Raw genomic sequence first — 57,671 nt, forward strand, 5'->3', positions numbered from 1 at the left:
TTATTTGGGATTCCATTTGGATCTTCTCCGATACGCCCACTTTCGTGTGCACCAAATGGATTGAAATAGCGAAGTAATGCGATACTCCATTCTGCATCTGCAAATGCCACATCACGCATAATTTGCTCAATCATTAATTTCGTTTGACCATATGGATTTGTTGCACTTAATGGAAACTCCTCCGTAATCGGTGACGTTTCCGGGATACCATATACAGTTGCAGATGAACTAAAGATCATCTTCTTTACATTATGTTTCTGCATTACTTCACATAGCACTAACGTGCTTGTAATGTTGTTATGATAATAGGTTAATGGAATCGCTACTGACTCCCCTACAGCTTTAAATCCTGCAAAGTGAATAACTGCTTCAATTACATTTCCTTCAAAAATTGCGTCAAGCGCTTCGCGATTTAAAACATCTTCTTTATAAAACTTAAATTGTTTTCCTGTTATTTCTTTCACTCGATTTATGGATTCTACCGAGCTATTCGAAAGATTATCCACTACTATAACTTCGTAACCGCTATTTAGTAATTCTACACATGTATGACTACCAATATATCCTGCTCCACCTGTTACAAGTATTGCCATAATTATAGTCCTCCATATTTCATTCATTATAAACTTCTCAAAGTATATCACATATTTCTTATCCTATGTTTAACATGCGAACATAGAAACTTACATTTTATCCCATAATAATTTTATAACATATACGATTCTAATCAGGTAATAAAAAAACGCCACATAATAAAAATTATGTGGCGTTTTTTTATTGAATTACGTAACAATATACACTTAGAAAATGCGCAAGACTACCTAATAATACAAAAACATGAAAAATTTCATGATGTCCCATATATTTAAACTCTAGCCATTTTGGCTTTGTGCCATAAATAAATCCACCAATTGTATAAAAAATGCCCCCAAGTACTAAGAAAACAATACCTCCTGTACTTAAATTCTCAGCTAACGGTGCAAAGAACAAAACAATTAACCAACCCATCGTAATATAAATTGCTGTCGATAACCATCTTGGACAATTAAACCAAAACATTTTAAACACAATACCACAAATCGCAGTTGCATAGACTAAACAAAATAATAGCAAACCACTTGCTGAATTTAATGTAATTAAGCAAAAGGGTGCATATGTACCTGCAATTAATATAAAAATCATAGAATGATCTAGCTTCCTAAAGAAGTAAATAACACGTTCATTGGCCACAACACTATGATACACAGCTGACGACGTATAAAGGACCATCATTCCAATACCAAACAAAATAACAGCTGTAATTGCAGCAAATGATGGCATCTTAATAGAAACTTTCACAAGCATGGCTAATAAGGCAATAAATGATAATATCGCTCCACCTAAGTGAGTAAATGCGTTAACTGGTTCCCTTACATAAGCATTCATAATAACACCCCTCATATAATTACATGTAGTTTTAATAACTACATGTAATTATATACACATTTCTTTTTGAGGTCAACATTTACAATTCATTTGTTTCGTAATACCATATTTAAAGATATATTAAACATTAAGTTCCACTAAGTTATAAAAGTGAGGGATTCTACGTGGAAAATATAAATGAATTACTTGAGACATTACATTTAGAAAAAAATATTAAACTTGAGGATATTCCAAATGTTGACTTATATGTAGACCAAGTTGTCCAACTATTTGAGAATACTTATGCAGATACAACGAGAACTGATGATGAAAAAGTATTAACAAAAACGATGATTAATAATTACGCAAAAGGAAAACTATTCATCCCTATCAAAAATAAAAAGTATTCAAAAGAGCATATGATTTTAATTAGCCTAATTTACCAATTAAAAGGAGCTCTCTCCATTAACGACATAAAAAGTTCATTAGAAAATATAAATGACTCCTTATTAAACGATGATTCATTTGAATTAAATGCGGTATATAAAAATTATCTTGCTCTTACTGAAAGCAATGTCGAAAGCTTTAAACAAGACGTAAATAAACGTGTTACAGAAGTAAATGAGATTTCTTCCTTAGAAGATACAAAGCTAGAAAAATTTCTACTACTAACATCCTTCGTGACTATGAGTAATATGTATAGACGTTTAGCAGAGCAACTAGTTGATGATTTGAAAAAATCATAAATAAAAAACTATCCACCTATTAAAGTGGATAGTTTTTTATTTATTTAATTGCCTCATGAACTTTTAATTGTTTCCCTTTAATCGTTGTAGTCTTCATGACTTTCAAGACAAGTGGTCCTTTTCCATTTAATATTTCAACGTAAGAAACGTTATCTTGTATCGTAATAATACCTATATCTTCTGCTGTAACACCTTTAATTTTAGCAATTGTACCGACGAAATCTACCGCTCTAATTTTCTTTTTCTTCCCGCCATTAAAGTACAGCTTCATAATGCCTTTGTTTATGTCCGCATTTTTATCTTTCTTTATAATTGGTTTAGCATGTATCTTTTCTTCAAATGCAGCTTTCTCTTTCATAACTTCTTCTTTTGAAGGTCCAATTGCCTTTGGAATTTCAAAACCAATATACTCCTCAATCTCTTCTAAAAATCTATTTTCATATGGTGTTATAAATGTAATAGCTTTTCCACTATTTCCAGCTCGTCCCGTTCTTCCAGTACGATGTACATAGCTTTCTTTTTCAAGTGGAATATCATAATTAATAACATGTGTAATATTATCAATATCAATTCCTCTCGCAGCCACGTCTGTTGCTACTAAATAACGGAACTTTCCTTTTCTAAAATCATCCATAACTTCAAAACGATCTTCCTGTACCATACCACCGTGTATTTTGTCACAAGGATAATTAACTCGTTTTAGCTGTCTATATACATGATCTACGTTTTCTTGTGTACGACAAAAAATAATACAACTGTCTGGATTTTCAATTATAGTTACATCCTTAAGAAGTGAAAGCTTCTCTTCTTCCCTTACTTCAAAAAGAGTATGTTCAATTTTATCCGTTGTAATCCCGGCCGCTTTAATTTCAATATGAATTGGTGAATTCATATATGTACGAGATAATTTTTCAACATCTTCTGGAAGTGTTGCTGAAAATAACATTGTCATTCTTTTTGTAGGTAATTCATCAATAATTGCCTCTACTTGATCGATAAAGCCCATATTTAGCATCTCATCTGCTTCATCAATAACTAAATACTTCAAACACTCTAAAGAAAGGGTACCCTTTTCAATATGATCCAACACACGACCAGGAGTCCCAACTACAATATGTGTCTTTTGCTTTAATTCTAATTTTTGACGTGCAAATGGAGATTTTCCATAAACTGCCGCAGCCTTAATCCTTTTGAATCGACCTATATTTGTAATATCTTCTTTTACCTGCACCGCAAGCTCTCTCGTTGGTGTTAAAACTAATGCTTGTGGTTTATTCTCTTCCCACTCCACCATTTCACAAAGTGGAATACCAAATGAAGCTGTTTTTCCACTTCCAGTCTGAGACTTCACAACAAGGTCCTTCTTTTGTAATGCGACTGGAATAACCTCACCTTGTACTTCTGTTGGATGATCATATCCTAACCCAGTAAGTGCCCTTACAATTTCCTTACTTAATTTATAATCAGAAAAACTTTTTTTACTCATATATTAACCTCATTTTATTATGTATTATTTTCTTTTTTATCTTTTGTATACGTTACTATCACCCTACTTATTATACTTGAAACCTTACATAAAAAGGTGGTTCATGCCAGATTCATCTTTTTATATAGAAATAAACCTTATCATTTCATATATTGTTCAACTAATTGATAACATCTTTTGCTCGTATTGTTAGCATTAACCCTTTTATAGTATCCTCCATCCCACTCCAAAAAATAAAAAGAATACATACAACCTTTTATAATTATCTCAATTTTTCAACCCTTACCATAAACGAACAATATAAATAAAAATACATTTTAAATTCGTTTTTAACGTTATTTTTTAGATATAAAATCTACTTTTTCAAAAAATGTTAAGAAATCCTTTGACTTCTTAATAAAAATAATGTAAATTATCCTATGGACGAACATTTTTGATTAATAAAAATAAAATATTCGTATTTTAGGGGTGTAAATGATGGAAAACGTATTCGACTATGAAGATATTCAACTAATTCCTGCAAAATGTATTGTAAATAGCCGCTCTGAATGTGATACAACTGTCACTTTAGGAAAATATAAATTTAAATTACCTGTCGTGCCTGCAAATATGCAAACGATTATTGATGAAAGAATCGCAACTTATTTAGCTGAAAACAATTACTTCTATATCATGCATCGTTTCCAACCAGAGAAACGAATCTCATTCATTAGAGATATGCAATCACGTGGATTAATCGCTTCTATCAGCGTTGGTGTAAAAGAGGACGAATATGAATTCGTACAACAATTAGCTGCTGAGCAACTTACACCTGAATATATCACGATTGATATCGCACACGGTCATTCTAATGCTGTGATCAACATGATTCAACATATTAAAAAACATTTACCAGAGAGCTTCGTTATCGCTGGAAACGTTGGAACTCCAGAAGCGGTAAGAGAATTAGAAAATGCTGGTGCTGATGCAACAAAAGTTGGTATTGGACCTGGTAAAGTCTGTATTACTAAAATTAAAACAGGCTTCGGAACTGGTGGTTGGCAGCTAGCTGCACTTCGCTGGTGTGCGAAAGCTGCAAGTAAGCCAATTATCGCTGATGGTGGTATTCGTACACACGGCGACGTAGCTAAATCTATTCGATTTGGGGCAACTATGGTCATGATCGGTTCTCTATTCGCTGGTCACGAAGAGTCTCCAGGGGAAACAATTGAAAGAGATGGCAAACTTTATAAAGAATACTTCGGTTCTGCTTCTGAATTCCAAAAGGGTGAGAAGAAAAACGTTGAAGGTAAGAAAATGTTCGTTGAGCATAAAGGTTCTTTAGAAGATACGTTAATCGAAATGGAACAAGATCTTCAATCTTCTATCTCTTACGCTGGTGGAACAAAATTAGATGCCATTCGTACTGTAGATTATGTTGTCGTGAAAAACTCGATTTTCAACGGCGATAAAGTATATTAATCCTTAAATTTAAAAAGAAGGACAAGCATAGAAGTGCTTGTCCTTCTTTTTCATATATAAAAATATAAAATATTTTTATTTTACTGAATTTTCTAGTATCATGTTTTTAGATAGTCTTAATAAGGAGGAGATACGACTTGAAAAATGTAATGGAAAATCGCCTTAATCGCGCAGAGGTGCCTGCTGAACTAACATGGGATTTATCCGATTTGTATAATTCTGATGCCGAATGGCATACCGCATTAAACGTATTAGAAAATGATATACAGAAACTTGATACATTTAAAGGACGTTTACATACCAACTCCACAACTTTATTAAATTGCCTACTTTTAGAAGAAGAGCTTTTAATGAAGTTAACAAAACTGTATTCATATGCAAATTTAAAAGAATCTATTGATCATACAAATCCAGTTATTCAAGCGAACTCTTCCAAAATTTCTGCTTTATGGACGAAAGTACATACTGCACTATCCTTTATCCATAATGAAATTCTCTCACTTGAAGAAGGAACAATTGAAAAATATTTAACTGACGAAACAAAACTTGAACCTTTCCGTAAGTCGTTACTAGAGATACTCAAAAAAAGGCAGCACACTCTCTCTCCTGAAACAGAAGAAGCACTTGCTGCACTTGGCGAAGTTCATAGTTCTCCATACAAAATTTACGGCATGACTAAATTGGCCGATATGGATTTCACTTCTATACAAGACGAACAAGGAAACGAACTCCCTGTTTCATTCTCATTATTTGAAAGCAAATATGAATTTTCTCCAAGCACATATATACGTCGAAAAGCATATTCATCATTTGTTTCCACACTAAAACAATATAAAAATACAATTGCCACAACATATGCTACTGAAGTTAAAAAACAAGTAACACTTTCTCGTTTACGTAAATATGAATCCGTTACCCATATGCTATTAGAACCACAAAGAGTTCCACTTGAAATGTATAACAACCAACTTGATATTATTTATAAAGAATTAGCACCTCATATGCGCCGTTTTGCAGATTTAAAAAAGAAAGTATTAGGACTCGATCAAATGCTTTTCTGCGACTTACATGCACCTTTAGATCCCGAATTTAATCCAGCTATTACTTATGAAGAAGCAGGCACGCTCATTCAAGATTCTTTAAAAGTATTAGGCGATGAATATAGTTCAATAATCCAAAAAGGATTCAAAGAAAGATGGGTAGATCTTGCAGATAACGTAGGCAAATCAACCGGGGCATTTTGCTCAAGTCCATACGGCTCTCATCCCTATATTTTAATTACATGGCAAAATACGATGCGTGGATGCTTCACATTAGCACATGAATTTGGACATGCTGGTCATTTCTATTTAGCAAATAAAAACCAACGTATCATGAACGTACGCCCATCTATGTACTTTGTTGAAGCACCATCAACTATGAATGAATTACTATTAGCTCAGCATTTACTAGCGACTACTGACGATAAGAGAATGCGCAGATGGGTCATTCTACAACTACTCGGCACATATTATCACAACTTTGTTACTCATTTACTTGAGGGTGAATATCAACGTAGGGTATATGCTCTAGCAGAAGAAGGACAGGCCCTTACAGCTACAACTTTAACTGAAATTAAAACAAATGTCCTTTCGACATTCTGGGGAGATTCTGTAGAAATCGATGAAGGTGCGGGCTTAACTTGGATGCGTCAGCCTCATTATTATATGGGTCTATATTCTTACACATATTCCGCAGGCCTCACTGCATCTACTGCAGTAGCTCAAATGATTAAAGAGGAAGGACAACCTGCTATTGATCGCTGGTTAGATGTGCTTCGCGCTGGTGGTACAATGAAACCACTTGAACTAATGAAACATGCCGGAGTAGATATGTCAAAACCAGATGCAATCCGTAAAGCCGTTTCTTACGTTGGCTCATTAATTGATGAATTAGAGCATTCTTATCAAGGATAAAAAATAAGCCCTCGCTTTATGAGGGCTTATTTCATATTTATTTTCCAAACCTTTTGCGATATCCACATTTCCTGCAAAGCTCTTCAACTGCAACTCTTTTCGAAAATCCATCGACAATATTTGTTGCTCTTTCACCTTCTATAATGTTAGAAAATGAATCATTATTAATATTCCCAAGGTTAATAATCCCTTCACCATCTAAACAGCAAGGAATAACTGTTCCATTCGCTAAAATACCCGCTTGATTACGAAGTCCATGACAGAATCCTTTCCCATCATCCTCTTCTTCATGTAATGCTGGCCACTGGAATTCATAGTCTTGATTAATAAAGACACGTTCTGCAATTTTTATACCTTTTCCTGGTGTAAGCTTCTCTTCAATTTGATAAGATAGATCAAATTCATTTTCAATTATGGATAATAACTCTCTATTTTTCTGGATTTCAGCATTTGTTTTATTATCCTGAGTTAAATTCCATAACCTTAACGATACAATTAAATCTGATTGACTCGTTGCTTCCCTAATGAAGGAAAGTATACTCCTTACATAGCCCTCTTTATCTTGCGAACCTGGGTGTCCATCAAAACTATGCAGTGAAAAATTCATTTGTCTTAACGCAGGCTTATTTAACAGTCTATGCCTTCTCTTATTAATTAACGTTCCGTTCGTTGTAATATTAACTTTAAACCCTTTTTCATGGCTTAAGTCTAATAGTTGATCTATTTTTGGATGGAGCAACGGCTCACCCTTCACGTGCAAATAAATGTAGTCTGTGTGAGGTTTAATTTGGTCTAATCTTTTAGAAAAATCCTCTACAGAAATGAATTGCTTCTGCCTTTCCGTCGGCGGACAAAAGCTACACGCAAGATTACACACACTCGTAATCTCCAAGTAAAACTTCTTAAACTTCTTCACCTTTAATTCCTCACTTCTCTAACTACTTATACTTTTTCCTCTTCATATTACAGCATATTTTTATGGAAATAGAAACATACTTATTTTAGGAAATCTACATACCATCTAATAATGTTTAAAAGACCATCGGTAATTTTTGTCCAATGGTCTTTCCCACTATTAATTATCTTTAACCTCTTTTACATACTCCCATGTTTCACCTTGATTTTTTGATTGATAAAGTATACTACTATTACCATTGTAGTCTCCATCTGCTCCTTGCCCTACTAGCATGTTAAAAACTCCATCCTTCTCATAAGGCAGATTAGGAAAATTAAACGGATTTATTACCTGTCCACTTTCTAGTTTCACTTCATAATTTGTATAGCTCAACTTTTTAAAAGTTATACCACCATCATCTGTACGGTATAACCCCCCTTCATTTCCAGAGGGTCTGGCTGCCCTTAAAAATCCGAGCTTTTCATTAAAAAAGATGATTCCTGATGCACTACCGACCGCTTCATTGAAAGGGTCTTCATTTATAACTCCCCATGTTTCCCCTCCATCAATTGTCTTGCTTAGTGAATAAAAGGTGCTCCCTAATGCTTTATCTGTGACATCTAGTTTATAACCAACTTCTTTTGAAAAGTAGAATTGCTCATTATTATTAGTTAAATCCTTCTTTTTCTTTTTAGAACTACTTTCCTTACTCCAATTTGGGTCACCTAGTAAATTATATCTAGCAGGTACTACCTCTTTCTCTTTTCCAGGGATAAATATAGATACCGTATATCCAATTATTTCGGACTTTGCTTCTTCAAGCTTCTCTAATTTCCCATCTTTATTAATATTAATAATTCCTTCTCTGTTGTAACCCCAGTTCCTTTTCCCATAATAGACCAGCCCATACTTATCTTCATTCCACTTACTTACAGTTTGTTTAACTGGAATGGCTTGAACTGTTTTAATTAAAGGTTTTACTAATTTATCTTCATTATAATCAGCGTTAACATACCCATTTAATCCTACAAAAATATCTTTTGATTTATTTTTATTATAAGATATTAAGTAGCTTTCCTCTTTTCCAGCAGCATTTTTCCCATAAAGAAAAGTATCAAATGATGTAATTGTTCCATCTGATTTAAATTCCAAAGTAAAATCATCCGACATATATAACTTCTTTGGCAAAGTATATTTCTTATTTATATCTTCAAAAATGCCCTCTACACCATACTTATATATATTATCACGCTCAAGTTTAACTGATCTTTCGTTTTTTACGCTTTCTATAAACCATGCTAGTTTACCGCCATAATTCGTTGCACTTTTATAAATTTTTATCCCATAAAAAGACGTTATAAGGATAAGAATTATAACAGAAATGTATTTCCATCCCTTTACATTTAATAATTTGGATGATTCGCGTTCCCTATTTTTCACAATTTTAATTGTAGTAAATATAATAATAAGTATTAGAAATACTATAGATAATAACCAAATATAAATATTATTATTCATTCTCCCATACATACATAATAAAGCTAATTCATAACAAAAAATCCAGTATACGATTATTACTAATGGATTTTTTATTAATGATACCAATATTTTTTTCATATCTTCCTTAAATATGTTAATCCCCCCCTAAGTACATCTAATACTTCTTTTTTCCTATATTGAGTATACTTGATTTCACCAGGCACTTGCATACCCCATATTTACTGTACATCTTCATTACATATCAGTTAAATCTAAAATAATAAAATGCGTATAAAAAAGCACTCTATCTTGTAAAGATAAGTGCTTTTTTCTTGATTATATTTTTTATTCAATATACAGCCAATAATACTTCATGTTAATACACGAGGCATGATTAATTTCGGATCAATATTTATGATACAGTTCACCGTAACTAATATAAATAAGGTTATTTTTTATTATTTTTATAATTAAATTTAACGAAAAAGGTAGTGCCCTCCGACCCTGTTTGAATTTCTATTTTTGCATTATGGCGGGCAGCAATAGCATAACATACACCTAACCCCAACCCAGTTCCATTATCTTTGGTCGTGTAAAATGGCGTACCCAGTTTCTCCAATACTTCAGGCCTGATACCTTTTCCTTGATCCCGCACTGCAAGCACCACACAATTTTGACCTTCCTTGTAGGTGCTAATGGTTAGAACCTTCCCTGTATTCATCGCTTCTAAGCCATTACGATATAGATTCATTAATAATTGCCGTATCTCATTACGATTTAAAAGTAATTCCGGAATGTCATTTGTATCGACTTGAATATATTTATTTTGATTATACGTATCAATCTTTATTAAAGGAATAATATCGCGGATAATTGAATTTAAATCTAACATCTGCAAATCCAATTTCCTTGTATTACCCATTGAGAGAAATTCAGTAATAATAGAATTGGCACGGTTAAGTTCTTCAATCATTAAATGAAAGTACTTATTATGTTTCTCATAGGTATTCTCTTCTTTTAATAACTGCAAAAATCCTAGTACCGTTGTCATTGGATTTCTAATTTCATGGCTGATACCTGCTGCCATTTGCCCTATTAAATCAATGTTAGATAATCTTTTCAATTCCTGTTCATATTTCTTTTTTTCCGTTATGTTTTTAAAAATACAACAAATACCATCATCATACGGGTATGCAATAACTTCGTGCCAATATTCATCTGCAGTAGAAAAAAATTCGAAATGAACTGTAGTTCGATCTGACATCGCACGATGAAATTCCTTATACATAACTGTGTCGATGTCACTCGGGAAAACATCCCATATATTCTTTCCTAATACATCTTTTGCTGTTTTTCTTTGCGGAAAATATTGATACTTATTTACGTACGTAAATTTCCATTTATTATTTAAAGTAAAGAATCCATCCGTAATACATTCAATCACACTTGTAACTTTTTCATTAGCAGCAGCTAGCTCTCCCGTTCGCTCTTCCACTATGCTTTCTAGTTGATCCATATATAACACATTTGAAAACGTAGGGGCTGTGGCATCAACGATAGATTTTGCTAGTTGAATTTGAGAATTATCGTAATTGTGAGCTTTTCCTTCTTTGCCAACGACGATTACCCCTAATACTTCTCCCATTGAAACCAATGGAATCATCAATAGATCCTTACTATCTATATTTTTTGTTCGAAGAACCTCTTGGATCTTGGCTTCATAGCTTTTCTCTGTCCAATCCGCTTCTGTCCAATCACAGCCCTTATTTAATTTCGTTGTTTTAATCGTTGTTTTGTCTAGCGGATTTAGAAGATGGACAGCCATATTTTTACTCTCTAAAATCTGTTTTAAGTAAAAAAAGCATTTATCAAAACTCTCCTGTATCGAGGAACACATTGATAAATCACGTGTAACATTTAGTAACAACTGCTTCTCAGCAATAAGGTTTTCCTTTTGTGTTAAATTATTGGCGTTTTGAATTGCCACCGCAGCCATATTTACATAAGCTTCAACACTTTGAATTTCTGAATCTGTTAAGTTCATCGGAATTCCATAATCAAATAAAAAAACCAGACCAAATAACTCTTGCCTAAATGAGATAGGCAGAGCTAATAAGGACTTAATTTTAAACGCATCAACTGGTATCGGATCTGGTCGATGATCCTTTGAGGTATCAGGAATATAGATGGTTTTTTTCGTTTCAATAACTTCTTTTGCCAGTAAGTCTATTTCAGGATCAATTACCTGAGTATCAAGCGTTACGCCATTTATAGTCTCTGGTTTTCCTGCAAACCCTCTAAATGTCCCATCTTCCTGGGGTAAATAAATTCCAACAGCATCACAACTAACAATCTCCTCTGATATCGCCATTGTTACACGCTGCAATACTTCACGTAGTTCTAATTTCGTATTTATTATTTTTGTTATATTCGCGAGCCTAGAATATCTCGTCTGATCACTTACCATTCACATAGCCTCCAGTTATAGGCATAATAAAATAAATATGATAATATCGGTGTCTTACCTTTATTTTACATAGAATATCTTACTTATGATACGGTTCACCGTACCAAGTAAACTGGAAGTTTTCACTTTATAATTCTTACCAATTTAAAAGCTTTTTCTTCTATTTATCACTCGTAATACTTCACCTTAATGTTTTCCTCAATTTCTTCTAATTGTCTCTTTTTCCCTTGCTTCCACTCAGTCCTTATATATTCAGCATGAATAGGATACGTGTTTCTTTTGTGATTATTTTCCAATCCAGCAACATACGATTCATCCTCATACCTCTCTATCTCATCCATATGGTTATCTTCCATCCGTTGAATTTCAGATTCATATTGTTCGTAAAGAGGCGTTGCTTTTAACTTAGTATATCCAACACCCTCATATAACTTACCATTGTTTATACTACCACTAAAATGATACACATAATCATTAAGATCTTGATTATACTTTTTATAATTTATGACGCTACCTTTCCAAGGTTCTCCATTGTGAAATTGACCAGTAAATTTAGATTCCTGCCAAAACATTTCACCTTCAACTATCTTATCATTTTCAAATTTCCCAATATAAACATTGCCATTTGATTTACGATAATAACAATGCCCGTTTTTCATTCCATCTACCTTATTACCATGAAAAACCAATTTACCTTTTAATCCATATTTAGTTTGTATGCCATTTTTTCGATTATCCTCTGTCCACTCACAATCAAAGAAGTAATCAAGGAATAAGTTTCCTGAGGGTGTATGATTATATACTTTAGCCTTCTTTATATTCTGTTCTCCATTTTTATAATTGTCCTTATCGAAGATAAACTCATATAGCTTTTCACCTTTTTTTGAATATCCATTGTACTTTTCGTACCTTATAATATTATTTACTACCATAGCTTCTAATTTAATATAGCCATAACTATCATATAATTTTATGTTTCCCTCTAATCTTTTAGGACTACTACTTTCAAAAAGGGGAATTCCTAAAACGCTAACCCTATAACTTTTTCCTACTTCTTTTTCCTCAATTAATGAATTTTTTACTGTTAAATAATACAGTTTACGTAACAATATATAGCTCTCAACATTCAGAAGCTCTAGTATTGTTTCAGTATTAATTCTTGAATAGAGAGGCGTAGGAATATTTTTATTAAAGTACTTTCTTATTATTAAAGTTAATTCTTTTGCAAAATCCTCTCGTTTAAATTCATTCTCTGGATCTTTAATGAACCTATTTAATTTTACAAAATCCTCAAAAATATCATATGTTTGATTCAATTCATATTCACTAAATAATTCTTTTTGACCTTTCATCAAGTTAGCTATATTTTCAGCCCAACTTTCACTTAATGCCAAATCCTTTACACTGTATGCCTTAGGTTTAGTAAGTGATTCACTATACATCTCTTTTATAACATTAAGGTTCCTTGTTATCATTGTTAAAATTATAGTAGCATCTTGGTTAAGAGCAGCATTTTCTCTATCTATTTCTAACTCACTCATTTTCTTAGAAATGTCATAACTTTGTACACTTATTCGATATACTAAAAAACTAAACAATGAAGATACAATAATAGAAAGCAAACTATACAATAAAGTAAATGCATCATGTGTTTTAGCTATATTACCTTTATTATCAAGCATTTTATTCCATGCATCTATTAAATTTCCATACATTAAATAAAAGAGGGCGAGGGAAATTATCAACACAAATACTAACATGAAACCAATCATTTTTTTATTATTATACATGCATTTTTCCTTCCTTAACTTAATAAATATTTTCGAAACATATCGCTAAATTATAGAAAATCAATATTCAACTCTTTTCTTAACCTCCTCCATCTTCCCATAAAAATCACTCTCCATATCACGCTTAAAGAAATTACTTAATTTACATAAATAAGCAAGACAATCAGATATTTCTTTTCCTAAATCAACAGAAATATGCTCCTTAGCAAGCTCAAATGCCTCTTGCTCTTCATAGCCTTCTTGAATTTTCTTTTCAGTTATTGTAAAAAGCTCTCTTAATAATTCGGCAATCTCAGCAACCTCTGTTGTTAGTAACATATGATTCATTAATAATGAAGATTTACTTCTCCCATATGAGTCATCTTTAATATGATAGTTAAGTTCCTTCTGATATTTCTTACTAAATTCTTGTAATACCTTCATTTTTCACACCTCTACCTATGCTAGTTTTTCTTTATACTAATCATATCATCCCACGATTAAATAACAGCATTTTTCTTTAATATCTCTATTTGTTAACATATCAAATCTAACAACTCAACTGCCTTCTTTTTTAAATGACTAACTTCAATCTATTTCTCATATTTTTTTGTATAGAAAAAACCCCATCCATTTTATCTTTGGATAGGGTGTCTTTCATAAACTCTCGTTGTAGCTCTTCGTCAATATTCAACTTTATCTTTTCAATTTCTTTTTTATCATTTATAACAACAGTATCAATAATCATACGATACAACATTTTCTTTTCATCACTGGGTACGGCATTTAATAGTACATGAATCCCCGCTAATACTTGCTTTACATATTCATATGAAAGAGGAACGGAATTTCCATCCCCTAATTCAAACTCTACTGCTGATTTCCTTGCATTTAAATGATCTATTTCAATTTTCAATTCCTGTATACGATCAGCAAATATTATAGTATCTAACACCGCTTCCTCATATAGGCTAAAATATTTTTGCCTACGACCTTCTGCGTTTAGAATTGATTTCTCAATTAATTGTAATTCATCCTTCAATGGTTTAATTTGTGCCTGCTTCTTTTTATTTACTTCTGTTACAAGTTGTTGTAAGGTTTTTGGATGTTTTACAACTGATTTAATCCGATTAAGTACATATTGCTCTGCGTAATCTGCTCTTATGCTATTTGCACTACATACTGCACTTCCTTTACTCCGAAACGCACCACATGAATAATAACGTATTACTTTTTTTACACCACTTTTTAATGTGTTAGTCGTCCTACTAGCTACCATAGAGGCGCCACACTTAGGACATTTTATGAGACCTGTAAGTACGAAGTTTCCTTCATAATTACGAATAGAACTTTTAGATTTCCGCTGTTGGATCGATTGGACTTTATCCCATAACTCTTTCGCAATAATTGACTCGTGATTTCCATCAACTAAAATTATGTCTTCACTCTTTCCTTTTCTCCTTTTTTCACTCCAATTTTCAAAACGATTAAATCGTATTTTCCCAATGTATATGGGATTTAAAATAATCTCCTTGATAGCACTTGTACTAAAAGTATTGCCTCTTTTCGTCCTATAACCTTCATGATTAATTTTGTTAGCTATGGCTTTCAAACCTTTGCCACTTGCAAACAAAGCAAAGATCTTTCTAACAATCATCGCTTCCTCTTCGATAATCTGAAGAGTTGTTTCCTTGCTACCTTTATTAAAGTGGGCTACACTCTTGTATCCAAGTACACGTCCACCATTCCATCTTCCGGTACGTGCCCGTTGTTTCATCCCCATCTTTACATTATCGACAATCGTATTACGTTCCAGTTCACCAACAGCACCCATCATTTGAAGTGCAAATTTCCCCATAGGAGTCTCCGTTTCAAAGTTCTCTGAAAATGAACGGAAGGCTACTTTATGTTTACTTAATTCATCAACGATTTGAAGCAAATCAATAGTTTTACGTGCTAATCGTGAAATCTTCCATACAACTACTTCATCAAATTCACCATTTTTAGCATCCCGAAGTAACTTCTGTAATTCATATCTTCCTTTGATTGATTTACCACTTACTCCTCGATCTACATATTCTTGTGCAACAATTTTTCCATACATTTTACAATAATTACGCAATGTATCTAACTGAGCATCTATTGAATACCCATGTTCTGCTTGCTCCTCAGTACTTACTCGTGCATATATTGCTACTCTTGTATAACTTCCCATGATACTTTCCCCCCAATATCCTCTTTACTAAAATCTATAGTTATCGTTTCATTTTCTAAACCTTCATCGAAACTAAATTTTGTTTTTATTTGTGATAATTGAAGTGTTTTATCTACCTTAATCTCTCTTACAAATGATGATAGTAAATTTCTTTTTTCATCATGATTTAATTCTTTTAATAATTTATATAAATTATTAAAAGTTTCTTCTATATATTTTTCTGAAGATATCTTATAATCCTTAGAATAATTTAATTTCATTATTGTATCTTTTTCTTCATTCAATATTTCTAACTCTTGATTAAGCTTTAGAATCCTTTGCTTGAAAACACCCGCTAAAATTTTTTCTCCTTCAAAATCTAAAAATAGTTGATGCTTCTTAACCTGTAAATCACTTTGTCGTTTTGTTATTGCATTTAACTTTACTCTTTGTTCCTCCGAGCTCCCCTCTGATTTACGAATCTTTTTATAAACACCCTCAATAATAGGAGGAGAACTTAAAAGTACTTCTATAGCTTTATATACCTGATACTCAATATTATTAGCTGTAATATATTTAGCATTACAAACTGTACTATCCTTGTTAACACGCTGACTACAAGTATAGTAACGATAGCTTTTAGACTCCCCTTGCTGACCTTCCAATATTTTTCCTGTACCAACCATGTGACCATTACATATTGGGCATTTTAGAAGAGCAGTCAGCGGATAATTATTTCTCTTTTTGTTTCTATTCTTGAATTGTTCACTTTTGGTTAGAAGCTTACTCTGGACTATATTCCAAAGCTCTTCTGAAATAATAGCAGGATGTTTACCATCTATTATATATTCCTGTCCATCTTGTTGAAAACGTACTTTCCCAATATAGACCACATTGCGAAGAATCTTATAGATACTTCCTAAACTAAATGCTTTTCCATATTTAGTCTTGATTTTTCTTTTATTCAATTGCTTAACAATTTCTTTATAACCTAAGTCATTAACATACCAATGAAAAATCTTCTGAACTACCTTAGCCTCTTCATTATTAATCTCTAGGTTAGATTCTCTTCCTTCTTTCAAACAAGTAGATTTTGGGATAACGTCGTATCCCAAAATCCTTGCACCGCAGTACTCCCCCTGTTTGGCTCTCTGTCTTCTTCCCATCCTAGAATTTTCAAGTATAGTTTCCCTCTCTAGTTGACTAACTGCGCCGAGCATTTGCAAGGTAAACAAGCCTTGAGGTGTTCCACTATTGAAGTTTTCACTCAAACTTGTAAAAGTTACTCCATATTTCTGAAATGCCTCTACAATGTAAAGAATATCTACTAATTTTCTTGCCAAGCGATTTACTTTCCATACAACTACTTCTTCAATGTTTCCTTTCTTTACCTGAAGAAGTAGTTGTTGTAATGCCACTCTATTTTTTACGCTCTTACCCGATATGCCCGCATCTACATATACCTTTTGAAGTCCTAGTCCTTTTCGGAAACAATATTCAACAATTTTCTCTTTTTGGGCTTGAATACTAAAGCCATTAATCTGATCTTTGGTGCTTACCCGTACATAACCTACAACTTGACGCATTAATTTATTTCTCCCTCACTTAAGTCTCTTCTTCATTACATTTGTTAAGTTTTTCTACTAGCCCTACCTGTTCAAAAACATTTAACTTTGTATGATATTTCACAATCATTTCAGCCAATAAATCTATAAAATGATTATAATTTCCCTCTTGATAATTCATTTTTCTTCCTCCTTCTAAACTGAAATTTTTTTCATATCCCTATACTAGATAGCAGTAGCGCAATACATTTCCCCTAATTCCCCTCTTTCCCCACTAATTTTTTTATTTTATAAATCCAACATATTTCGTTGGAAAACACCTTTACTTTTTATAAAGTCATCCTACCAACTAGTTATACTAAAAGAGGTTTTCCTTACCTATTGACACTTTATTACAAGAAATTCAAACCATTTTACATTTAGAAAATCTACTGAGGATTTTGGGGAACCAGGGGCGTTCGCACAAAATCCTTCTAGTTAATGCCACCCCTAGCTACTTCTCACCCCCCAGCCGTCCCACAAATACCCCTGTTTTCCCCTCACCCCAACAGCGATATTGCTTCTTCTTTTCTTTCTACGGTTGTATGAGAGTAGATACTCGTCGTTTTCAAATTAGCATGACCTAGCAAATCTTTGATTACAACCAAATTCACATTTTTATCCACTAATGCTGATGCAAAGCTATGCCTTAGCGTATGGCATGTGATCTTTTTGTTCCAACCTAATCGTAAGGTTGTTTCTTTTAAAATACGGTTTACATATACATCTGATAACCCTCCTGTTCTTTCCGTCATAAAAAGCTTTCCAGATTGTACACTGGGTCTCCACTTTTCTATATAACCTTGTAAATGTACTTTCAAGATTACATTCAGGGGTACTAGCCTGTCCTTATTTCCTTTTCCATTAAAAATGCATATTGTATTTTTTTCAAAATCAATATGTTTCACTTCTAATGAAAGGCATTCACTTATACGCAATCCTGTATAAAAGAGAGTTCTTACCACCAATTGAACTAAATCATGCTTAATGGATTCAGCGAACTCATGGAACTCTTGTTCAGTAAGAAACGAACGTTCTTTTTTACTGACTTTTTTAGGGCTTATAGATTTGACCACATTTGTACCTACAAAATCATTATTGTAAGCAAATTTATAAAAAGATCGCAAAGTATTCAGGTGTCGATTACAAGATGTAGGCTGATACTGCTTGATTTTCTCCAACATAGACAGATACTCTTTCACATCACCTGAGGTTACGGACTCAATATGCAAGGAAGAGGTGTATTTTTCTTTCAAAAAAACTTCTATACACTTTAAATCTTTAGCATACTCTGTAACAGTTCCTTGGCTACGTTCTTTCTCAATTAAATCTTGTATAAATAATTTTTTAACTTCCGAAAATAACATGTAACTTCACGCTCCCTTGCATTTTTTCTTCTGATACATAGTCTTGTAAGAATTAAGATATAAAGCAGCTTTCATTCTAATTCATTCAGATCAGATATTTCTTCATTATCTTCATCATTTTTTGAAAGAGCGTGAACGTCTTCATTGATTCCCTCAAAAATATTTTCATTAAATACCAAGCAATAAGTCCTATACCGCTTGTTATCAATATTTGTACGATATGCGTTTTTATTTGTTTCTGTTTTTAAGTACCCTTTTTGTTTTAAAGCATCCAAAACTACTTTAGGATTAGAGAAACCACCCTCATGTAATAATTTTTTAAAGGCTTCGGTCAAAATCATAACTTCTGTTCTAGAAACTGTTTCATTTATTTTCCCGTAGCATTCATTCTGTGGGGTACTACCACGATTCACTTTAAACTTTGTTTTATGAGCAATTACCATCTCTTTTATATAATTTAATGCTTTATCAGCAATATCACGCTCTTCTAAAGCCAGTTTCTCGGCTTCATTTAGCAGACTAAAAATAGCATCTAAGTCTAGATTTAAAGACAGTGACGACTCATTTACTAACTCTGCAGTAGTTAGTACAATACTGAATTTTCTGGAAATTCTTTCTAAATATTGACTGTTTGGTAAGTTTTCAGTACAGTAGTCCGTCCACGTTTTCCATTTATTCAAAACGTATTCTTGCCCCTTTTCCAGCACATACTTTACAAATTCTATCCCAGCATACCCATAGTTATGGTACAATTCATCTTTTATTCGATCAGCACTTGTAGCATTTTTAGTCCATGAAATGTTTCCAAATTCAAAAGCTCTCACTCGTAATCCCACATTTTCATTTGTTTTTTCAAACAATGAATGCTCCCCAGTTGAAATCAATGTTGTACACCAAGTACTTATCTTACGAAGCCTACATTCTTTATTCATTCTTGCCTTTTCTTTTCCTTCGGCAACTTGGTAAATAAAATTTGTAAAATTCTTCATTTGACTCATAGAAGCTTCATCGAAAACAATGGGAACACCATAGTTTCCATCCAAAATTTTAATCATTGCATTCCCTGTCGCTGACCAACTTCGTATTAATCCATCCCCCTGAATAGATGGTTTTCCAAAAGGTGAAACTGCTAAGCAAGCAGCTGTACTTTTTCCTGTCGTGGAATTCCCATACAAGTGAAACAATAAAGTATCCATCTGTGATTGTTTAGTAATTAACCCTACTATCGGAGCTGTAAATCCCATTGTTAGAGCCAATTCTAAGGTTGGATTACCAATGACTTCATTTTGAATCGTATCCAACCAATTCTCTAATGTACCATTAGGTTGGATGTTTAAATTCCCATGATAAATTGAACATTCGCACTCATCCTCGCTAATTATCTCATGGTGCTTATATAACATTCCTTCCTCAGCCACTCCCCACCCTAATTCATTATGAAAATAATGAATAGGGGCAGAACCCTCTTGTTTATCCAGAAACGCAGCTATGACCTTTGCTTTCCCATTTCCTACATCCATGCCATACTTCATCAAATTTACTAATTCTTTTGATTGTAATTGTTCACGGGATACCTTGATTTCTTTCATTTTCCTATCATAAAAGTTAAATTCTAATACTACTTCGACCTCTTTAGATTCTACATAACACTGTTTCTCCTTCACCTTTACAATTCTTGCCACCTTTTCACAAAGTGGAGCATTTGTTTCCTTATCCTTCGAATGTAGGTATAAATATCCATTACGAACTTCAAAGTTTCCATATCTTTCTGGTGCACTTTGTGAGTTTTTAGCTCGCTTCTTTAATGACATTCTTTGCTTCGACATTTTCTTCAATCCCTTTCTGTGCTTATGTATACCTCTTACAGCTTACAAGCTAAGCTGCAAGAGGTACCACCTTCCAATTAAGATCAGATTTACTTATAAGTACTACTTTCTCTAGTGACGATGCATTATATGAAGCATCATCTAAATTTAAAACATAGGTTTCTAATATAACTTTTCGAGAACTTATTAATGAAAATTGCTCTACAAGTTCATTAATAACTACTACTGTGTTCTTTAATTCCATGTGGTTTATAGGGAATTGTTCCTTAAATTCTACATGAACCATTACTTCATAATCCTCTTTTTTCTTCTTGGAATGCTGTATATGATCCGTGCACGTTATAACATCTACACTATCTGCCAATACATTTTTTACATTTTTTATCGCCTGTTTAGAAGATGTTTTAAAGCAAATATACGCACCTCCTAACCAAACATTCCGAGTTTTAAGGTTAGCATTATATTCTTTCTTTTCTTCCTTTAATAATTTTCGATAATATACCCAGTCATAAGAAATTTCTTTTAATAAGTGCATCTTAATTCCTCCCTAATTTGTTATTTTGAGGCAAATAAAAAACGCCACAAAAACAAAAATTCTTCAATAAAAGTGCATATAAATGCACAAAGAAAAATTCTTATTTTTATGGCGTCTAGTACAAAGCTTCACACTTGGTTAATGCTTGTCTGTTTGACGTAGTTCGCATGCACACTTTGGAATTTAATTCCAAAAGCAGAGGCGTCCATTTATATTATTTCCTTGTCTTGCTTCAACTTGTTTATAGCATAGCACAACCCTTTCAATAGCATCAACCTCAAATTTACTTAGAAAAGTACGTATGAATTACTTTTTATCAACTAAAAAGGCAATACGCGAGTCGTCACTCCCTAGTTCAGATAAAAATAAAATGTGTCAAATTTGTGTCCGTTTTTAAAAATTATATTTTCAACATTATACTGAAAAAAAGAAAGTTCCATACGAAACTTTCTACTTATCAAACCCAATAATTTTTAAGTATGTCATATATATTTGCTGATAGTCTGTTCCCCACGCTTGACGTATATCCTCTGGATCAAGAATTCTATAATGCGAAGTCAAAATATGTTGTTGCAATTTCCATCCCCTTTGCTGATGTTTATTTATCCACCATACTTTTCCTCCCAGTGTTTTTAAAGGCATATTAAGAAATGTCATCCTACTTACTCCCTCTTTACAATAATAATTTTTTAACTCTAATAATAAAAAGACATGATATTCTAATTGATATCATGTCTTTTTCACTTAATTATTTGATTCATTTTTTTCATTAGGCTGTTTCATCGCTACCTCTAACAGCTTCATCCATTTCAAAGCATTTTTTTCATCCCCATAATATAGTTCCCGTGGCAGTAAATAGCTTGCTATTACAATTTCAATATATGGAAGTTCCATGTCATTTACGGTAACAATCAGTTTTGCCGAAAAAACCTTTTTTTCTTCTATAGATTTTCTTTCACCACTTACTCCGCCAATTATTGCTCCTATGCCACCACCTATTATTCCGCCTACAATTGCACCACCTACACTTGTGCCTCTTGACGTAGAGACAGTGGTTCGACCATCTATTTGCATTTCACATCCAAGAATCTCATGATAATCATAAAACCTCTTCTCTTGCCCTGTTACATACCAAAAACCCTTTTTCTTTTTATCAAAAATAAATTGATAGTAACCTTTTTGCCAATCTATACGATCTGTTACCTCTCCTCCCCTACTAGTAATATCTTCACTGACCATATTCTTAGCACTTTTTTTATCTCGAATTGAAATAAAAAGATATCCTATTATGACTGCAATTATAATGACTATTATCATTCTATCGTTACCTCATCCTATTCAAAGTATGAATCTGCTTTTACCGCCCCTTCTGGTTTTGGCGGATCGACCTCCTCAGCATTTCTATCTTCCTCAAAGTACGAGTCCGCCTTTACTGATCCCTCTGGTTTCGGAGGAGCTACTTCTTCAGCATTCCTATCTTCCTCAAAGTATGAATCTGCTTTTACTGATCTTTCTGGTTTTTCAGTTTCTTGTTGATTATTGTTATTATTTTGAGATTCTTCCTGCTGTTCTAAGTTATCATTAGTCATACCATATATAGAATGTAACATTCCCGCTAGTTCAAGTTCGTTCTGTTGTATGTCATTTAACGCCAGCGCTTTTAATTTGAATGTATTATCATCTTTACTTATTACAAATTGAACTTTAGCCTTCACTTCCTGCTCATGATATAAACAATTACCTGTAAACTCAACTATCTCTTCATTATCCTTTGACATAAAATACTTCCATTTAGGGTTTTTAAAAAATTTATGAAATGCTTCTTCTATAGCCATTGAATCATAATTAGGAAGCTTAGAGGATTTAATTTTTTGTACATACTCATGGTCTTTTGTAGTTGCTATCGCAACCTCTTCTTTTACCTGCTTATCAGCTTTATTTACTGCTTCATCTACATCATCACCACTACACCCTGTCACTAATAAAACAGAGCTTACCAAAATGCTACCCACAATTTTTTTCATTTTTTCTCCTCCATTGAATTCCAATCATCTGTATCTATACCCTTAATCCCTTGAACTAAATACCATTTTACAAAAATTTACATTATATCATTTCTGAATACCGATTTATACATATTATCCATTTATTAAAATTAACTATATATTTTAAAGCTTTTTTTCAAAATAATTATTAATTCTTCCCTCAAAATTTTAGGCTCTAGAATTTCTACCATAGGTAATGATTTTAGCACCCACTGTTTGATTCCATTTGAAAATCCTTTTACTTCTATAATTGTATCTATTTTACTTTTACTCATCACTTGAGCACTTGGGAACTCTTTCATTACCTCATGAAAGTTAACATTTAAAAAACGCAGACGTACATTTATATATTCTCCCAATGGTTCTGTTGGGAAACCTTTCATTAATTCCCCAACTTCAATTCGATTATGACCAAAGGAAACATTTAGATTGTCCTTTATCTTTAAAGAAATTATCTTATCTAAACGATGAATCGTTGTGTACTCCATTACATTTCCTTTAGATATTGAAAATAAATAGAAATACTGACTAAAAAACACTATTCCTATCGGATATAAATGTATTACACTCTTTTTCCCCCCTAAGTGTGATTTATATTTTATAGCTATCCCTTGTCTCTTATATATTGCCCAACTGATTTTCGAGATCAACTCTAATTGAACATCTTTAAGTTCCAACGAATGATAGTGAAAAAGCTCATTTTTCAACTGTTCCCGTATCAAATTTCCCTTTTCTTCATCTACCATCTTCATCAATTTATCTAATATAGCTATCATTTGTTTTTTTGAAAATGCTCGACTACTAACTAATACCTTACAAATCCCTAACAATTCACCATAAGAAAACCAATATGGACTTTGTTTATACAATATATAGCCATTCTCTCTTCGACTATATTGAAGGGACATAGAAAGGTTCGGTTGCTCTAAATAATGCTTTATTTCAGCAATATCCCTTTGAATAGTCCTACGATCTACATTAAACCTTATTGCTTCATTATTTTTATTGATTACCTCTCCTTTATGTATTCGTTCATATAATGAAAGTACCCGAAATGTCTTTTCATTGAATATCTCTACCATATCCCCCATTCCTTCTCTTGTTCACTTGTTTAGAAATTATATTGAAAACAAGTAGACAATATATGTCCACTTACCTGTTTCCTGTAAAATTTCTTTTGTAAATAAAATTATCTCCTGATTTTCTAATCAGGAGATAATTTTATTGAATTCTCAGTCTTTTTATATCCTCTTTCACCTACTACAATATGCGTATTTATTTTTCCCAATCAACGACTTCTAAATTTTTCAGCCAAATTATATATAGTCGTTCTTTTGTAGATGGATGAATAGGAACAATTGACATCCATTCATTCAAGTTTTTATCTGTAAAGATTATCACTTGAAACAAACATGGATCTGGTAAATCTTCATAAACAGCTTTTGGAAATAAAGCTACATCTAATTCATTTCGATAATGTTCTGTGTTCTCCCAACCGACCTCCTCTTCTCTAACTATTACATTAAATTTAGACCTTAACTTATTACAAAACTCTTCTAATTCCAAATCCATTTTCATCTCCTCCTTATAAATAGAAAAAACCCGAATCTCAGTTAGAGATTCGGGCTAATGAAAATCATTCATAATTATAATATATACTTTAAAAATTCTTTATTACGTCTAAAACAGTGAAGTTTGAACAAATTCTTTTTCTCTCTTTTCTTGTTTCTGTAGTTGTTCATAAGCATAGTTTGCAATAGGTTGTGCTATCGCTTTAGCAAGTAGTACAGGAACTGCATTTCCAATCTGTTTATAAATTTTATCTAAACGGTTATTCTCTGATACCTTTAAATTTCCTCCATCACTAAAATTAAACCAATCAGGAAACGTCTGTATTCTTGCTATTTCTTTAACAGATAGCCTTCGATTTTGTTCTTCCCCACCAACTAATTCCCACGCATCCTTACCTAGTTTTCGCATAGGTTCTCCGCCTGGATGCAAAGGAGCCTGTCTTCCTGATGCTTGTATTGTAAAGCTTTGATCTAGCCATGTTTTCTTTCTATTACGTGATAAATAAATAGTTGAGTAAGAACCTGTAAAATACGGTCCTGGATTAGTTTCCAAATCACCAATTGCATCCTTAAGTGTTACATAGGGAATTAGATTTTCTCCATGGCTTGCTTGCGGAGTAGGATACCTAAACTTTGTTTTATTAATTACTTTTTCCTTATGAACACCCACTAGAAATACACGTTCCCGTAATTGCGGCACACCAAAATCTCTTGAATTTACTAAGTAAGGTGTAACATCATATCCAGCAGAAGAAAAATCCTCAACTATCTGCTTTAATACTTCACCTTTCCCTAATGTCATCATGCCCTTTACATTCTCGGCTACAAAGAATTCTGGTTGTGTCTGTAATAAAGCCCTAATATAGTGGATATATAAGAAATTTCTTTCATCATCCACTAATCTAGGACCTGCTTCTGAAAATCCTGGACAAGGGAATCCACCTAACATAACATTACAAAGTGGAAAATGTGCCACTTTTCGTATATCCTTTTCATGTTGTATTATATGCTCTGGAAAATTCTTTTTATAAGTTTGATTCGCTTCCTTAAACATATCGTTGGTATAAATCGTATGGAAGACACTTTTAGAACGCTCTATTTCGTATTTCTCTTTATCTTTAAAAGCCTCCATAGCAGCATCTTCACCTATAACTGCTGCTAAACCAGCTAATTCAAAGCCTAAGTCTAATCCACCACATCCAGAAAACAATCCTACTACATTATATTTATCTTGCTTATAATCAGCAGAGCTAATTAATTTCTCATCCTCTTCATTTTCAATAATTAATGAAGTTTCTTCTGCTATCTTATCTAAGAGAATTCGTTTTACTTCTTCTTTATTTAAATCGGGAGCAGGTTTGAATTTTCCCCTTCCCCTTTTGATATTTTCCTCTAACCTTATACCTGTATCCATAACTTCTTTATCTTCTAATGGAAGGTCCAAATTCTTAACCTTTTTATTTTGTTCCTCTTTCATAATGTACCCTCCTAATCCATTCAGTTTTTATTATTTTATCATTGTTTTAAGAAAAACAAGCAATTTTACATCTTTATTTTCCTTAAATTCAACTGTCAAATCATATTTTCCTGTATATTACATTACAAATATATACATAATTTTTCATCTCATTTATAATATATTTATAAATGAAACAAAGGGGGAATTTTCCATGTCCCAAAGGACAGATTTATTTGAACAACAAATTGCGGATTGTGCTAGTACCGTCACTCAATTGCCATCAGCTATTCCTAACTGGATGTGTGAATTAGGTATACAGCCTAATTTAGAAATTCTTTCATCAGAAAGAATAGGTTCTCGAGACCGTAATAATAAAACGGACATACTTATTAGGCTAAACGGGGCTACCGATTTAAAAATATCAGCCAAACTATCTTCAGCAGACTATTTTGGAAATTGGTATGGTCATCAAAGATTTTTAGAAGAGTTTGGGAGAAACACATTTGATAGATTAAGCTATGAAATTACTGATTGGGCAAATACGTGGATTACTAATTCAGCCGCTTCTCCTTTTGTTGGAGTAAGTATTTGTTTCGGTAGAAGAAGTGGTAATACAGCTATTCCATTCTTAAATATCTTCTCTCCACAAGATATAATCTCCGTAGTCCGAGGATATGGACCAGAAACAGATGCTACCGCAAACTGTATGTATATTAACAATACTCCTCCCACTTCTATTGAGGAGTTAATAAATAATTTACGTCCAATTAATTATGAAACAATTCAAGAAGCTGCTGGCGAGTTCATGATTGCTTGTCGACCTATCAACCCTATGACTGAGCGATCCAATAGAGGTAAAAATGTCTATACTGCTTTTAAGCCATTCCATCCTCTTAGCGCAATTACTGAAGTTACAACTACTCAACAATTAGCAGCACTAGGTGAATTTGTGGTTGTAGAACCAGATAGATTAAACCATAATCACATACTTGATAGGTTGCAAAATGAGTTTAATATTGTAATTCCTAGAAGATAAAAAAGCTAGTTTGGACTAGCTTTTTTATCTTTTTATACTATTTAATTATTTATTAATCGATTCTTTCCATTCCATCATATCAATAATAAGTTCACTAAAATCTTTATGGAATGGATATTTCTCTGATAACTGATCCGAATGTTCCCTTTCTATCTTTTCCCACTCTTCACTCAAATGTGTAAAAGCAGTTATACATTCATCTAATGATTTTTTAAATTTATCCATGCATTTTCTCCCCTTCCACAATATATTTTCATACTAAATTAATTATAATAAACCGCCCTTATTTATGATACGGTTCCCCACGATTAATCCGAAACGCTCTATACACTTGTTCAAGCAATACTAATCGCATTAATTGGTGTGGTAATGTCATCTTTGAAAAAGAAAGTGATTCGTTTGAACGCTTCATCACTTCTGAACTTAGTCCGAGTGATCCACCAATTACAAATGCGACTTTACTCTTTCCGTATGTAGCAAGGCGATCTAGACTTACCGCAAATTCTTCTGATGACTTTTGCTTTCCTTCTATAGCTAATGCAATCACATGCGTGTCATCAGAAATTTTATCCAGTATACGTATACCTTCTTTTTCCTTTACAATTAACATTTCTGCTTCACTTAAATTTTCTGGCGCCTTTTCATCGGGCAATTCAATTACTTCTACTTTTGCGTATGCTGATAATCGTTTTAAGTATTCTGCTATACCTTGTTTCAAATATTTTTCTTTTAATTTCCCAATTGAAATAATCGAGATATTCACACGTATCATCCACCTTACAAACATGTTATCCACAAAACTTATCCACATATCCACAAACACTACCCACATATTGTGTGAGAATCTGTGTTCGATACAACATATGTCGCCTCATTTTGACAAAATTCACATGTTTTTTTCTCTTTTTCTGAGTTATCCACATTGTTGATAACCGGCGCAACTTCACACTCATCCACAATAATATCTAACGCTAATTCAACATGTTCTAAACAACAAGGTAAATTCATTTTCTTCACCTCACTTTTCTACAATAGAAAACAGGAGGTAGGCCCTCCTGTTTTTAATACTTTTGAATGCCTAATTTCACTGTTGTTGTTACTCTTTTTGTACCACGATAAAACGTAAGAGTCATTTTATCATTAATTTCCTTATCATATAAGGCCGTGCGGAATCCAATAATATCGCGAATCGGTTTTCCATCTACTGCCACAATAACATCATGTTCTCTTAAACCAGCATCTGCGCCTGGCGAAGGACTTTTCACATCCAAAATACAAACTCCTTCTGTTACAGTACCTGGTAAATGTAATGTTTTTGACCAATAATAGTTTGGAATTTCATTTAATGACCTAAGTTCAATCCCAACATACGGCCTTCTTACTTTTCCATACTTCTCAAGTTCATTCATAATCGGAACAGCCCTAGTCACCGGAATAGCAAGTCCGATTCCTTCTACTTCTTTTGCAGCAATTTTCATTGAATTAATACCAATTAATTGTCCTGCTGCATTTACAAGCGCACCGCCACTATTCCCCGGATTAATCGCCGCATCCGTTTGTAACACTTCTACTTGCCAATCATAGTGTCCATCTTGATCTAAATCTACAGGGACAATACGTTCATTAGCTGAAATAATACCTTGTGTAACAGTTCCAGAGAATTGCAGTCCGAGTGGATTTCCAATCGCAATGACTGGCTCTCCTCTGCGAACAGTATTAGAATCGCCGATTTCAATTATTTTTTTCACATGCTTTGCATCTATTTCTAATACAGCTAAATCTGTGACTACATCGGTTCCTAATACTTTTCCAGGAACCTTCTTACCGTCACTTAAACTTACTTCAATACGATTCGCTCCAGCTACAACATGATTATTCGTTACAATATAAGCTTGACCATTTGTCTTTTTATAAATTACTCCTGATCCTGTACCAGCCTCTGAATCTGCCTCTGAAAAGTTATCTCGTTGAATGTTAATAACGCCCACAACAGCTTCAGATGCACGGTCAACAGCATCTACAAAGCTAATCTGTTTAATTCCTTGAGCTTCGGCCATATTACTTCCGCTTGCTTCAGCTTGCGGAAGCGTATCAGCAGAATTTGAAAATAAAGGAGCTCCAAACGCAAATAAAGAAGCTCCTACAATTGTTCCCGCTATACTAGAAAGAACTATACCTTTATGCTTCTTTTTCCCTGCACGTTTCATACGATAATTTTCTTCATCAATAAAGGACATATTTGTTCACCCATCTTCCTGAAAACAACTATATTCACCTTTATTGTTTACTAAAATGAAGAATTATACGTATTTAATTTTTGTAGGCATTTTTGGATCTGTATCGTGAATTTCAAAGGATTCACCCACTCCAAATCCTTTTTCCTCTAGTACTTGTGATACTGACATACGAGCTAGTTCTTTCATGTTATTATCTAAGCTTAAATGGGCTAAATAAATATGCTTTGTCTCATCTGTAATTACATCTGCCATTGCTAATGCAGCATCCTCATTACAAACATGCCCAACGTCGCTTAAAATACGTCGTTTAATGCTCCATGGGTAACGTCCCATACGAAGCATTTCCACATCATGATTACTTTCAAATACGAAAGCATTAGCTCCCTTAATAACGCCCTTCATACGGTCGCTTACGTATCCCGTATCTGTAATAAGCGCTAATTTCCTATTATTGTTATGGAAAGCATAAAACATCGGTTCTGCCGCATCATGAGAAACTCCAAATGATTCGACTTCAATATCACCAAATGCTTTCACATCCCCAACTGAGAAAATGAATTTTTGCTCAGTTGGGATATTTCCTATTAAATGTTCCATTGCATTCCATGTTTTCTCATTCGCATAAACGGGTAAATCATATTTTCGTGCCAATACACCTAACCCTTTAATATGATCACTATGCTCATGTGTTACAAGAATACCTGATACATCATTTATATTCAGTTCTGCTTGTTTAAATAAAGCCTCTGTCGCTTTACCACTTAAACCTGCATCGACTAGTAATTTTTTTTCATCGGTTCCTACGTATAGCATATTTCCTGTACTTCCACTTGCAAGTACGCTAAAATGCAACCCCATTATTTCTCACTCCAGTATGTTCATCAACCACTTGATTTTCCTTTTCCCCTAATTCCATAACTTGTCCTTCAATTGCATTCACAAAGAAGTCCTGCTTCTGCTCCGTTTTTAAATTCCACGTTGGAGCAAGTACTTGGTTATTAGAAGTAGATGCGGTAAGAGTGGCATAACCAATTTGTGCTTCTTTAACATGCGTATTTCCATGAATTTTATTTTTTAAATACAAATTTTCTAAAGCTGTTTGAGCCGTAATAATTTCTTGCTCTTTCGTTTTTTCACCTTCGCCCATTTCTTTTAAATCAGTTAGCATTGTCTGCGTATATGAAACAAGTTCATTTTTTTCATTTAATTCCACAACAATCATCGCCTGATTATTATAGAAAATAGGCTTATCTTTATATTTTTGGAAGAAATAAATTTTAGAGTCTTTCACCGCTCCAAATTCATACTTTTGTCCATCCAATACATTGTTCTTCAAAAATTCATTATACTTATCTTTTGATAATGATTTCGTATTTAAAAAAGGCTCTTTTATCTTACTTTCTATCTTGTACATATTTTGTATATGCGCCGTTTGATTTTTCAAAGACTGTATATCATCTTCTTTAAAGGCTTTATTTTCTGCTCTAATAAATGACTCTTTTTTCGGTTCCTTAGGGATATTCCCTATAGTAATTTTGTTTGCTTTTAATTCTTGATCTATCTTTGTTTCTGCAATAAGCTCCAATTGATTACTATCTTGCTTTTGAATGAATTGAAAAATGAGAAAGAGATCCAAAACAAAAAAGGTCACAATAAATATGGTTTTAATTCGATCCCAATCCATTTAGTCCTCCCTCACTCCACTCATAGATTTTCTGTTTACCCGTTTCACCTTCAACAAGCTTTACATACCAAATTGGTTGTAGTCGAACTACTTGCCCATCTAGTGATAACTTGTATCCAATACCAATATCCTTAATTACTTGTTTCTTTATCTCTGGATTATTTTCTAGGGATGCTATTACAACATGCCCTGACGGAAGAGTAACTTTTTGTTCTATGCCTTTAGTATTTAAAGACAGCAACGGTCTTTCATATTCCATTACTTCTTCTGATCCCCATTTTTGTCTCAATTCAGCTAATCCATCTGTATTGAATACGGAATATCCATCTTCATGTAAGCGAAATACTGTCTCTCCTTTATTCATATAGTCCAAACGATATGAATCCAAGCTTCCACTGTGACCACTTACGAATTCAAAGCTTTTTTGTAACAGCATTAAATTATCTATCGTTTTCTCAGTTAAGACAGAAGAATTTTTATACTTTAGCATGTGACGATCGTTTTCAATTTCCATGGATCTAATACCATCTGTAAATGTTTCTTTCGATATCTCAGTAATCGGACTTAAATAACGAGGATCACTAAACAGAGCATTCTTAAACGTATCAACTGCTAAATTAGATGAAATATATGTTATATTGTTTAACTCTGTCGTTCCATCTGGTAAAAATAACTTTTTCATATCATTGATTTGATAATCAAAATAGGGCTTTGCTGATACTATAAATTGATTTTGGGCATTTACAATATCTTTTAAATACACACCACTTAATTTTGCCTCATATATTTTTAAGTTATCACCATCAGAAACAAAGTTAATTTTAATTTCTTGATCCTTACTCCTAGAAGGATCAAGGAGAATACGATTAAAATGTTTAGGCTTATCTGTACTTTTCTCTTTCATGTTAAACATGGATTTAACTGCATCAAATGGGATATCAGTAGGGAAAACAAGTTCAATTTTCCCTTCACCATGCACATAGGACAGGAAATCACCCTTAGTGATTGATATCTCTCTAAATTCATGTAGTTCCCCTACTTCCAGAGGCTTATAGATTGATTCTATATCTGCCTCTCTTCTGCTCCCATAATGATTTTTATCTTTATGCACGATGATAGAAGTAGGACGGACAACATCGGAAATTTTAGTTTGATTCGTTCCTTCATTGCCCTGTACAAATTTCGCGTTTTGCATGGATGTAGAATCTGGCACATACGTCCATAGGTTAAAAGTAAGAAATAGGCTAATTACAACTAGGTTAATTAAAACTATTGTTTTAAAGTTTTCCATACTCATTCCCAATCGTCCTCTTCATCTGCTGCCATCGGTAACGTGAAATAAATAGTTGTCCCTTTTCCTTCTTCACTCTTCGCCCAAATAGAGCCACCATGTGCCTCGATCATTTCTTTTGCAATTGCTAATCCAAGTCCCGTACCACCCATTTGTCTTGAACGAGCTTTATCTACGCGATAAAAACGTTCAAAGATTTTATCAACGTTTTCTTTTGGAATACCCATTCCTTGGTCACTTACGCTAATTTCTAATAAATCACCGCGATCACGTAAGCGATATGTTACTGTTCCACCTTCTGGTGAATACTTTAATGCGTTAGAAATGATGTTATACAGCACTTGAGTAATTTTGTCAGTATCCATATCAATAAACCTAGACTTCTTAGAGAAAGATCGTTTGAAACTTACATTTTGCTCTTTAGACATTTCAAAGCGATCAATAACATTATTAAAGAAATCAGTAAAGTCGACCCATTCTTTCATTAAACGGTGCTCTGTACTATCAAGTTTAGATAGCTGTAACAACGCATTTACAAGTCTAATCATTCTTTCTGTTTCTTCTTGTGTAACCGTTAAAAATTGTGGTGCAATATTCGGATCCTGCCACGCTCCATCTGTAAGTGCCTCTAAATAACTGCGCATCGTCGTTAATGGCGTCCTTAATTCATGAGAGACATTCGCCACAAACTCACGGCGTTCCCGTTCTATACGCTCCTGCTCTGTTACATCATATAGTACAGCAATTAAACCATTTGCCTTCCCTGTTTCTTTTTGAATAACAGAGAAACTAGCCCGTAAAATATATGGTTCGTTTCTCGTACTAAAATCTAATAACACAGAATCTGGCTCTTCATATAAATGATCAAGTGTAAATTCTTCCTGTATCCCTAATACCTCTAAAACAGATTGATCGAGCGCTGTTTCACGAGAAACATTTAACATCTTTTCCGCAGGGTCATTTAGTAAAATAATATCCCCTTTTCGGTCAGTAGCAATTACTCCATCTGTCATATGTGATAAAACGGATGATAATTTACGCCTTTCACTTTCTGTAGAAGAACGAGCTTGTTGTAATTTTTTTGATAAATTATTGAAGGATAATGCCAGTTGTCCAATTTCATCATGGCTATGCACTTTTACTTTTCTCGAATAATTTCCTTTTGCCATTTCGATTGCTTGTCTCCGCATATCTGAAATTGGTCTTGTAATTGTTTGAGCCAATAAAATCCCAAGTACGGCCGTTACTAATAAGGCAATTACTGTTCCCGTAGCAAAAATTTGATTTATATCCTTCATTTGTTTATATACATCTTCCATAGATGCAACGATGTATATAACACCAAGCGCATCCTTGCCATTATCATCTAGAATCGGAGTAAGTATAACTTGAACACGATGGCCTGTACTACCATCCTTCTCAATTTTCACTTCTGGCTTTTTTTGCACTAACACTCGCTGAACAGCTATATCAGTTGATGTTCTATTTACCTTATTCTGCTTTGATTCATCTGAAATAGCCAATAACTTTCTATGCGAATCAAATACACTTACCTCTTGTATAACTTTCTTTTGATCAGAGGCAAATTTTCGAATAGAAGTTTTAATGGTTTCATCTGTTGACTCTGTTTCTGCTTTTGTATAACTTTTTTTAAACTCTTGTTTCAAGTTATATGATAATAAGTTTGTTTGCTGCGTTAAAGAATCCCTAAAACCTTGTACTAGGCTCTTCTCTAATTCCCTTACGAAATATACCCCAATAACTTGCATCGCTATTAATATTAATAGCATATATATAAGCACAAATTTTAAATGAATAGATTGAAAAAAACCAACTTTCTTCATATACTATTCCTGCTCTGGGTCACGCAAGTAATACCCTACTCCACGTCTAGTTACAATTAAAGTAGGATGGCTTGGATTATCTTCAATTTTTTCACGCAAACGACGTACTGTTACGTCTACTGTGCGCACATCTCCAAAATAGTCATAACCCCAAACTGTTTGTAATAAATGTTCGCGTGTCATAACTTGTCCTAAGTGTTTCGCTAAATAATGTAGCAACTCAAATTCACGATGTGTAAGCTCGATATTTTCCTCGCGCTTCGTTACACTATATGCATTTGGATTAATAACAATTGGTCCAATAACCATTTCTGTATTTTCATCTTTTTCTGCAGAACCACCTTGTTGATGACGGCGTAAATTCGCCTTCACACGAGCAAGTAATTCCCTCGTACTAAATGGCTTCGTTACATAATCATCTGCCCCAAGCTCAAGCCCTAATACTTTATCAATCTCAGAGTCCTTTGCTGTAAGCATAATAATCGGCATTTCTGAACTTTTACGTATTTCACGGCAAACCTCTAATCCATCTTTACCTGGTAGCATAATATCTAATAAAACCATATCTGGTTGTTCTTCATTAGCTTTTTCAATTGCTTCATCACCATCATGCGCCATTACTATTTCAAAACCTTCTTTTTCTAGGTTAAACTTCAAAATATCTGCAATCGGCTTTTCATCATCAACTACTAAAATTTTCTTTCCCATCATCGTCTATTTCCTCCTTATAAAAATATGGTCAATAATCCCTAAACATATTGATGTTTACATAGTATGTCCTATATGACCGCATCCTTTGTTTAAGTATTTTCTCCTCTATTCTCATAGACTCATGTATGATCCACTTTTACACGGAATCCTATACGATCTATAGAAAAACCTCTAGCTTCAACTGCTAGAGGCTCCTCGTTCTATTTTAAAATAACTACTCAGTTTTGTAAAATTACATAAATAAAAAGGATATTAAGTGGGCCCACTTAATATCCTGAGAGTGGCTCGGGACGGAATCGAACCGCCGACACGAGGATTTTCAGTCCTCTGCTCTACCGACTGAGCTACCGAGCCAAAACTATATATAAAACCACTAATGGTGGTATAAACAAAAGTGGCGGTCCCGACCGGGGTCGAACCGGCGATCTCCTGCGTGACAGGCAGGCATGTTAACCACTACACCACGGGACCAAAAATAAGCATAAAAAAACATGACCCGTACGGGATTCGAACCCGTGTTACCGCCGTGAAAGGGCGGTGTCTTAACCACTTGACCAACGGGCCACGAAAAATAAAATGGTGAGCCATGAAGGATTCGAACCTTCGACCCTCTGATTAAAAGTCAGATGCTCTACCAACTGAGCTAATGGCTCATACTCACCAACGTCATATTTTCGTGACGACAAGATGTATCATAACATGTATTCTGTATTCTTCGCAATACTTTTTTTCATTTTTTTATAAAAGATAAGAAAAAACTCATGCGGACATGAGTTTTTTCTAAAAATATCAATTAAGCTTCGTATACATTACGAACAATATTCGTTTGGTTACGATCTGGTCCAACTGAGAACATAGATAATTGAATTCCTGTTAACTCAGAAACACGTTCTACGTATTTTCTTGCATTTTCAGGAAGCTCGTCTAATGATTTTACACCAGTAATATCTTCTGTCCAACCTGGAAGCTCTTCATATACAGGCTCACATTTCGCTAAAATGTTTAAGTTTGCTGGAACTTCATCAATAACTTCGCCATTGTATTTGTAAGCAACACAAATTTTAAGAGTTGGAATATCTGTTAGAACGTCGATAGAATTTAATGATAGATCCGTTAAACCACTAACACGACGCGCATGTCTTACAACAACGCTATCGAACCAACCTACGCGGCGCGGACGACCAGTTGTTGTTCCGTACTCACGACCAACTTCACGAATTTGATGACCAATTTCATCATTAAGTTCAGTAGGGAATGGACCGTCACCAACACGGCTTGTATATGCTTTACATACACCTACAACGCGAGTAACTTTCGCAGGGCCAACTCCAGTTCCAACTGTTACACCACCCGCAATCGGGTTAGAAGATGTAACGAACGGGTACGTACCGTGGTCAATATCAAGCATAACACCTTGTGCACCTTCAAATAATACACGGTGATTGTTATCTAGTGCATCATTTAATACAACAGATGTGTCGCATACATATTGTGCGATTTGTTGTCCATATTCGAAGTACTCTTCAAAGATTTCCTCTACGCTGAAACCTTCTGTATCGTACATTTTTTCAAACAAACGATTTTTCTCTACTAAATTGCGCTCAAGCTTCTCTTTAAATGCTTCACGGTCTAAAAGATCAGCCATACGGATACCAATACGAGCAGCTTTATCCATATATGCAGGACCGATACCTTTTTTCGTTGTACCGATTTTGTTATCACCTTTACTAGCCTCTTCTAACTCATCTTGTTTTAAGTGATAAGGTAAAATAACGTGTGCACGGTTACTTACACGTAAATTATCAGTACTTACACCACGGTCGTGTAAGTATTTTAACTCTTCAAGTAATGCTTTCGGATCTACTACTAAGCCATTTCCGATTACACAAATTTTCTCTTTATAGAAAATACCAGATGGAATTAAGTGTAACTTATATTTAACTCCGCCGAAAACAATTGTATGTCCCGCGTTATTTCCACCTTGATATCTTGCAACTACTTCCGCATGCTCAGAAAGAAAATCAGTGATTTTACCTTTTCCTTCGTCGCCCCATTGTGTTCCTACAACTACTACTGAAGACATTATTAAAGCACCTCCGCAATTTTCAAACGATCTATTCAAACAATATAATTGTACCAAAACCGAAAAAGAAGTCAACCAAAAAGCGAACATTTTTTTATTAAAAATCATTTTCGTTCGTAAGAATTATATTTTCACCTTATGAAAGCCTTATCTTTATCCCATAAAAAAAGAAACACATCTTATTATAAGAAATGTGTTTCTTTTTTATACTGCCTTTATGCCCCATCCTCAAAGCGTCGTTCTAAATTAACGAATTTATTAAATTCTTTAACAAACGCAAGCTCTACTGAACCTACCGGACCATTACGTTGTTTTGCAATGATAATTTCAATCGTATTTTTATTTTCCGTTTCACGGTCATAGTAATCTTCACGATATAGGAAAGCTACAATATCAGCATCCTGCTCAATACTACCAGATTCACGAATATCAGACATCATCGGGCGTTTATCCTGACGAGATTCTACACCACGAGATAACTGTGATAAGGCAATAACAGGCACTTGCAATTCACGCGCAATCCCTTTTAAAGTACGAGAAATCTCAGATACCTCCTGCTGACGGTTCTCACCTGATTTCCCACTTCCTTGAATAAGCTGTAAGTAGTCAATTAAAACCATACCAAGACCTTGTTCTTGCTTTAGTCTACGACATTTTGCTCGAATCTCATTTACCTTAATTCCTGGTGTATCATCAATATATATACCGGCATTTGAAAGACTACCCATCGCCATTGTTAATTTCGCCCAATCATCAGAAGTTAATGACCCGGTACGAAGTCTTTGCGCATCGATATTTCCTTCTGCACAAAGCATACGCATAACAAGCTGATCGGAGCCCATCTCCAAACTAAAAATCGCTACATTTTCATCCGTTTTCGTCGCTACGTTTTGTGCGATATTTAATGAAAATGCAGTTTTCCCTACTGACGGACGTGCTGCTACGATGATTAAATCATTTCGCTGGAAACCTGCCGTCATCTTATCTAATTCAGTAAATCCAGTTGGTATCCCAGTAACTTCACCTTTTTGATTATGCAAAAGTTCAATTTTATCATAAGCATCTACAAGAACATCTTTAATATTTTGAAATGCTTTTGCATTCGTTTGATGGGATACTTCTAATATTTTTTTCTCGGCCTCATTTAAAAGGCCGTCTACGTCATCTTCTCTCTCGTATCCATCCGACACAATATGAGTCGCTGTTCGAATTAAACGACGTAAAAGTGCCTTTTCAGCGATGATACGTGCATAATATTCAACGTTAGCAGCTGTTGGAACAACTTCTGCTAACTCTGCTAGATAAGACACTCCACCAACTTCTTCTAGTAATCCTTGATCAGCCATCGCTGATGTCATTATTACTAAATCGATCGGTTCTCCTTTATCAGATAACCCAAGCATTACCTCAAAAATCTTTTGATGTTTCGTTCGATAGAATGAGTCAGGTACCAATAACTCTGATGCTGATGTTAACGCATCTTGATCAATTAATATGGCCCCTAAAACCGCCTGCTCGGCTTCTATATTATGCGGAGGGGTACGATCAGCAAGTACATCACTCATACGCAATCCTCCTTGCTTAATTTATTTTTATTGTTCACTAACATGAACTTTTACTGTCGCTGTTACTTGCGGATGCAATTTCACTGTTACATTTGTGTAGCCTAATGCACGGATTGCATCATCCATTTCAAATTTACGTTTATCAAGTTTAATTTTATGTGATTTTTGCATCGCATCTACGATTTGTTTGCTCGTAATAGAACCGAATAAACGGCCACCTTCTCCAGATTTCGCTTTTACTTCTACAGTTAATTTCTCTAATGTTTCTTTCAGCTCTTTTGCATTCTCAACTTCTGCTGCTGCATCTTTTTCTTCTTTACGCTTTTGAGCTTCTAAAGTTTTCATACTGCTATTTGTTGCTTCAGCAGCCAATCCCTGTTTTAGTAAGAAGTTATTTGCATAGCCATCTGGTACGTTTTTTACTTCTCCTTTTTTACCTTTACCTTTTACGTCTTTTAGAAAAATTACTTTCATGATTGTGTGCCTCCCTGTAAATAGTCATCAATAACAAATCGAAGCTTCTCCTCAGCTTCATCTACTGTAACATTTTTCATTTGTGTGGCTGCATTCGTCAAATGCCCGCCACCACCTAAGTTTTCCATAATTAGCTGCACATTCACTTCACCTAAAGACCTGCTGCTAATTCCAATGAGATTCTCGCCACGTTTCGCAACAACAAATGATGCAATAATTCCTGTCATTGTTAATAACGTGTCAGCTGATTGCGCAATAAGCACTTGATCGTAGTAATCATCACTATCAACTTTAGCAATCGCAATTCCATTTTTATAAATGTACGCATTTTTTATAGCTTTTGCAACCCGTAAATACTGATCCATATCTTCCTTTAAAAGTTCTTGTACAAGTACAGTATCTGCACCATGTGAGCGTAAATAGGAAGCAGCATCAAACGTACGAGCCCCCGTCCGGAATGTGAAACTTTTCGTGTCGACAATAATCCCCGCTAACAATGCCGTTGCTTCTAACATTGTCATCTTTAAATTTTTCGGTTGATACTCAAGCAATTCTGTAACCAGTTCTGCCGTTGAAGAAGCATATGGTTCCATATAAACTAGCAATGGATCTTCAATAAAATCTTCTCCACGGCGATGATGATCGATAACTACTACATTTTCAATTTTATGTAACAATTTTTGTTCCATCACCATAGAAGGTTTATGTGTATCGACAACAACAAGTAATGACTCATCATTCGCAAATTCCATCGCTTGCTCTGGAGTAATAAAGTGAGACCATAATTCCTCATTTTGTTTCACTTTGTCCATCAAGCGTTTAATTCCCTTATCAGAATCATTTTCATCTAATACAATATATCCTTTACGCTCGTTTAATTGAGCCACTTTTAAAATACCAATCGCAGCACCAATTGCGTCCATATCAGGAGCCCTATGCCCCATGATAATGACATTACTACTTTCTAATACTAAATCCTTTAACGCATGCGAAATGACTCTAGCACGTACACGGGTACGCTTTTCAACCGGATTTGTCTTGCCTCCATAGAACTTAACTTTACCTGTCGCTTGTTTAATAGCTACTTGGTCTCCCCCGCGCCCAAGTGCAAGGTCTAAACCAGATTGAGCCATTGCCCCAAGCTCTGACAAAGGTAAATCACCTGATCCGACACCTACACTTAATGTAAGTGGTATATTCCTTTTAGATGTTTCTTCACGCACCTGATCTAAAATACTAAATTTCCCTTTCTCCATTTGCGTCAGAATACTTTCATTTAGCACAACGAAGAATCTTTCTGAAGATGCACGTTTTAAATACGCACCATACTTAAGTGCCCATTCATTTAGTCGCGATGTCACAAGACTTGTTATATTCGTACGTAATTGATCATCTAATCCTTGTGTAACTTCATCATAATTATCCAAATAAATTACAGCTAAAACAGTGCGTTGATCCTCATACATCTTTTCGATTTCTGTTTGTTCCGTTACATCAAAGAAATAAATTAACTTTTCTTCTTTCCTTACAAAAACGCGAAACTTTCGATTATTTAAAGAGACTATATCATCAGAAGTTTCTCCTTTAATGAAAAGAAGTAATGTTTCTGATACATCGTAAAGGTGCCATCCAGCTAATGCATGCTGTCCCAGACATGAAGATAAATAAGGATTTGCCCAATCAATCCCATAATCCTTATTGTATAACAAAATACCAATCGGCATTTGGTTAAATGCTTCATTACTTACTTTCTTTACCCTCGTAATCATATCTGTCGTATGCTTTTCGAAATTCCTTTGAAAATTAAGTTCAAATCGTATAACGATAAAGAATACGATACAAAAAATGACAAAAGCAGCTATCCCCATAATTAAATGAAAATAACAGAGAATTAAAATGAGCACAAACACAAAAAATGCCAATACATAAACAGGATATAAAAACCACTGTTTCTTATCAAATTCAGGCATGTATACAACTCCTATAAAGTAAAACTAACTCACCTTCCAGTTAGTTAAACAGATTAAAATAGTATAAGGAATATTATTTTATTCCCCTATTTTAGAACGCAATGAAATCCCTAAGTCAATTATACCTAAGATTGTCACAAGAGGAAACAGCATCGGAATAAACATGCATACAATAAAACTAATAATAGGAACCCCTTTAGTAAAACCTTTTCTATACGCTAAAAAGGAAATGAATGTCAGACCTTGCAGTACAAGCAATAGTGCAAATATGACATATAGGTTAGAAAATACCATATGTAAATATGATGTTGGTTCTACTTTTATAAAAGTTGCTAACAAAATAAATATAACGTAATACCAAACAATACTCTTTGGTAATTGTATATCTTTAAATTTAGGCCAAGATATAATGTCATGTTTTAACTTTTTCAAAACACTACCTGATATTATCACTGTAATCCAAGAAAAACATACTGAAACTAGAACAAGTATACTCGGAAATAACGATTGTAATATATCATTCATTTGTGTAAGTAACTCTTTTTGTTCCTTACTAATCGGCATACCTGTAGCACTTACTATCTTTTCACTTTGCACCATACTTTCACTAAACATACTTTGCATTTGCTTCATTATATCTATGTTGAAAAACTTTATACTCGCAACATAAATAAGTACAAAACCAATTAAGTATGCAAGCGTCCCCGCTATTAAGATTTCTACTGGCTTTTTTCTTGTTTTATACATATATCCTAAAACAATCCCTATCAATCCAAACATAATTGTCTTCACTAAATTCATGGGTTGACTCACAATAATAGTAACAAAAAGTGCCGCTACAAAAATCATGAGCACATTAGATAGTTTATGCCTTATCGTTAATAGTATAAATGGTAACGGCAACGCAAAAGTTACAACAGTACCCAAAATCGGAACATACATAGATATAAGCAATAAAATTACATATATAGCTAATAACGCTGCACCTTCTGTAATAAACTTTGTTTGTTTCACATTTTAACCTCTCTTTCAAAAAAGAAAAGCATAGCAAAATGCACAGTAGAGTCCGACTCTACTGTGCATTTCATACGCTATTATTCACCAACATATGGTAAAAGTGCCATTTGACGAGCACGTTTAATTGCAACTGTAAGTTTGCGTTGGTATTTTGCGCTTGTCCCTGTTACACGACGAGGTAAAATTTTACCACGCTCAGAAACGAAACGTTTTAATAAATCAACATCTTTATAGTCAATGCGAGTGATGCCGTTAGCTGTGAAGAAACACACCTTACGACGTTTCGCACGTCCACCTTTGCGTCCTGCCATGTCTATTTCCCTCCATTCTTTGTTAAAACTAACAAATTTACTGTATTAGAACGGTAAATCGTCGTCGGAAATGTCGATCGGTTGACCTACATTTGAAAATGGATCGTCATTCTTCGTAAATCCAGAGTTCCCTTGATTACCTTGGTTACCTGAATTACTAGATTGACCAAATGGGTTAGAGCTTTGGTTACCGAAACCAGCTCCTGATGGTTGCTGATTGAATGAACCACGTTGCTCCCCACCGCCATTACGCGGCTCTAAAAATTGTACGCTTTCCGCAAGAACTTCTGTTACATACACACGTTTACCGTCTTGTCCATCGTAATTACGAGTTTGAAGACGTCCATCTACGCCTGCTAAGCTTCCTTTTTTCAAATAATTTGCTACGTTTTCTGCTTGTTTACGCCATATTACACAATTAATAAAGTCAGCTTCACGCTCACCTTGTTGATTCGCAAATGCGCGATTCACAGCTAACGTAAAAGTAGCTACTGCAACACCATTGGGCGTGTAACGTAAGTCAGGGTCCTTAGTTAAACGACCAACGAGGATAACACGATTCATCAATCGAACCACTCTCCCTTATATATCAATTATTTTTCTTCTTCTTTAACAACGATATGACGAAGGATGTCTTCGTTGATCTTAGCTAAACGGTCGAATTCGTTAATCGCTTCTGCATTAGAGTTCACGTTTAAGATCATGTAGAAACCTTCACGTAAGTCGTTGATTTCGTAAGCTAAACGACGCTTACCCCACTCTTTCGTGTTAATGATTTCTGCACCATTGTTTGTTAAAACACCTGCAAAACGTTCAACTAAAGCTTTTTGAGCTTCTTCTTCAACGCCAGGACGAATGATGTACATAATTTCGTACTTTCTCATTACACTTTCACCTCCTTTTGGTCTAAACGGCCCATAATGGGCAAGGAGCAATTAATTTATAGTAATTACTCACGAGTTTAGATTATATCATAGTAAGTTATATGAATCAACTCACCAATACATAAAAAACTTGGCAAACATATAATATATTCGCCAAGCTCATATCTTTATTTTTCCTAGGAAATATTAAATTAAACGTTAAAACGGAAGTGCATAACATCTCCATCTTTTACGATATACTCTTTTCCTTCTAAACGTACTTTTCCAGCTTCTTTTGCAGCTGTCATAGAACCGTTTGTCATTAAGTCATCGTAAGAAACTGTTTCTGCACGAATAAATCCACGCTCAAAGTCTGTATGAATAACACCAGCACATTGTGGTGCTTTCATACCTTGTTTAAACGTCCATGCACGCACTTCTTGCACACCTGCTGTGAAGTAAGTAGCAAGTCCTAATAGGTCATATGCTGCACGAATTAATTGATCTAAACCAGACTCTTCAATACCTAGTTCCTCAAGGAATACTTTTTTCTCTTCCTCGTCTAATTCAGCGATTTCTGATTCGATTTTTGCACATACAACGATTACTTGAGAATTTTCATTTTCTGCAAATTCTTTTACCATTTGTACGTATTTATTTTCCGAAGGATCGATAATATCGTCTTCACTTACGTTCGCTACGTATAACATTTCTTTTGTTGTAAGTAAATGAAGGCCTTTAACAATCTTCATCTGCTCTTCTGTAAATTCAACAGTACGAGCCGGTTTCCCCTCTTCAAAAGCCTCTTTTAAACGAACTAAAATTTCATGCTCATATACAGCTTCTTTATCTTTTTGTCTTGCTAATTTCGCAACACGCTCGATACGCTTATCAACAGACTCTAAGTCCGCTAAAATTAGCTCTAAGTTGATTGTTTCGATATCATCAATTGGATCTACTTTCCCTGAAACGTGCGTAATATTTTCGTCTTCAAAACAACGAACAACTTGGCAAATTGCATCTACTTGACGAATGTGAGATAAGAATTTATTTCCTAAACCTTCACCTTTACTAGCACCTTTTACGATACCTGCAATATCAGTAAACTCGAATACAGTCGGAACAGTCTTTTTCGGTTCTACTAATTCCGTTAATTTATTTAAACGCTCATCTGGTACTTCTACAATCCCTACGTTTGGATCAATTGTACAGAATGGATAGTTCGCAGATTCTGCTCCTGCTTGTGTAATTGCATTAAATAAAGTGGACTTCCCTACGTTAGGTAATCCAACAATCCCAGCCGTTAATCCCATATTTTTCACTCCTATGTCTCAATCTTTCATCATTATAGATAGTAACGAAAAAAATGACAAGTTTCCGCCAAACGAAAAAAAGTAACAGTTACCTACTGTAACTGTTACTCTCCCTCTATTCTTCGTGCTTCACAAGTATTTTTTTTACCTTACGATCAAACTCTCTTCGAGTAATCATTACTGAATGGTCACATCCCTCGCACTTAATGCGGATATCCATTCCCATACGAATAATTTTCCAACGATTCTCGCCACACGGATGTGCTTTCTTCATTTCCACAACATCGTACAAGTTATATTCCTTTTGCTCCACTCTTCAAACTCCTCCTCTCCATACTAAATTGCTTTTCCACTAACCAATTCTTCACGATTATATAAAACCATACGTGGATATGGAATTTCAATTCCATGTAAATCAAGACGATTTTTAATCTCTTTACGAAGTGCTCTTGCAATAACTGCATGTTGCATCGGCTCTACTTCAGCAATAACACGTAATATAACTTCTGATGCAGCTAACGTTTGCACACCTAATAATTGAGGTGTTGTTACCATTTTTTCGTACTTTGAAGGTAACTCTACTAATAAATCTTCAATAACCTGCTCTGCTTTCGCAATATCAGCCTCATATGAAATAGATACATCAACAAACGCTACACTATTACTAACTGAGTAGTTAGTAACTTGAATAATACTTCCGTTTGGTAAAGTATGAATTTCACCTGTCCAACTCTTTACTTTCGTTGTACGAAGTCCAATTTCTAAAACGACTCCTTCAAATTGACCGATTTTAACATAATCGCCAACTGAAAACTGATCTTCTAACAAAATAAATAAACCTGTAATAACGTCTTTCACTAAACTTTGAGCACCAAATCCGACTGCTAAACCAATTACCCCAGCACCCGCTAATAAACCTGATGCATTAATATCAAACACACCTAAAATCGCAATTAGCATAATGAACATAACAACGTACGCTACAATATTTTCAAGTAATTTCGCTACTGTAACTGTACGACGTTCTGAAATTTGAATTGGAGAACGACTCCCCATGCGAAACGCATTTCGTACAACCGCCCTTGCAATTCGCACAACAACTGCACCAATTGTTAAAATAATACATATTTTTAATGTCGCAACTCCAATATGAGCCCAACGATCAGCATCTAATAAATACTGTTTCATAGAATTAAACCACTTCGCTAATAAATCCATGTACCTCTACCTCTCTAGCTAAAATTTCTTTTTAGTTACCCTTATTATTGTATCAGAAGTCCCCTAATTGCTGAAAAAATTTTATGATTTTAATCCTATTTTATCCCCGACATCTAGGTATAAAATGGAACGAATATATATATACTAGTACTATTATTTCCGTTTTCATTCACATTTTGCAAAAATTACGCACTTATAACTTTCCATTTTCCTCACCATATAACATATATTGAAAATTTATTAAAAGGATGGGTGCTTCATGAATATTGGAAGTTTTCGCTTACCATTTTTTGAGAAAGAAACTCAAAACGTTATGCACCAAGATCTAGAAGCCTCTGAGATAATCAGTAATTTCTTACTTACCCATATTCCTATTAAAACTAATATACCACTCATTCTCGTTTGTATCGGAACAGATCGCTCTACAGGTGACGCACTCGGCCCGTTAGTTGGTACAAAACTTGAACAAATAGACATCCAAAACCTCCAAGTATTCGGTACACTAGATGAGCCAGTACATGCGCTAAATTTAGAAGAGAAAATTCGGAATATACAGAAAGAACATCCTACTGCATTTATAATTGCTGTTGATGCATGTTTAGGAAAGTCCCAAAATATCGGATCAATCACTACTGGAAAGGGACCTAGTAAACCTGGAGCTGCTATGAATAAGAAATTACCTGCAGTTGGTGATTTGCACATACACGGTATCGTCAATCTAAATGGGTTTATGGAGTTTTTCGTTCTTCAAAATACAAGATTAAGTTTAGTCATGAAAATGGCTGATGTAATCGCACAAAGTATAAAAGAGACGGATCAAAAATTATCCGCATTAAAAAAAGCAAACCATCTATAAATAATAAGATGGTTTGCTCTTTAATTTTTCTGTGCTAATAGTTCTAAAATACGATTTAAATCTTCTTTGTTAAAAAATTCAATTTCGATTTTACCTTTTTCTTTTTTCGTCTCTTTAATTTTCACATCTGTGCCAAACTTTTCTCTTAAGAACGTTTCACGTTCTACGAAAAATATATTTCGCTCTTTTTTCACTTTTTTTGTTTCACGTGAAACGTGTTGATTAATCTCTTGGACGATTTTCTCTAATTGACGAACATTTAATCCTTCTTTTTCAATGCGTTTCAATAAGGACTTCAATTGTTCTTCATCTTTTATCGTAAGTAAAGTTCTCCCGTGAGCCATTGAAAGTTGACCATTTGCAATCATATCTTGTACGAAAGAAGGTAGGCTTAATAACCTAGTATAATTTGCAATGTAAGGTCTGCTTTTACCAAGACGTTTCGCTAATTGTTCTTGCGTTACATTTAGCTCATTCATTAACATCTGGTATGCCATTGCCTCTTCCATAGGATTTAAATCTTCTCGTTGTAAGTTTTCTAACAAAGCAAATTCCATCATTTGCTGTTCAGTTAATTGTCTTACAACCGCAGGTACTTTTTCTAAACCAGCCTCTTTTGCAGCACGAAATCGTCTTTCACCTGCAACAATTTCATATCCTTTAATACTCTTCCTAGCAATTAATGGTTGTAGAATACCGTGTTCCTTAATCGAAATTGCTAATTCCTGAATCGCCTCTTTATTAAAGTGTTTACGCGGTTGATATGGATTCGGCCTTAATTCAGTTACAAGAATCTCCTGAATTGTTTCCTCTTCTTTCACATCTAAATCAGGAAAAAACACATTAATTCCTCTTCCTAATCCTTTAGCCACCTGCAATCACTTCCTCTGCTAAATCTATATATACTTCTGCTCCTCTTGATTTAGCGTCATACTGCATAATAGGTTTCCCATGACTTGGAGCCTCGCTCAAGCGTACATTACGCGGAATAATCGAGCGATATACTTTATCCCTAAAATACTTTTTCACTTCATCTATAACTTGGATCCCTAAATTTGTACGGGCATCCAACATCGTTAACAATACACCTTGAATTGCTAAATTTTTATTTAAATGTTTTTGTACAAGTCGAACTGTATTTAATAGCTGACTTAACCCTTCTAGTGCGTAATATTCACACTGTACAGGAATAATAACAGAATCTGCTGCTGTTAATGCATTAATCGTTAATAACCCTAAAGACGGGGGACAGTCGATAATAATATAATCATATTCATCACGGACTGGCTGTAATGCTCTTTGTAAACGTACTTCCCGGGAAATAGTCGGTACCAATTCAATTTCAGCACCAGCCAATTGAATTGTAGCGGGTAGAACATCTAAGTTTTCCGTTGCGGTTTTCTGTATAACCCCTTGAACATCTGCATCTTCCACAAGAACGTTGTAAATACATTGATCTAATTCAGATTTTTCAATTCCCACACCAGTCGTTGCATTTCCTTGAGCATCAATATCTACAAGAAGGACTTTTTTACCTACTTGCGCCAATCCAGCCCCTAAATTAACAGATGTTGTGGTTTTTCCAACACCGCCTTTTTGATTAGCAATAGCAATGATTTTTCCCATGATGTCACCTACTTTCAACCTTTCTATCTTATTCTAGTAACAATTACGTTTATTGTAACATGAAATAAAACTTTTTCTTTTACGTCCTTTATTAAACTTCAAAATTTATTTCTAAACTCCTTCTTCATTTAACAAGAAAATATAGTAAAAGAGACCTCTCCAATAGGATAAGGTCTCTAACACGTCATTATTATTTTTTCTTTGGAATTTTAATTGTAATTTGATAGTACTCATCAAATTCTTCTTCCTCAGAATTAACATTCAAACCACTTTCAGTAACCATTTGTAAAGATTGTCTAATTGTATTCATAGCAATCCTCGTATCTCGACTTACTGCTTTTTGCTTTGCCTTACGCTTCGGTTTTGCTTCCTCTAGTAACTTCGCAATTCGTTCTTCTGTTTGCTTTACATTCAGTTGTTTCTCCACAATTTCCTGTAAAACCTTCAGTTGTAATTCCTCATTTTTTAAAGGAATGAGAGCGCGGGCGTGACGTTCTGTAATGCTTTTCTCTAATAATGCACTTTTTATTTCTTCAGGCAACTTTAACAATCGTAACTTATTTGCGATTGTAGATTGTCCTTTTCCAAGTCGTTGTGCCAATGCTTCTTGTGTTAAATTATGTAACTCAATCAGCTTTTGATATGCCACAGCTTCCTCGATTGCCGTTAGTTCCTCACGTTGCAAGTTTTCAATTAAAGCTACAGAAGCTGTCTCTGTATCATTTAAGTTCTTTATAATTGCAGGAACCTTTTCCCAACCTAACTTTGTTGCTGCGCGAAAGCGTCTTTCTCCAGCAATAATCTCGTACTTATCATCCTCATATTGCCTTACAACAATCGGTTGAATAAGTCCATGTGTACGAATCGTTAATGCTAGCTCATCAATACGCGCATCATCAAAAACTGTTCTTGGTTGATAACGGTTAGGGGTAATATTTACTATCGGAATTTCTTGTATTTCTTCATATACCTTTTTATCTATTTCTTCATGGCTTTCGTCTTGTAATTCGAATTCGCTCTCTTTATCTCCAAAGCCAAATAAACGAGAAAACGTATTTTTCATACATATTCCACCACCTTTTAGGCCTATTGACTATTCTCCATAAAATGTTTCCTATGAAACATTTACGTTTTCATTTATATAATTTAATCTTACGTCTAATAAGATTTATTTTTCAATAGGTAATTTATTGGGCGTTCCCGGTTTGCGTGGATATTTCTTTGGTGTCTTGCGCTTTTTCTCGATTAATAAAATATTACGTTCACTCTCTTCAAACGGTAATTGGAACGTAGACATCTCTTTTAACTCTCCGCCTAGCACCTCTAAAGCATACTTACCATTTTCGATTTCTTCGTTTGCTGCTGCACCTTTCATTGCAATGAATGTTCCTCCAACTTTTACAAGTGGTAAACATAGCTCACTTAATACAGAAAGACGTGCAACTGCACGTGCCATTACAATATCGTATGATTCACGTACACCTTCTTTTTTCCCAAATGTTTCAGCACGATCATGACAAAATGCAACATCACTTAATTCTAACTTTTGTGCTAAGTGATTTAAGAAATTAATACGTTTTTGCAATGAATCTACAATTGTTACTTTTAAGTGCGGGAAACAGATTTTTAAAGGAATACTTGGGAATCCAGCCCCTGCACCAACATCACAAATTGAGAACGGTTTTGAAAAATCATAATAAAAAGCAGCTGTAATAGAATCAAAAAAGTGTTTTAAGTATACTTCTTCTTTTTCTGTAATAGCCGTTAAGTTCATTTTCTCATTCCACTCTACTAATGTTTCAAAGTAGATTTTGAACTGCTCTAACTGTCTAGAAGAGAGGGGGATTCCCTTCTCTTCTAGCATAGATTGAAATTGTTCTATGTTCATCTAGCAATATCTCCTTACTATTTATTGGTTCGATACGCGCGCAATTTTTCCTTGTTCTATATAAACAAGTAAAATGGAAATATCCGCTGGATTTACGCCAGAAATACGTGAAGCCTGCCCCATTGAAAGTGGACGAACATCTTTCAATTTCTGTCTAGCTTCTGAGGCAAGGCTAGAAATCGCATCATAATCAATATCTACAGGTATTTTTTTACTCTCCATTTTCTTCATACGCTCTACTTGCTGTAAAGATTTTTCAATGTATCCTTCGTACTTAATCTGAATTTCAACTTGTTCTGTAACTTCATCACTTAATTCTACTTCACTTGGTACTAAAAGATGAATATGCTCATATGTCATCTCTGGACGACGTAATAAGTCACTTGCACGTATTCCATCTTTCAATTCACTTCCACCAATATTGCGAATTAATTCTTGAACTTCAGGACGTGGTTTAATAATAATGCTGCTTAAACGTTCCTTTTCCTGTTCAATTTGTAATTTTTTATTTGTAAATCGCTCATAGCGCTCTTCTTTAATTAATCCAATTTCACGACCAACTTCAGTTAAACGAAGATCAGCATTATCGTGGCGTAATAATAGACGGTATTCTGCACGAGATGTTAATAAACGATATGGTTCATTTGTACCTTTCGTTACAAGATCATCAATTAAGACACCAATATAAGCATCCTCACGACCTAAAACAACTTCTTTTTTACCTAAAGAACGGCATGCTGCATTAATCCCAGCCATAAGCCCTTGTCCTGCCGCCTCTTCGTAACCAGAAGTTCCATTAATTTGTCCTGCTGTATATAAATTTTTAATCTTTTTCGTTTCAAGTGTTGGCCATAGTTGTGTTGGCACAATCGCATCATATTCAATTGCATAACCTGTGCGCATCATTTCAACATTTTCTAGGCCTGGAATTGTTCTAAGCATGTCACGTTGTACATCTTCTGGTAGGCTTGTGGATAAACCTTGTACATATACTTCTTGTGTATTACGCCCTTCTGGCTCTAAGAAAATTTGATGACGTGGTTTATCATTAAATCTTACTACTTTGTCTTCAATAGAAGGACAGTATCTAGGGCCTGTTCCTTTAATCATACCAGAATACATAGCTGAACGATGTAAATTTTCATCTATTAAACGGTGTGTTTCTGTACTTGTATATGTCAACCAACATGGAATTTGATCCATAATAAATTTCGTTGTTTCAAAAGAGAACGAACGTGGCTTATCATCACCTGGTTGAATTTCTGTTTTACTGTAGTCAATTGTATTACTGTTTACACGCGGAGGTGTCCCTGTTTTAAATCTAACTAGATCAAACCCAAGCTCCTCTAAATGCTCAGATAATGTAATAGACGGTTGCTGATTATTTGGACCGCTTGAATATTTTAAGTCGCCCATGATAATCTCGCCACGTAAAAATGTTCCAGTCGTAATTACAACGGTTTTTGCTGTATATTCTGCACCAGCTTGTGTAACTACCCCTTTACATATACCATCTTCAACGATTAAACGCTCTACCATTCCTTGGAATAACGTTAAGTTTGGTGTTTCTTCAATTGTTTTCTTCAATTCATGTTGGTAAGAGAATTTATCAGCTTGCGCTCGAAGTGCACGTACAGCTGGCCCCTTACCTGTATTTAGCATACGCATTTGAATATGAGTTTTATCAATATTACGTCCCATTTCTCCGCCTAATGCATCAATTTCACGAACAACAATCCCTTTTGCTGGTCCACCAACAGAAGGGTTACATGGCATGAATGCTACCATATCTAAGTTAATTGTTAACATTAATGTTTTTGAGCCCATTCGTGCTGCCGCAAGACCAGCTTCACATCCTGCATGACCTGCACCGATTACTATGACATCGTATGAACCGGCATTGTATCCCATTGTTTATTCCTCCTAATAATCTCTATCTTTCTAAAACATCACTATATTATTTTCCTAAACAAAATTGAGAGAATAACTGGTCAATTAGGCTTTCATGGACTGTGTCACCAGTAATTTCACCAAGTATTTCCCACGTTCTTGTTAAATCAATTTGCACCATATCAATTGGTACACCATTTTCTATTGCCTCAATTGCATCACCGATTGTTTGTCCCGCTTGTGTTAATAATCCAATATGTCTCGCATTAGAAACATATGTCATATCTGCAGAATCGATTGTTCCTTCAAAGAATAAATCAGCTATTGCCTTTTCGAGTTCATCTATTCCTTGTTCCTCAATTAAGGATGTTGTAATAACACGATTTCCCGCGGCTAACTCTGTAACACGTTCCATATCAATCGCTTGCGGTAAATCAGTCTTATTCACAATAACAATAAAGTCTTTTCCTTGTACCGCATGGAATAGATCTTCATCCTCATTTGTTAAAGCCTCGCTATAGTTGACAACAACTAATACTAAATCTGCTTGGCTCATCATTTCTTTTGAACGCTCCACACCAATTCGTTCAACAACATCTTCTGTCTCACGAATACCGGCTGTATCTATAAGTTTAAGAGGTACACCACGCACATTAACGTACTCTTCAATAACATCACGAGTTGTTCCTGCAATATCAGTTACAATTGCTTTTTTCTCCTGAACAAGACTATTTAATAACGATGATTTCCCAACATTAGGTCTACCGATAATTGCTGTAGCAATACCTTCACGTAAAATTTTCCCTTGTTTTGATGTTTCTAATATTTTTTCGATTTCCGAACGAACATGCGTCGCTTTCTCAATTAAAATATTATGTGTCATCTCTTCTACATCATCGTATTCTGGATAATCTATATTTACCTCAACATGAGCTAATGTTTCTAATATTTCTTGACGCAAAAGACCAATTAATTTAGATAATCGCCCTTCCATTTGATTAATTGCTACATTCATCGCACGATCTGTTTTTGCTCGAATCAAATCCATAACAGCTTCTGCTTGTGATAAATCGATACGTCCATTTAAAAAAGCACGTTTTGTAAATTCGCCCGGTTCTGCCAATCGTACTCCTTGCGCTAGAATAAGTTGCAATACTTTATTTACTGAAACAAGTCCGCCATGACAGTTAATTTCCACTATATTTTCACGTGTAAAAGTCCTTGTTGCGCGCATAATAGACACCATAACTTCTTCAATAACTTGATTTGTATCTAAATCAACGATATGACCATAATGAATAGTGTGAGAAGGAACCTCTGTTAAATCCTTCCCTTTAAAAATACGGTCAACTTTCTCAACCGCATCATCCCCACTTACTCGAACAATGGCAATTGCACCCTCTCCAAGCGCTGTGGAAATCGCAGCAATTGTATCAAATTCCATGTCCTTTCACCTCACTTGCTTATTTATCTCTATTTCAACATGATTATTTCTTTCACTAAATTATTAGGATACCATAACGAACCTATCTACAAAAGAAGAATAACTCATTTTATTATATCCCCATGTAAAAAACACTAAACTTATTCACAGTGGATAAGTTTAGTGTTTTTTAGTTATCCACATCTATTTTTCGCTCAAAAAAACCGGCACTCATTTGAGCAACCGGTCATTTAGGAGATATTACAACATGCCGATGTGGTTCATTTCCTTCAGAAGTTGTTTTGATACCTTGATGATTTGATAATGCCTGATGAATAATTTTTCGTTCAAAAGATGGCATCGGTTCTAAAATAACTCTTTTTTTCGTATTAGATACTTGTTTCGCTAATCGATAAGAAAGTGATTCTAGCGTACTTTTTCTTTTACTACGATAATTTTCAGCATCTAGTGTAATACCGATATACTGCTTCGTGTTACGATTTGCAACAAGTTTTGTTAAATACTGTAAAGAGTTTAATGTATTACCTCTTTTTCCAATTAAAACTCCTACATCATCACCAGAAATTGTAAATTCGATCTCGCGTCCTTTTACAACTTTACTAATTTCAACTTCCACACCCATATTGTGAATAACATTTCTTAAATATTCTTCACATTCCTGAATTGGATCTTTCTTCAATACAACTTCTACTACTGCAGGACGATTCCCAAATAAACCTAAGAACCCTCTTTTACCCTCATCGACAATATTTATATCTACTCGATCTTTTGATGTATTTAATTGCCTTAAAGCATCCTCTACTGCCAGCTCGACTGTTTGTCCTTTAGCAGTAATTATACTCACTTGCTTGAGCCTCCAGCTTTGCTAGCCTTAATCTCTGGCCCTTTGATAAAGTACATTTGAGCAATACCAAAGATATTACCAACAACCCAGTAAAGTGATAATGCAGCTGGGAAGTTAATTGCAAAGATTAAAATCATAATCGGCATAAGCCAAAGCATCATTGCCATTTGCGGATTTTGACCAGCTGTTCCTGCCATTGCAAGCTTTTGCTGAATAAATGTCGTAATTGCTGCAACAACCGGTAAGATATAGAACGGATCTGCCTGTCCTAAATCAAACCATAAAAATGTATGTTCACTAATTGCTGTTGTTCTCATAATCGCATGATAAAACGCGAATAAAATAGGCATCTGAACAAATATCGGTAAACATCCTGCCAATGGATTTACACCATTCTTTTGATATAACTGCATCATTTCTTGTTGTAGTTTTTGCTGTGTTGCTTGATCTTTAGAACTATATTTCTCTTTTAACTTCACCATTTCTGGTTGTAACGCTTGCATTGCCTTTGTACTCTTTGTTTGTTTAATCATTAATGGTAATAATGCAAAACGAATGATAAGAGTTGTAATAACAATTGCTAAACCGTAATTACTGTTAAATAAGTCGGCAAAATACGTGATTAACTGAGAAAGCGGATATACGAAATATTCATTCCAAATCCCAGTACTTTTCGATGTAATCGGCTGACCCGTTTCACTACAACCGGTGGCAATCGCCATTAATGCAACGACCATGGCTAGTAAACCTAATTTCTTTTTCAAAGCCTACTCCTCCTTGTATCGGTATGTATATAGTGTAATTCATTTCCTTACGCTACTTTTTTATTCTTTTCATACCAGAGCGTTTAAAGACATGAATTAAGCTTTTCTTTACTTCTTCATATGTCATCTCTGCACAAGGCTTCCTTGCTATTATAACAAAATCTTTTCCAGAATCTATCTCATCTTTTAACTCTGTAATAGCCTGACGGACCATGCGCTTAATTCGATTACGAACTACTGCATTTCCTATTTTCTTGCTAACAGAAAGGCCGATGCGAAAGTTTGGCTGTTCTTCTTTATCTAATTGGTATACAACAAACTGACGATTCGCATTTGATTTTCCTTTTTGAAAAACCGCCTGGAATTCATCATTCTTCTTTATACGATGTTTTTTCTTCATATCAATTGACACTCCTGTATTTCATCAGCGGAAATTCACTATTATTAGAAAAAAAGACCACTGAACGATCAGTGGTCTACGCAGATAATACTTTTCTTCCTTTACGACGACGAGCTGCTAGCACTTTACGTCCGTTCGCTGTGCTCATACGGCTGCGGAAACCATGTACTTTGCTGCGCTTACGTTTATTTGGTTGGTAAGTTCTTTTCATTATATGACACCTCCCTGAGGAATATCTGTTAAAGACAGTCCTATAAATTATAGTTAATCAACTAGGAAAATGTCAATGGTTCTAGAAATTTTCATCAAATATTCATTTTGAACCTATTCACATACTTTTTCACAGCATCTATATTTCCTTGTGGATAAATGTTTTTTCACGTTTTTTATATCCACAAACTTTTTTCACACTTTTACACAGTATATCGTGTTGTGGACAAGTTTATTCCACAAGGTATTGATTTTGTGGATAACTTTCTTAAATTCATTGCTATAGCCACTTTTTTTTGATATTATAGTTGTGTTTTCACTTTGAATAAGTTTTCCACACCTTTATCTTATCCACAATTTGTGTATAACATGTGGACAGTTTTAATCACATGTGGGTAAATAGTTGTCCACATTTGCTTTTTTTGTCGAAAACCCTATCTCATATACAAACGACGTTTTTAGGTTTTAAAATACGTTTCGTATAAATATACATTTTATATTTATTGGGTTGTACATTTGTTGCGCAACCTTATTCTTTTACCATCTTAGTAAAGGAGGGACACCTTTGGAAAATATCTCTGATTTATGGAATAGTGCCTTAAAAGAATTAGAAAAGAAGGTAAGCAAGCCTAGTTATGAAACATGGTTAAAATCAACAACGGCTCATAACTTGAAGAAAGACGTATTAACGATTACAGCTCCAAATGAATTTGCTCGTGACTGGCTAGAATCTCATTACTCAGAACTAATTTCAGAAACACTATACGATTTAACAGGGGCAAAATTAGCAATTCGCTTTATTATTCCCCAAAGTCAAGCTGAAGAGGACATTGATCTTCCTCCAGTTAAGCGGAATCCAGCACAAGATGATTCAGCTCATTTACCACAGAGCATGTTAAATCCAAAATATACATTTGATACATTTGTTATCGGCTCTGGTAACCGTTTTGCCCATGCAGCTTCATTAGCTGTAGCCGAGGCGCCAGCTAAAGCGTATAATCCACTCTTTATTTACGGGGGAGTTGGGCTTGGAAAGACGCATTTAATGCACGCGATTGGCCATTATGTAATTGAACATAATCCAAATGCAAAAGTTGTATATTTATCATCAGAAAAATTCACGAATGAATTTATTAACTCTATCCGTGATAATAAAGCTGTTGATTTTCGTAATAAATATCGCAACGTAGATGTTTTATTGATAGATGATATTCAATTTCTTGCTGGAAAAGAACAAACTCAAGAAGAGTTTTTCCATACATTTAATGCATTACACGAAGAAAGTAAACAAATTGTAATTTCTAGTGATCGACCACCAAAAGAAATTCCAACTTTAGAAGATCGTCTTCGCTCTCGCTTTGAATGGGGACTTATTACAGATATTACGCCGCCAGATTTAGAGACACGAATTGCAATTTTACGCAAAAAAGCAAAAGCTGAAGGGCTTGATATACCAAATGAAGTTATGCTTTATATCGCAAATCAAATTGATTCAAATATTCGTGAATTAGAAGGTGCACTTATCCGAGTTGTAGCTTATTCATCTTTAATTAATAAAGATATTAATGCTGATTTAGCAGCTGAAGCACTTAAAGATATTATTCCAAATTCTAAGCCGAAAATTATCTCTATTTATGATATTCAAAAAGCTGTCGGAGACGTTTATCAAGTAAAATTAGAAGATTTTAAAGCGAAAAAACGTACAAAATCAGTTGCGTTTCCTCGCCAAATTGCAATGTATTTATCACGCGAACTTACGGATTCCTCTTTACCAAAAATAGGTGAAGAATTTGGTGGACGTGATCATACAACAGTTATCCATGCCCATGAAAAAATTTCTAAACTACTAAAAACCGATACGCAATTACA

The 57,671-nt window shown here is 34.4% G+C and carries 56 protein-coding genes and 4 tRNA genes (1 of these 60 running past the window's edge); 6 read left to right on the plus strand and 54 right to left on the minus strand.

The genetic code is table 11. From position 1 onward, the window contains the following. Both galE and C4S65_RS27320 read right to left on the minus strand, forming a co-directional pair. The coding region (gene galE / locus C4S65_RS27315; RefSeq protein ID WP_103945626.1) for a UDP-glucose 4-epimerase GalE at positions 1–593 on the minus strand (593 nt) is incomplete at its 3' end. Between the two features lie 181 nt (positions 594–774). Then, a complete protein-coding gene (locus tag C4S65_RS27320) occupies positions 775–1,425 on the minus strand; it encodes a hemolysin III family protein (protein ID WP_000995366.1) in 651 nt (216 codons plus the stop codon). A gap of 164 nt (positions 1,426–1,589) precedes the next feature. Between C4S65_RS27320 and C4S65_RS27325 the strand changes: the two genes are divergently transcribed. Further along, a complete protein-coding gene (locus C4S65_RS27325; protein ID WP_000427876.1) occupies positions 1,590–2,150 on the plus strand; it encodes a DUF1836 domain-containing protein in 561 nt (186 codons plus the stop codon). Between the two features lie 40 nt (positions 2,151–2,190). On the opposite strand, the gene dbpA is transcribed toward C4S65_RS27325, so the two are convergent. Then, positions 2,191–3,636, minus strand: coding sequence for an ATP-dependent RNA helicase DbpA (gene dbpA, locus C4S65_RS27330; protein ID WP_097821105.1), 1,446 nt, complete (start codon positions 3,634–3,636; stop codon positions 2,191–2,193). Between the two features lie 477 nt (positions 3,637–4,113). Between dbpA and guaC the strand changes: the two genes are divergently transcribed. Further along, complete coding sequence (guaC, locus tag C4S65_RS27335) at positions 4,114–5,097, plus strand: GMP reductase (RefSeq protein ID WP_097821106.1); 984 nt, start codon at positions 4,114–4,116, stop codon at positions 5,095–5,097. Positions 5,098–5,234: 137 nt separating this feature from the next. Then, complete coding sequence (gene pepF / locus C4S65_RS27340; protein ID WP_103945627.1) at positions 5,235–7,052, plus strand: oligoendopeptidase F; 1,818 nt, start codon at positions 5,235–5,237, stop codon at positions 7,050–7,052. A 37-nt stretch (positions 7,053–7,089) separates the two neighbouring features. On the opposite strand, the gene C4S65_RS27345 is transcribed toward pepF, so the two are convergent. The 17 genes from C4S65_RS27345 to C4S65_RS27420 all read right to left on the minus strand — a co-directional run bounded on the left by C4S65_RS27345 (position 7,090) and on the right by C4S65_RS27420 (position 26,281). Further along, entirely contained in the window at positions 7,090–7,968 is an 879-nt protein-coding gene (locus C4S65_RS27345; RefSeq protein ID WP_042972880.1) for a radical SAM/SPASM domain-containing protein, read from the minus strand. A gap of 159 nt (positions 7,969–8,127) precedes the next feature. Continuing rightward, entirely contained in the window at positions 8,128–9,564 is a 1,437-nt protein-coding gene (locus C4S65_RS27350; protein WP_103945628.1) for a glycosyl hydrolase, read from the minus strand. Between the two features lie 310 nt (positions 9,565–9,874). Beyond that, positions 9,875–11,893, minus strand: coding sequence for a GAF domain-containing sensor histidine kinase (locus C4S65_RS27355; protein WP_098838749.1), 2,019 nt, complete (start codon positions 11,891–11,893; stop codon positions 9,875–9,877). Between the two features lie 167 nt (positions 11,894–12,060). Continuing rightward, positions 12,061–13,683, minus strand: a complete 1,623-nt coding sequence (locus C4S65_RS27360) for a hypothetical protein (RefSeq protein WP_103945629.1) — start codon at positions 13,681–13,683, stop codon at positions 12,061–12,063. 60 nt (positions 13,684–13,743) lie between these two features. Beyond that, positions 13,744–14,106, minus strand: coding sequence for a hypothetical protein (locus C4S65_RS27365; protein WP_103945630.1), 363 nt, complete (start codon positions 14,104–14,106; stop codon positions 13,744–13,746). 130 nt (positions 14,107–14,236) lie between these two features. Further along, entirely contained in the window at positions 14,237–15,877 is a 1,641-nt protein-coding gene (locus C4S65_RS27370; protein ID WP_103945631.1) for a recombinase family protein, read from the minus strand. Then, the gene (locus C4S65_RS27375; protein WP_103945632.1) at positions 15,856–17,442 is read right to left on the minus strand and encodes a recombinase family protein; all 1,587 of its coding nucleotides are present in this window, start codon (positions 17,440–17,442) and stop codon (positions 15,856–15,858) included. Before C4S65_RS27375 ends, C4S65_RS27370 begins: the two co-directional genes overlap by 22 nt. A gap of 19 nt (positions 17,443–17,461) precedes the next feature. Next, complete coding sequence (locus C4S65_RS34680; RefSeq protein ID WP_181032148.1) at positions 17,462–17,602, minus strand: hypothetical protein; 141 nt, start codon at positions 17,600–17,602, stop codon at positions 17,462–17,464. 358 nt (positions 17,603–17,960) lie between these two features. Further along, positions 17,961–18,827, minus strand: a complete 867-nt coding sequence (locus C4S65_RS27380; protein ID WP_103945633.1) for a tyrosine-type recombinase/integrase — start codon at positions 18,825–18,827, stop codon at positions 17,961–17,963. A gap of 71 nt (positions 18,828–18,898) precedes the next feature. Beyond that, on the minus strand, positions 18,899–20,653 hold the full coding sequence (locus C4S65_RS27385; protein ID WP_103945634.1) for a DUF927 domain-containing protein: 1,755 nt from the start codon (positions 20,651–20,653) through the stop codon (positions 18,899–18,901). Positions 20,654–20,702: 49 nt separating this feature from the next. Next, positions 20,703–21,188 (minus strand): hypothetical protein, encoded by a 486-nt coding sequence (locus C4S65_RS27390; protein WP_103945635.1) that lies wholly within the window; start codon positions 21,186–21,188, stop codon positions 20,703–20,705. A gap of 450 nt (positions 21,189–21,638) precedes the next feature. Further along, entirely contained in the window at positions 21,639–21,845 is a 207-nt protein-coding gene (locus C4S65_RS27395) for a hypothetical protein (protein ID WP_103945636.1), read from the minus strand. 87 nt (positions 21,846–21,932) lie between these two features. After that, positions 21,933–22,505, minus strand: coding sequence for a hypothetical protein (locus C4S65_RS27400; protein WP_103945637.1), 573 nt, complete (start codon positions 22,503–22,505; stop codon positions 21,933–21,935). 17 nt (positions 22,506–22,522) lie between these two features. Further along, positions 22,523–23,212 (minus strand): hypothetical protein, encoded by a 690-nt coding sequence (locus tag C4S65_RS27405; RefSeq protein WP_103945638.1) that lies wholly within the window; start codon positions 23,210–23,212, stop codon positions 22,523–22,525. A 131-nt stretch (positions 23,213–23,343) separates the two neighbouring features. Next, complete coding sequence (locus C4S65_RS27410) at positions 23,344–24,324, minus strand: WYL domain-containing protein (RefSeq protein WP_103945639.1); 981 nt, start codon at positions 24,322–24,324, stop codon at positions 23,344–23,346. A 184-nt stretch (positions 24,325–24,508) separates the two neighbouring features. Then, positions 24,509–24,805 (minus strand): hypothetical protein, encoded by a 297-nt coding sequence (locus C4S65_RS27415; protein WP_103945640.1) that lies wholly within the window; start codon positions 24,803–24,805, stop codon positions 24,509–24,511. Between the two features lie 108 nt (positions 24,806–24,913). Continuing rightward, complete coding sequence (locus C4S65_RS27420) at positions 24,914–26,281, minus strand: DNA cytosine methyltransferase (protein ID WP_258043889.1); 1,368 nt, start codon at positions 26,279–26,281, stop codon at positions 24,914–24,916. A gap of 193 nt (positions 26,282–26,474) precedes the next feature. Here C4S65_RS27420 and C4S65_RS27425 point away from each other — a divergent pair, with 193 nt between their 5' ends. Then, a complete protein-coding gene (locus C4S65_RS27425) occupies positions 26,475–27,299 on the plus strand; it encodes a hypothetical protein (RefSeq protein ID WP_103945641.1) in 825 nt (274 codons plus the stop codon). Positions 27,300–27,344: 45 nt separating this feature from the next. Here the strand turns inward: C4S65_RS27425 and C4S65_RS27430 are convergent, their stop codons facing one another. The 24 genes from C4S65_RS27430 to C4S65_RS27545 form a co-directional block, all read right to left on the minus strand. Beyond that, positions 27,345–27,524, minus strand: coding sequence for a hypothetical protein (locus C4S65_RS27430; RefSeq protein ID WP_103945642.1), 180 nt, complete (start codon positions 27,522–27,524; stop codon positions 27,345–27,347). Between the two features lie 58 nt (positions 27,525–27,582). Continuing rightward, on the minus strand, positions 27,583–28,062 hold the full coding sequence (rlmH, locus tag C4S65_RS27435) for a 23S rRNA (pseudouridine(1915)-N(3))-methyltransferase RlmH (protein ID WP_001027003.1): 480 nt from the start codon (positions 28,060–28,062) through the stop codon (positions 27,583–27,585). 59 nt (positions 28,063–28,121) lie between these two features. After that, on the minus strand, positions 28,122–28,307 hold the full coding sequence (locus C4S65_RS27440) for a CxxH/CxxC protein (protein ID WP_001052827.1): 186 nt from the start codon (positions 28,305–28,307) through the stop codon (positions 28,122–28,124). Positions 28,308–28,360: 53 nt separating this feature from the next. Further along, positions 28,361–29,536: a S1C family serine protease gene (locus tag C4S65_RS27445; protein WP_000008032.1), complete on the minus strand. Its 1,176-nt coding sequence runs from the start codon at positions 29,534–29,536 to the stop codon at positions 28,361–28,363. Positions 29,537–29,599: 63 nt separating this feature from the next. Beyond that, positions 29,600–30,394, minus strand: a complete 795-nt coding sequence (locus tag C4S65_RS27450) for an MBL fold metallo-hydrolase (RefSeq protein WP_061667714.1) — start codon at positions 30,392–30,394, stop codon at positions 29,600–29,602. Then, entirely contained in the window at positions 30,378–31,220 is an 843-nt protein-coding gene (locus C4S65_RS27455) for a two-component system regulatory protein YycI (RefSeq protein WP_103945643.1), read from the minus strand. Before C4S65_RS27455 ends, C4S65_RS27450 begins: the two co-directional genes overlap by 17 nt. Then, positions 31,201–32,517: a two-component system activity regulator YycH gene (gene yycH, locus C4S65_RS27460; RefSeq protein ID WP_000061570.1), complete on the minus strand. Its 1,317-nt coding sequence runs from the start codon at positions 32,515–32,517 to the stop codon at positions 31,201–31,203. Before yycH ends, C4S65_RS27455 begins: the two co-directional genes overlap by 20 nt. Beyond that, positions 32,514–34,355, minus strand: a complete 1,842-nt coding sequence (gene walK, locus C4S65_RS27465; protein ID WP_098838748.1) for a cell wall metabolism sensor histidine kinase WalK — start codon at positions 34,353–34,355, stop codon at positions 32,514–32,516. Before walK ends, yycH begins: the two co-directional genes overlap by 4 nt. Before the next feature lie 3 nt (positions 34,356–34,358). Then, the gene (gene walR, locus C4S65_RS27470) at positions 34,359–35,066 is read right to left on the minus strand and encodes a cell wall metabolism DNA-binding response regulator WalR (protein ID WP_000971868.1); all 708 of its coding nucleotides are present in this window, start codon (positions 35,064–35,066) and stop codon (positions 34,359–34,361) included. Positions 35,067–35,347: 281 nt separating this feature from the next. Continuing rightward, a tRNA-Phe gene (locus C4S65_RS27475) sits at positions 35,348–35,420 on the minus strand. A gap of 41 nt (positions 35,421–35,461) precedes the next feature. Next, positions 35,462–35,537, minus strand: a tRNA-Asp gene (locus tag C4S65_RS27480). 21 nt (positions 35,538–35,558) lie between these two features. After that, positions 35,559–35,630, minus strand: a tRNA-Glu gene (locus C4S65_RS27485). A gap of 13 nt (positions 35,631–35,643) precedes the next feature. Continuing rightward, positions 35,644–35,719: transfer RNA gene (locus C4S65_RS27490), tRNA-Lys, on the minus strand. A gap of 140 nt (positions 35,720–35,859) precedes the next feature. Then, entirely contained in the window at positions 35,860–37,149 is a 1,290-nt protein-coding gene (locus tag C4S65_RS27495) for an adenylosuccinate synthase (RefSeq protein ID WP_000100230.1), read from the minus strand. A gap of 215 nt (positions 37,150–37,364) precedes the next feature. Continuing rightward, positions 37,365–38,714 carry a replicative DNA helicase gene (gene dnaB, locus C4S65_RS27500; protein WP_001286147.1) on the minus strand — a complete coding sequence of 450 codons (1,350 nt, stop codon included), beginning with the start codon at positions 38,712–38,714 and terminating at the stop codon, positions 37,365–37,367. 27 nt (positions 38,715–38,741) lie between these two features. After that, on the minus strand, positions 38,742–39,188 hold the full coding sequence (gene rplI, locus C4S65_RS27505; RefSeq protein WP_000864237.1) for a 50S ribosomal protein L9: 447 nt from the start codon (positions 39,186–39,188) through the stop codon (positions 38,742–38,744). Further along, complete coding sequence (locus C4S65_RS27510; protein WP_001113778.1) at positions 39,185–41,158, minus strand: DHH family phosphoesterase; 1,974 nt, start codon at positions 41,156–41,158, stop codon at positions 39,185–39,187. The genes rplI and C4S65_RS27510 overlap by 4 nt, the downstream gene beginning before the upstream one ends. 78 nt (positions 41,159–41,236) lie before the next feature. Next, positions 41,237–42,172: a YybS family protein gene (locus tag C4S65_RS27515; RefSeq protein ID WP_061667497.1), complete on the minus strand. Its 936-nt coding sequence runs from the start codon at positions 42,170–42,172 to the stop codon at positions 41,237–41,239. 80 nt (positions 42,173–42,252) lie between these two features. Beyond that, positions 42,253–42,486: a 30S ribosomal protein S18 gene (gene rpsR, locus C4S65_RS27520; RefSeq protein ID WP_000918873.1), complete on the minus strand. Its 234-nt coding sequence runs from the start codon at positions 42,484–42,486 to the stop codon at positions 42,253–42,255. Between the two features lie 45 nt (positions 42,487–42,531). After that, a complete protein-coding gene (ssb, locus tag C4S65_RS27525) occupies positions 42,532–43,053 on the minus strand; it encodes a single-stranded DNA-binding protein (protein WP_000981963.1) in 522 nt (173 codons plus the stop codon). A gap of 26 nt (positions 43,054–43,079) precedes the next feature. Continuing rightward, positions 43,080–43,370: a 30S ribosomal protein S6 gene (gene rpsF, locus C4S65_RS27530; protein ID WP_001233781.1), complete on the minus strand. Its 291-nt coding sequence runs from the start codon at positions 43,368–43,370 to the stop codon at positions 43,080–43,082. Between the two features lie 191 nt (positions 43,371–43,561). Further along, the gene (gene ychF / locus C4S65_RS27535; protein ID WP_000524658.1) at positions 43,562–44,662 is read right to left on the minus strand and encodes a redox-regulated ATPase YchF; all 1,101 of its coding nucleotides are present in this window, start codon (positions 44,660–44,662) and stop codon (positions 43,562–43,564) included. Positions 44,663–44,777: 115 nt separating this feature from the next. Beyond that, positions 44,778–44,975 (minus strand): DUF951 domain-containing protein, encoded by a 198-nt coding sequence (locus C4S65_RS27540; RefSeq protein ID WP_000435486.1) that lies wholly within the window; start codon positions 44,973–44,975, stop codon positions 44,778–44,780. A 23-nt stretch (positions 44,976–44,998) separates the two neighbouring features. Beyond that, complete coding sequence (locus C4S65_RS27545) at positions 44,999–45,880, minus strand: mechanosensitive ion channel family protein (RefSeq protein WP_000364814.1); 882 nt, start codon at positions 45,878–45,880, stop codon at positions 44,999–45,001. A gap of 259 nt (positions 45,881–46,139) precedes the next feature. On the opposite strand from C4S65_RS27545, the gene yyaC reads away from it, so the two are divergent. Beyond that, positions 46,140–46,736: a spore protease YyaC gene (yyaC, locus tag C4S65_RS27550; RefSeq protein ID WP_001020716.1), complete on the plus strand. Its 597-nt coding sequence runs from the start codon at positions 46,140–46,142 to the stop codon at positions 46,734–46,736. A 20-nt stretch (positions 46,737–46,756) separates the two neighbouring features. Here the strand turns inward: yyaC and spo0J are convergent, their stop codons facing one another. The 10 genes from spo0J to rpmH all read right to left on the minus strand — a co-directional run bounded on the left by spo0J (position 46,757) and on the right by rpmH (position 55,803). After that, on the minus strand, positions 46,757–47,608 hold the full coding sequence (spo0J, locus tag C4S65_RS27555) for a stage 0 sporulation protein Spo0J (RefSeq protein ID WP_001051832.1): 852 nt from the start codon (positions 47,606–47,608) through the stop codon (positions 46,757–46,759). After that, positions 47,601–48,362 carry a sporulation initiation inhibitor protein Soj gene (gene soj / locus C4S65_RS27560; RefSeq protein ID WP_000516114.1) on the minus strand — a complete coding sequence of 254 codons (762 nt, stop codon included), beginning with the start codon at positions 48,360–48,362 and terminating at the stop codon, positions 47,601–47,603. The genes spo0J and soj overlap by 8 nt, the downstream gene beginning before the upstream one ends. A 190-nt stretch (positions 48,363–48,552) precedes the next feature. Then, positions 48,553–49,425 (minus strand): nucleoid occlusion protein, encoded by an 873-nt coding sequence (gene noc / locus C4S65_RS27565; protein WP_000799016.1) that lies wholly within the window; start codon positions 49,423–49,425, stop codon positions 48,553–48,555. A gap of 105 nt (positions 49,426–49,530) precedes the next feature. Further along, positions 49,531–50,250, minus strand: a complete 720-nt coding sequence (gene rsmG / locus C4S65_RS27570; RefSeq protein ID WP_001019617.1) for a 16S rRNA (guanine(527)-N(7))-methyltransferase RsmG — start codon at positions 50,248–50,250, stop codon at positions 49,531–49,533. Between the two features lie 21 nt (positions 50,251–50,271). Continuing rightward, positions 50,272–52,161, minus strand: coding sequence for a tRNA uridine-5-carboxymethylaminomethyl(34) synthesis enzyme MnmG (gene mnmG, locus C4S65_RS27575; protein WP_000541044.1), 1,890 nt, complete (start codon positions 52,159–52,161; stop codon positions 50,272–50,274). 46 nt (positions 52,162–52,207) lie between these two features. Beyond that, positions 52,208–53,584 carry a tRNA uridine-5-carboxymethylaminomethyl(34) synthesis GTPase MnmE gene (gene mnmE, locus C4S65_RS27580; protein ID WP_103945644.1) on the minus strand — a complete coding sequence of 459 codons (1,377 nt, stop codon included), beginning with the start codon at positions 53,582–53,584 and terminating at the stop codon, positions 52,208–52,210. Positions 53,585–53,810: 226 nt separating this feature from the next. After that, the gene (jag, locus tag C4S65_RS27585; protein ID WP_000022797.1) at positions 53,811–54,428 is read right to left on the minus strand and encodes an RNA-binding cell elongation regulator Jag/EloR; all 618 of its coding nucleotides are present in this window, start codon (positions 54,426–54,428) and stop codon (positions 53,811–53,813) included. Further along, complete coding sequence (gene spoIIIJ / locus C4S65_RS27590) at positions 54,425–55,192, minus strand: YidC family membrane integrase SpoIIIJ (protein ID WP_000727741.1); 768 nt, start codon at positions 55,190–55,192, stop codon at positions 54,425–54,427. The genes jag and spoIIIJ overlap by 4 nt, the downstream gene beginning before the upstream one ends. A 52-nt stretch (positions 55,193–55,244) precedes the next feature. After that, positions 55,245–55,592, minus strand: a complete 348-nt coding sequence (gene rnpA, locus C4S65_RS27595) for a ribonuclease P protein component (RefSeq protein WP_000726621.1) — start codon at positions 55,590–55,592, stop codon at positions 55,245–55,247. A gap of 76 nt (positions 55,593–55,668) precedes the next feature. Next, complete coding sequence (gene rpmH, locus C4S65_RS27600; RefSeq protein WP_000831901.1) at positions 55,669–55,803, minus strand: 50S ribosomal protein L34; 135 nt, start codon at positions 55,801–55,803, stop codon at positions 55,669–55,671. A 564-nt stretch (positions 55,804–56,367) separates the two neighbouring features. Here rpmH and dnaA point away from each other — a divergent pair. Then, positions 56,368–57,671, plus strand: the 5' portion of a protein-coding gene (dnaA, locus tag C4S65_RS27605; RefSeq protein WP_000428018.1) for a chromosomal replication initiator protein DnaA. The gene runs 37 nt beyond the window's last position; 1,304 of the gene's 1,341 nt are visible here — the first part of the coding sequence; it begins with the start codon at positions 56,368–56,370; the stop codon falls past the right edge of the window.

Source organism: Bacillus sp. ok061 (genome assembly GCF_900108285.1).
GTDB lineage: Bacteria > Bacillota > Bacilli > Bacillales > Bacillaceae_G > Bacillus_A > Bacillus_A thuringiensis_S.

Excerpts from the sequence above, each read along its gene's own strand:
- C4S65_RS27320 (WP_000995366.1), bottom strand. The coding sequence starts at position 1,425 with ATGAATGCTTATGTAAGGGAACCAGTTAACGCATTTACTCACTTAGGT.
- dbpA (WP_097821105.1), bottom strand. The coding sequence starts at position 3,636 with ATGAGTAAAAAAAGTTTTTCTGATTATAAATTAAGTAAGGAAATTGTA.
- guaC (WP_097821106.1), top strand. The coding sequence starts at position 4,114 with ATGGAAAACGTATTCGACTATGAAGATATTCAACTAATTCCTGCAAAA.
- C4S65_RS27350 (WP_103945628.1), bottom strand. The coding sequence starts at position 9,564 with ATGAAAAAAATATTGGTATCATTAATAAAAAATCCATTAGTAATAATC.
- C4S65_RS27355 (WP_098838749.1), bottom strand. The coding sequence starts at position 11,893 with ATGGTAAGTGATCAGACGAGATATTCTAGGCTCGCGAATATAACAAAA.
- C4S65_RS27360 (WP_103945629.1), bottom strand. The coding sequence starts at position 13,683 with ATGTATAATAATAAAAAAATGATTGGTTTCATGTTAGTATTTGTGTTG.
- C4S65_RS27365 (WP_103945630.1), bottom strand. The coding sequence starts at position 14,106 with ATGAAGGTATTACAAGAATTTAGTAAGAAATATCAGAAGGAACTTAAC.
- C4S65_RS27370 (WP_103945631.1), bottom strand. The coding sequence starts at position 15,877 with ATGGGAAGTTATACAAGAGTAGCAATATATGCACGAGTAAGTACTGAG.
- C4S65_RS27375 (WP_103945632.1), bottom strand. The coding sequence starts at position 17,442 with ATGCGTCAAGTTGTAGGTTATGTACGGGTAAGCACCAAAGATCAGATT.
- C4S65_RS34680 (WP_181032148.1), bottom strand. The coding sequence starts at position 17,602 with ATGAATTATCAAGAGGGAAATTATAATCATTTTATAGATTTATTGGCT.
- C4S65_RS27380 (WP_103945633.1), bottom strand. The coding sequence starts at position 18,827 with ATGTTATTTTCGGAAGTTAAAAAATTATTTATACAAGATTTAATTGAG.
- C4S65_RS27385 (WP_103945634.1), bottom strand. The coding sequence starts at position 20,653 with ATGTCGAAGCAAAGAATGTCATTAAAGAAGCGAGCTAAAAACTCACAA.
- C4S65_RS27390 (WP_103945635.1), bottom strand. The coding sequence starts at position 21,188 with ATGCACTTATTAAAAGAAATTTCTTATGACTGGGTATATTATCGAAAA.
- C4S65_RS27395 (WP_103945636.1), bottom strand. The coding sequence starts at position 21,845 with ATGACATTTCTTAATATGCCTTTAAAAACACTGGGAGGAAAAGTATGG.
- C4S65_RS27400 (WP_103945637.1), bottom strand. The coding sequence starts at position 22,505 with ATGATAATAGTCATTATAATTGCAGTCATAATAGGATATCTTTTTATT.
- C4S65_RS27405 (WP_103945638.1), bottom strand. The coding sequence starts at position 23,212 with ATGAAAAAAATTGTGGGTAGCATTTTGGTAAGCTCTGTTTTATTAGTG.
- C4S65_RS27410 (WP_103945639.1), bottom strand. The coding sequence starts at position 24,324 with ATGGGGGATATGGTAGAGATATTCAATGAAAAGACATTTCGGGTACTT.
- C4S65_RS27415 (WP_103945640.1), bottom strand. The coding sequence starts at position 24,805 with ATGGATTTGGAATTAGAAGAGTTTTGTAATAAGTTAAGGTCTAAATTT.
- C4S65_RS27420 (WP_258043889.1), bottom strand. The coding sequence starts at position 26,281 with ATGAAAGAGGAACAAAATAAAAAGGTTAAGAATTTGGACCTTCCATTA.
- C4S65_RS27425 (WP_103945641.1), top strand. The coding sequence starts at position 26,475 with ATGTCCCAAAGGACAGATTTATTTGAACAACAAATTGCGGATTGTGCT.
- C4S65_RS27430 (WP_103945642.1), bottom strand. The coding sequence starts at position 27,524 with ATGGATAAATTTAAAAAATCATTAGATGAATGTATAACTGCTTTTACA.
- C4S65_RS27440 (WP_001052827.1), bottom strand. The coding sequence starts at position 28,307 with ATGAATTTACCTTGTTGTTTAGAACATGTTGAATTAGCGTTAGATATT.
- C4S65_RS27445 (WP_000008032.1), bottom strand. The coding sequence starts at position 29,536 with ATGTCCTTTATTGATGAAGAAAATTATCGTATGAAACGTGCAGGGAAA.
- C4S65_RS27450 (WP_061667714.1), bottom strand. The coding sequence starts at position 30,394 with ATGGGGTTGCATTTTAGCGTACTTGCAAGTGGAAGTACAGGAAATATG.
- C4S65_RS27455 (WP_103945643.1), bottom strand. The coding sequence starts at position 31,220 with ATGGATTGGGATCGAATTAAAACCATATTTATTGTGACCTTTTTTGTT.
- yycH (WP_000061570.1), bottom strand. The coding sequence starts at position 32,517 with ATGAGTATGGAAAACTTTAAAACAATAGTTTTAATTAACCTAGTTGTA.
- walK (WP_098838748.1), bottom strand. The coding sequence starts at position 34,355 with ATGAAGAAAGTTGGTTTTTTTCAATCTATTCATTTAAAATTTGTGCTT.
- walR (WP_000971868.1), bottom strand. The coding sequence starts at position 35,066 with ATGATGGGAAAGAAAATTTTAGTAGTTGATGATGAAAAGCCGATTGCA.
- C4S65_RS27495 (WP_000100230.1), bottom strand. The coding sequence starts at position 37,149 with ATGTCTTCAGTAGTAGTTGTAGGAACACAATGGGGCGACGAAGGAAAA.
- dnaB (WP_001286147.1), bottom strand. The coding sequence starts at position 38,714 with ATGAGTGATGTACTTGCTGATCGTACCCCTCCGCATAATATAGAAGCC.
- rplI (WP_000864237.1), bottom strand. The coding sequence starts at position 39,188 with ATGAAAGTAATTTTTCTAAAAGACGTAAAAGGTAAAGGTAAAAAAGGA.
- C4S65_RS27510 (WP_001113778.1), bottom strand. The coding sequence starts at position 41,158 with ATGCCTGAATTTGATAAGAAACAGTGGTTTTTATATCCTGTTTATGTA.
- rpsR (WP_000918873.1), bottom strand. The coding sequence starts at position 42,486 with ATGGCAGGACGCAAAGGTGGACGTGCGAAACGTCGTAAGGTGTGTTTC.
- rpsF (WP_001233781.1), bottom strand. The coding sequence starts at position 43,370 with ATGAGAAAGTACGAAATTATGTACATCATTCGTCCTGGCGTTGAAGAA.
- ychF (WP_000524658.1), bottom strand. The coding sequence starts at position 44,662 with ATGGGATTAACGGCTGGGATTGTTGGATTACCTAACGTAGGGAAGTCC.
- C4S65_RS27545 (WP_000364814.1), bottom strand. The coding sequence starts at position 45,880 with ATGGATTTATTAGCGAAGTGGTTTAATTCTATGAAACAGTATTTATTA.
- yyaC (WP_001020716.1), top strand. The coding sequence starts at position 46,140 with ATGAATATTGGAAGTTTTCGCTTACCATTTTTTGAGAAAGAAACTCAA.
- soj (WP_000516114.1), bottom strand. The coding sequence starts at position 48,362 with ATGGGAAAAATCATTGCTATTGCTAATCAAAAAGGCGGTGTTGGAAAA.
- noc (WP_000799016.1), bottom strand. The coding sequence starts at position 49,425 with ATGAAAAATACGTTTTCTCGTTTATTTGGCTTTGGAGATAAAGAGAGC.
- rsmG (WP_001019617.1), bottom strand. The coding sequence starts at position 50,250 with ATGAACATAGAACAATTTCAATCTATGCTAGAAGAGAAGGGAATCCCC.
- mnmG (WP_000541044.1), bottom strand. The coding sequence starts at position 52,161 with ATGGGATACAATGCCGGTTCATACGATGTCATAGTAATCGGTGCAGGT.
- mnmE (WP_103945644.1), bottom strand. The coding sequence starts at position 53,584 with ATGGAATTTGATACAATTGCTGCGATTTCCACAGCGCTTGGAGAGGGT.
- rnpA (WP_000726621.1), bottom strand. The coding sequence starts at position 55,592 with ATGAAGAAAAAACATCGTATAAAGAAGAATGATGAATTCCAGGCGGTT.
- rpmH (WP_000831901.1), bottom strand. The coding sequence starts at position 55,803 with ATGAAAAGAACTTACCAACCAAATAAACGTAAGCGCAGCAAAGTACAT.